This window comes from Alteromonas sp. H02, from assembly GCF_059682525.1.
Window position 1 is genome coordinate 3,050,634 of the sequence record NZ_CM185021.1, and the last position, 57,671, is coordinate 3,108,304.

Below are 57,671 nucleotides of genomic sequence, written 5' to 3' on the forward strand. Positions count from 1 at the left end.
ATATCAGTTTTTTGCCCGACCCTCGCGAAGAGATCCTGCCAGATTTGTTCGGTTTTCGGTAACGCGGTCTTCTCGGTGCAGTGGGCAAACAATGCCATCACCGGTGCTTCAGATGTGGCATCACCACTCTGCCAGATTGACTCTGGGAGGCTTGCCAGCCATTCATGGACAGTATGCACAACAAAGTCGCCGCGCGCGGCACCAATTGCTTTGTACTCATCCCGATAACACAGTACCAGTGGCGTATCGACCCCAACCATTGGCATATTCAAAGCCGCCACCTGGTTTAAAAAGGCTGCGGTATCCGTTGCGGTGCGGGCAAATTTTTCCAGAAAACCGGTTACGTGCAGGGTTTTGCCATTGGGCTTAAATGGCAGCAATACCGGCGTTTTTCCAAGCGCTTTGATCAGGCGACCAAAGTCGGTGACCACCTCTGCATCATAATAACTGGTGAAAGGATCCTGCACGATTAACACGTAATTTTCGCGCTGTTCGGCATCGAGCTGCTCCAGTTCGGCCAGATCAAATGGTTGCATTATCTCTGCTGACTGTTCGGACAGTGTAGGAACCGACATTGGCGGTGCATCCACATAACCGGCTACCTTTTCAAGCAGCGATTTTGCCACACCGTTATTCATCAGGGCATTACTAACCCTGGGCAATTTGGCCATCAGTGGGGTAAGCGATTCTACATTGGCCACCAAATGATGTTTGAGTGGCCGCAGATAACGCTGATAGTAAACATTTAAAAACCGGGCTCTGAATTCTGGTACATCTACTTTAACCGGGCACTGACTGCTGCAGGACTTGCACGCCAGACAACCATTCATGGCTTCCAGCACCTCGTGGGAAAAATCTTCGGTATCAGCCCGGGAGTTTTGCCAACGTGTCAGCCAGCTACTTTTATACTGACCATTCATCAATGCCTGATGATCCACGCCCTGGTTAGCCAGCAAACGCAGCCATTCACGAATTAAACCGGCCCGGCCCTTAGGGCTATGACGGCGGTCGCGGGTGATCTTGCTTGAAGGACACATAGGCGAGGTCGTGTCGTAATTAAAACACAGGCCGTTACCGTTACAGTCCATAGCGGGCTTAAAGGTTTCTTTAAATGCCACGGGTATGGTGCGGTCGAGGGTCGCCCGTTTCGGATCGCTTACCTTCACCAGCTCATCATCACTGTCGATTGGCGTACAGATTTTTCCCGGGTTCATTTTATTGCCCGGATCAAAAGCGCCCTTTATGCGACGCAGTTCGGCAAATAATGACTCGCCGAAAAACGCCGGGCCATACTCACTGCGGAAGCCCTTGCCGTGTTCGCCCCACATAAGACCACCGTATTTAGCCACCAGAGCAACCACTTCATCGGAGATCTGATGCATCAGCTTTTCCTGCTCCACATCGCACAAGTCGAGTGCCGGGCGAACGTGCAATACGCCGGCATCCACATGGCCAAACATGCCGTACTGGAGGCCGTGACCGTCAAGTAACGCACGGAACTCCATAATAAAGTCAGCGAGGTTCTCAGGCGGTACGCCGGTATCTTCGGCAAAGGCGATCGGTTTTTGGCTACCTTTAGTATTACCCAGCAGTCCCACCGACTTTTTGCGCATCGCGTAAATTTTATTGATATCCGCTTTGTCAAAGGTGAGCTGATAACCAATCACGCCATATTCACCTTTTTCAGCCGACGCCGTAAGTTCTTCCTCTAATCGGGCAATGCGTTTTTTAATTTCATCCAGGTCATTACTGTTGTACTCCACCATATTCAGGCCAAGCATTTCCTTACCCGGAACATCTTCAATCAGATTAGAAATGGAATGCCAGATAATATCAGTGCGGGCCAGATTGAGTACTTTACTGTCGACGGTTTCCACCGACGTCGCTTGCGCAGCAATCATGCGCGGCGCATGGCGTAGGGCAGACTCAAATGAATCGTATTTAATGTTTACCAACGCCGTATGCTTTGGAATTTTGGTCAGCGATAATTTGGCTTCGGCAACAAACACCAAGGATCCTTCAGAACCGGTGATCAGGCGGCTGACGTCAATTAACTGCTTTTCTTCATCAAACGCATGCTCTAAATCGTAGCCGGTTAAAAAGCGGTTCATACGCGGGAATTTAGCCAGAATGTCTTCTCGCTTACCGCAGCAGGTATTTAGCACCTGACGCAGAATACGTCCGTAGGTATCGCTGCGGGTAGCTTGCTGTTCAGCTTCGGCAACCGATAATGGCTGGGTTTGCAGTATTTCACCATTAGCCAATACCGATGTTAAACCTAAAACGTGATCGCTGGTTTTACCGTATACCAGGGAACCTTGCCCTGATGCATCCGTGCTTATCATACCGCCCAGTGTGGCTCGGTTACTGGTAGATAAATCCGGCGAAAAGAAAAAACCATAAGGGCGTAAGGCGTCGTTTAGCGCGTCTTTAACCACCCCGGACTGAACTTTTACCCAGCCTTCTTCAGGATTGATCTCCAGTACTTTGTTCATGTGCCGGGACATGTCCACAACAATTCCATCGGTCAGGCTTTGGCCGTTAGTGCCGGTACCGCCGCCCCGGGCACTGAATTTTACCTGCGGATGCTGGTTAGCCAGCTCACCAATGATCTGTAAATCGTTAATGCCTTTGGGATGAATTACGGCTTGCGGTAACTTCTGATATACCGAGTTATCTGTTGCCACTGCCAGGCGGCTGCCATAACTGTATTCAATGTCGCCGGAAAAAGAGGATTTCTCCAGGCGTTGAAGGTAGGTTCTGTAATCATCAGAAACGGTCGATTCAACTGGTACAACAGGTAAATTCAAAGCTACGCTCTCACTGGTGAATAGGCGGCTAAGTATACCTAGGCTAACGCAGGGTCTCCACCGTTACAGGTTGATTTTTTATCACCTTTTATTTGGCGATATCACCTAACCGCTTGCAAATGAATTTAACCAATTATAATGTCAGGCTATAATGAAGAAAATTTAAGCAGGATTTCATTCATGGCATTTTCATCGAACCTCAACACTTTAGATCGTTCTATTCGAGGCGTTATTGGTATTTGCGTAACCGCCTTCGCGTTGTTTAATGGTGATATGATTGGTGATGTGTTTATTGAGGTCTTGTTGGGGATTTTCGGAATACTTAATCTCATTTCCCTGTTTTCGGGCTGGTGTCCGGTTTACCACCTGGCAGGCATTGACACTCGCAAACACTGAATAACACCGCGGCACCTATGCAGCAAATTGCCAAAATAAAACAGGACAAGTCAATTAGGCCCAGGCTTATCTGGGCGTGTTTGTCTGTAGCTTTGCTGGTGTCAGCCATTTATGTCACGGTGTCTTACCGGCTGACAGCCGATATCACCGTTCGCTCAGAATTAAAGGCGATGGGCCACATCACCAGTTTAGTCAGTAACGAACTTAGTCAGGTAAAAGACACCGATGAGGTAGACAGCACCTTAAATGAGATTCTACTCTCGGCGGTCAACAATCCTGCCTTTATTACCGTAACCACCCCAGCACAACAGTGGCACAAAAACCTACTGATTTCTTCTGCTAAGCGTAGCACTCTATTGCAGTTAGTGGCCGAAGCCGAAGACAATGCCGAACCCATCGAGGTAGATGGCAACACGTTCCTGTGGCAACAGCATAAGATTGGTCAGCATAAGATTGGTCAGTATCAGATAACCTTTGTACAGCAAACTCAGGCGCTGGACATCACCCTGGAATTTGTAGCCAAACGACTGCTGGTTACCTCCATCATCGTATTCTGGATAGCGGTCTGGCTGGCACTTACCCTTGCTTCTTTAATCGCCAGGCGGGCAGAACAGGTAAATGAGTCGCTGGCGTATATTGCCACACATGACTCACTGACCGGACTGCCGAACCGCCTGTACCTGATTGAACTGCTTGAAAACTCACTGGGCCCGACAACTGACGCTACCAACACGCCGGTTGACGAAGGCTGCTTGTTGATTATCGACCTCGACCGCTTTAAAGAGGTTAACGATTCATTTGGTTACGCTGCGGGGGATACTTTATTAAAAGAAATTGCCCGGCGCGTGAGCGTGTTAATCAGGGCACCGGCCGAACTTATCCGCACCGGCGGCGATGAATTTTTTATCTGGGCCCCCGACTACACCATTGAACAAGCTAAAACACTGTCTTTAGAGATCGTCAATTCCTGTAATTATCCAACCCTCATTAACGGACTTACCGTTAATAGTGGCGCCAGCATAGGCATATCTCATTACCCCAGTCAGGCCAATGATACCGCTGGCTTAATTGTCTGCGCGGATACCGCAATGCATAAAGCCAAAGCCATGCGTAGCGGCTGGCAGGTGTATGACAACAAGAAAATCGCCGACTACAAAGACATACTGCAATTGCGCGCTGAACTCAGTGACGCCCTCGCCCAACAACAAATTATTTTGTATTACCAACCCAAGGTAGACTTAGCTACCGGCGAAGTCACCGGTGCCGAAGCACTCTGCCGCTGGCAGCATCCGCGGCTGGGATTACTTGGTCCGGGCGAATTTATCGACCTGATTGAACACTCCGGAAAGGTACAGGAGTTTGGACGTTACATTATTGCCAGCGCAGCGGCTCAGGCTGTGCAGTGGTATTCAGATGGTCTGCTAGTGCCTATCGCCATTAATCTCTCGCCCTACAACCTGCTGGACCCGGGGCTGGCGGATTTTATTGGGGAAACGCTTAACCGCTATCAGATCCCGCCACAGTTTATTGAAATAGAACTTACGGAAAACGAAACCTGCATAAACATTGACTATATCCAGTCTGCTCTGGCTCAAATTCGCGAGTTAGGCGTTAGCCTGGCGATCGATGATTTTGGTACCGGCATGAGCTCGCTGGCGTATTTGTCAGAGCTACGGGTAAACGTGTTAAAAATAGACCGGGCGTTTATCTGTGACCTGACCACTAACCAGGGGCATCGGGCTATTATTGCCGCTGCCGTCACACTCTCACAGTCATTCGGCTGCGATATGGTGGCTGAAGGGGTAGAAACCCAGGAACAGGCGCGTCTACTTTACGAGATGGGCTGTCGGGCCGCCCAGGGCTTTCTGTTTGCCCGCCCGATGCCAGCAGAGGCCTTTCACACCTTGCTAACGCAGCAAAAGCCACAGTTTACCGATAAGTTTTAAGCCTCAACGGGAACCCGATATATTTTATTACATTTATGATTTGGTACTCTTTGCATAACTGACTAAAATAGCCGCCATACATTAACCACTTTGCATCCAGAAACATGAAAAAGACCATCCGATTAAGCCTTGGTGCCATACTGTTCCTGACCGGGATTGTGCTTACCCTGCTGCCAGGTTCTATTCTGCTGGTGATTGGTGGGTTAATGCTGCTCAGCTATGACTGGCCAAGAGCCCGTTCGTGGTTGCGCTTTTTTCAGAATCAGATGGCCCGCTCTGCCCGCCGTCTGGACCAGTTATTACTTAACCGCAAACTCAGCAGATCACGTATCAGATAACTACCCTCTGAGGATCCCGGCCAACTATGATTAGCCCTATCCCCCCGACACAAACACGCTAACACATGAAATCTCTAGCCGAATAATTTGTCAGGTCAGTTATTGCCGTACAAAACGGAGAATGTGTCCTTTAAAAACGGTGTCCAGATAAATCGTATTATCAGGTTTAATTAACGACGATTGGTAACCCAGTCCCATTAGCTTTTTGACGAGCTTATTTTTCCTTCCCCGACCTGGATCAACAAGAATAACTTCACACTGTGGTTTCGCGTGCGCATGAATAAAATCTGACAGCAGCGCTATATGCTCATCTTCGTACAAAAGATCACTACCAATGATTAAATCAAAGAGCCCTAAACTATCGTTATCATCTGCCCACCCCGTCCGCTCAAAAGGAATTGGGGTGTCACCATTGAGGCTGGCGTTTCGCTTTAAAAAGAGTTCAGCTTCAGGATGATAATCCGTGGCAGTAATATCAGCATGTTGTTTGTTCAGGAGCAAACTGCTCAAAGCCATGCCGCAACCCACCTCTAAAATGCGCCTGGAGCCAATTTTGATGGATTGCATATGGTGAGCCAATACTAAGGCAGACGGCCAGATGACACCGAATATAGGCCAGGTAGCAGAGGATATTCCCAACTCACTGGCTACACTTTCGGGATCATAAAACTCTTGTTTATCCCGCAAAGTGCAAAGGTGAATATCAGTTTTCCCAAACTCAATGGTTTGGTAGCGTAAACGCAGATTTGTCATTTGGCTATCTCAATGATTGAGCGCTCAGCCAGCTATCGGAGATAAATGACAAAACGAAGAGGCCTTAGAGTATAGCGATCCCCGAAAATAGCAATGAATATAATTCAAATGCAGGACGTAGAGGCACGTTTCCCAACGGCCGCTCTCTCATCCACCCGGTCAGCATCACCTGCAGTGGAACAGTAACTGGCACAGGCACAAAAAAGCCAGCTTGCGCTGGCTTTTTTTATACACGCACTGGTTATCCTAGTTTTTCCGCCAGGTATAACCAGGTTTCAACAACCGTATCCGGGTTAAGAGATACTGAGTCAATGCCCTGCTCTACCAGCCACGCTGCGAAGTCTTCGTGATCTGACGGTCCCTGACCGCAGATACCCACGTACTTGCCACGTTTTTTGGCCGCCTGAATCGCCATAGAAAGCAGTGCTTTAACTGCATCATTGCGTTCTTCAAACAAATGAGCAATCAGGCCTGAGTCACGGTCCAGACCCAGGGTAAGCTGCGTCATATCGTTAGAGCCAATGGAGAAACCATCGAAGATGTCGAGGAACTGATCAGCCAGTAACGCATTGGAAGGCAGCTCACACATCATAATAACGCGTAAACCATTCTCGCCTTGCTTAAGGCCTTGCTCAGCCAGCAGCTCTATAACCTGACGCCCTTCCTCCACGGTGCGAACGAATGGGATCATGATCTCAACATTGGTTAAGCCCATCACATTGCGAACACGCTTAATGGCTTCGCACTCCAGTGCGAAACAATCGCGGAAGTCTTCCGATACATAGCGGCTGGCACCACGGAAACCCAACATTGGGTTTTCTTCGTCCGGCTCGTACTGATAACCGCCCACCAGGTTGAAGTATTCGTTAGACTTAAAGTCAGACATCCGCACAATCACCTTTTCTGGCGAGAATGCCGCACCAATAGTGGAAATACCTTCTACCAGCTTCTGAATGTAAAACTCTTTAGGCGACTCGTAACCGGCAATCATATCGCTGATTTCTTCTTTCAGCTCTTCTGGCTGGGTATCGAAGTTCAGCAGTGCTTTAGGATGCACGCCAATCATTCGGTTAATAATGAATTCCAGACGCGCCAGACCAACCCCTTTGTGAGGAAGACGCGCAAAATCGAACGCGCGATCCGGGTTACCCACGTTCATCATTACCTTGGTAGGTGATTCCGGCATGGAGTCAATCTGTGACGTGGTGACATCAAACTCCAGTTCCTGGTTGTAGATATAACCCGTATCACCTTCTGCACAGGAAACAGTAATGGCGTCGCCGGTTTTAATGCTGTCTGTGGCGTTACCACAACCTACCACTGCAGGAATACCCAGCTCGCGGGCAATAATGGCCGCGTGGCAGGTACGGCCACCGCGATTGGTGACAATCGCCGAGGCTTTCTTCATGATCGGTTCCCAGTCCGGGTCAGTCATGTCGGTAACCAGCACATCACCTGCCTGAATCTTGTCCATCTCATCAATGGAGCCGAGCACTTTGGCTTTACCTGCACCAATCTTGTGACCAATTGCACGACCTTCACACACAATACCCGCTGAGCCTTTAAGCTGGAAGCGTTCGATAGATTGTGCGTCTTCACGACTGCGCACGGTTTCAGGGCGGGCCTGAACGATGTACAGTTGGCCATCGGCGCCATCTTTGGCCCATTCAATGTCCATTGGACGGTCGTAATGTTGTTCGATAATTTGCGCTTGTTTCGCCAGAGCCATCACTTCATCATCGGTTAATGAAAAGGTTTTGCTGTCGGCCGGGTCGATATCAACGATGGTAACCTGGTTACCGTGACTCTGATCTTCAGAGTAAATCATCTTGGTTAATTTGCTGCCCAGGTTACGGCGCACAATGGCTGGCTTGCCGCTGTCCAGGGTAGGTTTGTGAACGTAAAATTCGTCGGGATTAACGGCACCTTGCACTACCATTTCGCCCAGACCAAATGAGCTGGTGATAAATACCACGTCTTCGAAACCTGATTCGGTATCGATGGTAAACATAACACCAGACGAAGAGATATCACTGCGCACCATACGCTGCACGCCGGCAGACAATGCAACGCCTTTGTGGTCGTAACCCTGGTGAACGCGGTAAGAGATAGCGCGGTCATTAAACAGCGAGGCAAACACGTGCTTAACCGCCACGATAACCGCATCGTAACCTTTCACATTAAGAAAGGTTTCCTGCTGACCTGCAAATGAGGCATCCGGCATATCTTCTGCAGTGGCAGAAGAACGTACCGCAAAAGACGCTTCGTCACCGGCATCACCCTGCAGGGTAACAAACGCGGTGCGGATTTCTTCTTCGAGTTTACCCTGGAAAGGCGTATCGATAATCCACTGACGAATATTCTTACCTGCCTCGGCTAACGCCCCGACGTCGTCGACATCCAATGAGTCGAGCACTTCATGAATTTTAGCTTCAAGTCCGCTTTGCTCTAAAAATTCATTAAACGCGTAAGCTGTTGTTGCAAATCCTCCAGGTACTTTTACACCTGCGTTCGCCAGGTTTGAGATCATCTCACCTAACGAGGCATTTTTACCGCCAACACGATTCACATCGTGCATGCCTAACTCTTGATACCAAAGTACGTATTCTTGCACTTTACAGCCTCCAGCTTGTCACTTTTTCTTTACGCTCACTTAAATGTGAACTTGTAGGGTAGAGGTTAAACCATCACTGAAATTAATTCAGGCTGGCTTTTCCATAGGGAAATTCTAAAATGCCGATTATAAGAAAGTAAAATTTTATTTCATTTCGTAATAAATTTACGACAAAGTTAAGGAGTTGTTGTGCGCACAGCATTTTACATTTCGGACGGTACTGCCATTACGGCAGAGGTGTTTGGCCACGCTTTATTGTCACTTTTCCCTACAGAATTCAATCACAAGACAATTCCTTTTGTTGAAACTGAAGAACAGGCTTACGCAGTAATTGAAAAAATATCTGAAAGTTTTCAAGATACCGGGGAACGCCCGCTCGTTTTTTATACAGTTGTAAACCCGGATATTCGGCGAGTCATCGCAAGATCTGTGGGAATTAACTACAATTTTCTCGACCAATTTGTAGCGCCGCTGGAAAAAATCATTGGTGTGCCATCAAAACCAGAAAAACATCGAACCCACAGTATTCACGAAAAAACCTACGATATTCGTATTGAGGCAGTTAACTACGCGCTGGCGAATGACGACGGATCAAATCTTAAGGATTATAAAGAAGCCGACATTATTTTAGTGGGTGTATCGCGTTCCGGTAAAACACCAACAAGTTTATATCTGGCCCTGCAATATGGCATTAAAGCGGCTAACTACCCGTTCACCGAAGAAGATATGGGAGACATGCTGAAGCTGCCGCCGGCCCTGCGCCAGTTTAAGCAAAAGCTGTTTGGTCTGACTATCGAGGCATCACGACTCAGCCAAATTCGCTCAGAACGCCGGGCTAACAGCCGCTATGCCTCTATACAGCAATGCCGCATGGAGTTGCGTGAGGTGGAAAACTTATACCGTAAAGAGAAAATACCGTTCTTAAACAGTACCAAATACTCTATCGAGGAGATCTCAGCCAAAATACTTGCTGAGACCGGCCTGCAACGACGTAAATACTAAGCGCGGAAGCGTTTCAGCAAAGGTCCAAGATGCGCTTCAAAGGGTTGCCAGCGCCCCTGCCCTTTGCGATTGATCGGTTGGCGAACCTGTTCGGCACTGGGCGTTTTGATGAGTCGGTCGGTTTGATGGAAGTCCAGGCAGGCCTGCTCGAAAGGCACGCCAAGGTAATCCAGCATTCGCTTAACCTGCCCGTCTAAATCATCCAGCACATCTTCGTGCTGAACACGTAATACCGCGCCGGGTAAGATTGCATCCCAGTGGCCCATAAGCTTTTCGTAAGCCTGGTAATAACGCGCCACTTCTTCCAGCCCGTAAGAAAACTCCTGTCCTTCACCAAACAGTTGCTTAAAGTTACTGAAGCAACAATCCATCGGGTCACGCCGCGCATCAATAATTTTAGCATTGGGCAAAATGCGCTTAATAAAACCGACATGCATAAAGTTATTCGGCATCTTATCGATAAAAAACGGTGCTGAGCCACGGTAATAACGGGTTTGCTCAATATACTGCTTACCCAGCCCATAGCATTGTTCAGTTGATAGCTCGGCAAGTGAATAAGGATATGGCTTGCCGCTTTCACTTAATTGCGCGCCAACTGATGAGGCCAGGCTGAGAATATTATGCAGCTCCATGGTGCCGTCAATATCAGAGTGTGACGCCAGGATTTGCTCCAGCAAGGTTGAGCCCGCACGCGGCATGCCAACAATAAAAATAGGCTCCGGTGAAGGAAAGCCGCCATGAAGATTAGCGAAGCTCTCGCCGCGACAAGCTTCAATCTGCGCAGCCATCGCCGCTTCGGTACGAGCAATATCGTAGCCGGTAGAAATAAGTTTTAAGCGATTACCTTTTTCGTAGTAGCTGAATGATTTTTCAAATTGGCCGGCATCCTCAAACCCTTTACCCAGGGCAAAACACAAATGTATACGGTCTTCAACGCCTATGGATGACTGGGCTTCAATATCTGCCATATCCTGCAGAGCCTTACCGTCAAACGTATAAGACTTCAGATTAGCGAGGCTCCAGTACGCGTCGCCAAACTGCTGATGATAATGGGCCGCTTTGAGATAAGACTCAACCGCTTGTTGTTTGTTACCGGTGGTTTTGTAGGCGTGGCCTAATGCCAGCCATACGCCGGGCCGGTCTTCGTCGGCGCTCAATAATTCAGTAAACATAGTGATGGCGTCTTCGGTGCGGTTAATCCCCAGTAGCGCATTGGCTTTGGCCATCAGAATTTGTAAGTTGTCCGGATAGATAGCCAGCTGTTCATCGCTTATTTCGACGACACGTTGGTGTTTACCGAGCTTAGCCAGCAGGCCAAGATAGGCAATCACGGCTCTGAGGTTGTCCGGATACAGTGCGACGCAGCTTTCTAGTAAAAACTCCGCATCGTGATAAACTTTCAACTGAATGCCCAGCTCTGCCAGTAATAGCATGCCTTCGGGGTGATGCTTATGTTGTTGCAAAAACTGACGGCAGACTTTTTCTGCAGTAGCCAGCTGTTTTTCATACATCAGGTCATACGCGCCCAGAATAGGTGGCGGGAGTTTCTCCAGATAAGCGATATGCTGCAAAGCTAACTGTTCTGCAGTCGTATCCTGGTGCTGTTGATAAATTTTAAGGAGTTGTTTCCAACTGTTGATCAGCGCCGGATTGTAATGGGTCGCCCGAAAAAAAGCGCTGGCGGCTTTGTCCTGCTGATTCAGGGCCAGATAATTATAAGCCTGTTCCTGATAAGCCCGGCCGTGTTCCGGCCGCAGATTTAGCAACTCGCTTAATTCCTGCAACGCCTGATTGAAGTGATTTGCCAACCGCTGTGTTACAGCTGATAAATAAAGCAGTTCAATGCGCAGCGCATCCGGTAGTTCCACCGCTTTCAAAGCGCTTATTTTTTCCATTGCCGCAGAAAGGTTGTTAGTTTGCAACGATTGCTTTATTGCCTGGAACTGGTTTGAAAAGTCTTTAATCATAACGGATGCTGTATTTTTAACTGAAGACTAAAAAGGCAGGCTTACGCCTGCCTTTTAACTCTGATTATGTATTAATATCAGCTATTAATAATAATCGAAAGAGAAACGTACACCCATTGTGCGCGGACGATTAGTCACCACCTTCGGTGTGAACTGCTGGGTATCGATGTTCAGGATAGCCGATTCATCGAACAGGTTGTCGATAAACAGCTCTACTTTCCAGCTGTCATCCGACATGCCCACCGACACATTACTGATCACGTAGCTTTCCTGTACATAACGACCACCGCGGAAGGTGCCGCCGTTGGCATCAGTATAGCCGACACCGTCATAAACAGCAGCTTCGTCTTCAATTTTAAGGCCTGAACCCGTACCGTAAATCAGCTGAGTCGCGTCTTCCATCACGTAAGCGTCCATTACCATACCGGCCAATCGGTCGCCAGTGTATGCCACTGACGCATTCACGAAGCCCTGTTGACCACCGTCCAGTTCGAAATAATAACGGGCATTGATATTGCCAGAGAACTCCGCCGAGTAAGGCAGTCTGGCGCCCACGCCAGGAGCAATACCTTCCAGCTCCGGATTAATACTGGTCAGCTCGGTGTCTAACAAACTGAATGCGGCATTTAGCACCAAATCATCGGTAGCTAACCAAGTGATATCGGCGTCCAGCCCTTTAATTTCGGCGTCACCAACGTTATCGGTGAATACCAGAAAACTGATATTAGTCGGGTCGAAACGCGAGGTTTGCAGGTCGGAGATTTCAGAATAGTAAGCGGTAGCGTTAACACGGACGATACCGTCGAGGAAATCCCCTTTCATGCCCACTTCGTAGTTATCCAGGGTATCTGTAGTTGAGTAAACCGGGATGCGGAAACCTTCAAATGCGCCGGATTGATTCGCCGCAGCATCACCGCCTAAACGGTTAGTTACCGGCGGACGGAAACCTTCTGAGTAGTTCGCGAAGAGCAGTAAGTCGTCGCTGGCTTTCCAATCCAGACCAAATTTGAAGATGGTATCATCAACGGTTAACACTCCGTCATCATCCAGCAAGCTGGTATCCAGTTGATCATTAGCTATCGCGTCAACCACGCCCTGACCATCCAGACCTAAACCTTCATATACGCTCGGGTCCGTTACACCTGAACCATAAGCCTGCAAACGACTGGTTACGTCACGGGTTGAGGTTGCACCTCGATAAATATCATCGATTTGATACCAACGGGCCCCAATACTCGCCGTTAGGGTATCGGTCAGGTCATATTCGAGTTGACCAAACACTGCAATCTGCTCAATAGTATGAGTGATGTCATTAATGAAACTGACTTCCGGTGAGAAAGGCCCACCGTCACTGTTAATGCCTTTGTTACCCGCCAGCATTTTAGCCATATCAGTGAAGTCTTCCGCCCACGGGTTAACGGTGTCGTTCAGGGTATTATCAATTTCGGTGTTGGCAATTTTAAACTGCCCAACAGACGCCACTTCCTGCTCATCATAAAACACACCAGCGGTAACTCGCCACGGCGTATCCATGGTGGTATCAAAGCGCAGCTCGTGTGTTAAACGGGTACTGGTGGTGTCTTCTTTATAATACTTAACAGGGTCAAGGCAACGAATATCGGCCGGCGTATCGGCGATGTAATGCGTACACACGTAATAGGCTGAGAATAGCCCACCATTAGTATAACCGGTATAGTCGGTCAGGGTATCGATTTCACGGTCCAGGTAGCCACCGGCATACACCACATCCAGTTTGTCGAGACTGCCATTTAAGGTCCAGGTGGTTAAACCAAACTCATCTGAGTTTTCGTCAGCCTGGAAACGCACCGCCTGATCTTCACCCACGGTAGGGTCGTAAGCGAATACGCCTTCAGTATCCAGCGTCTGTGCAGTGTGCTGAACCAGCAGGTTCCAGTCTGCGTTAATATGATAAGACAAACCGAAACGGGCGCCAGCGTAAACCGCATCGTTAAAGTCATCTTCAACGAGCTGGCCATTGCGCGGTGACACGACCGCCGCTTCATTAGGGCCAAAGCCGTTTACACTGCGACGTGCGTCCATGCCAACCGGGTTAGCTCCGGCACCGCTTAAGATACCACCGGAAATTCGGTCGATAACCACCGCACTGCCGATGTAACCACCGTTACCCGGATCGTTTTCGATGTTATCAATCCAGCCGCCCTGCTTGTCGTTATACGCAACAACGCGTAAAGCCAGGTCGTCAGTTGGGGTGATATTGATGTACGCCTCAACCGTGTTGCTCATTTCACCGCCTTTAGTGGTGGCGATGGCGGTATCAAAACCAGCCGCAAAACCAGCATGGTCTGGCTTGCGAGTGATTAAACGCACGGTACCGGCCTGTGAGCTGGCACCAAACAGGGTACCTTGTGGCCCCGGCAATACTTCGACACGCTCAACATCGGTAGCAAAGATATCCAGGTTACGACCAGCCATAGAAACTGGCATTTCGTCCTGATAGAACGCCACAGAAGGCTGCAGAGCCTGCACTGACGACAGCGTGATGCTGGATTGCGTAGTAGCAGCGCCACGGATATAGATTTCGTTCTGGCCAGGGCCGGTACCCTGGAATACCACGTTTGGTAAAAATTCTACGTAATCCTGGAAGTTGTCGATACCCATGTTTTCCAGGGCATCACCACTTAGGGCTGATACCGCTACCGGTACGTCCTGAATAGATTCAGTCCGCTTGGTGGCGGTCACTTCGATGGTTTCGATTGAAGCTTTCGATTCGCTTGCCTGGGCAAGCACGCCATTAGATGCTAGCGCAGCGATCACTGCACAACTAAGGTGTGTTTTTCTCATAGAACTAAGTTCCTACATTATTTGAAGTGAGCTGAATTATTTATTATTGATTCATTTTTAGTGCTATGTAGCTTAGCAGAAATGAAAGTAAATTTCTCCACTAACTATTAATTGGCTAAATATTAATGATTAATCGGAAATTCTCTACGTAAATCAACATAAGGAGGATCACGGGTTTGATTCCACACTAATTATTTGCAAGAAAGTGTTTAGACGACTCAATTTGCTGTATATTGTGCGTAAATTGTTTTATTTATCGTTAAGTAACAGGATATAACTTGAGTCAGACCACTACGCCCAAGCACGAAAATCCGGCACCAGCCAAGCTAAATAAACCTGTCTTTTACGCAGCCTCAGGCGCAATCCTAATGCTGTTGTTATTTGCAGTAGCCATGCCTGAAACCGCAGAAAATCTGTTTTCAACCATGCAAGCCGCCGTGGTAGAAAACGGTAGTTGGTTTTACGTATTTACCGTAGCCGCCATCCTGATATTTGTTGTGTATATCGGCTTCTCCGAGTATGGTGAAATCCGCCTCGGTCCGGACCACGCTAAGCCCGAATTTACCATCCTTACCTGGCTCTCCATGTTGTTTGCCGCGGGGATGGGAATAGGGTTAATGTTTTTCGGGGTTGCCGAACCTTTGATGCACTTTATGGCGCCTCCCACAGCAGAAGCAAATTCTGTTGAGGCAGTAAAAGAAGCCATGCGAACCACCTTCTTTCACTGGGGTTTGCATGCCTGGGCAATCTATGCCGTGGTAGCACTGGTACTGGGATATTATGCGTTCAGACACCAATTACCCCTGACCTTGCGTTCCACTCTTTATCCGCTGATTGGCGATAAGATTTATGGCTGGCAGGGTCATGTGGTAGATGTCCTGGCCGTGACGGCAACCATTTTCGGCATCTCTACATCACTCGGGTTTGGCGCCAGCCAGATAAACGCTGGTTTAAGCTATGTGTTTGGTATGCCTAATACCACCTTTACGCAAATGGCCCTGATGATGTTTGTGGTGGGTCTGGCCATTATTTCCGTAATGACCGGGTTGGATAAAGGTATCCGCCGCTTGTCTGAAACCAACATGATACTGGCAGTAGTGTTGCTGGTATTCATTTTGGTACTTGGCCCCACAGTTTTCCTGTTACAAGCTTATTTACAGAATACCGGTGCCTACATGTCGGACATTATTCGTAATACGTTTAATTTGTTTGCTTACGAAAAAACCGACTGGATTGGCGGCTGGACTATCTTCTACTGGGGGTGGTGGCTGGCCTGGGCACCGTTTGTAGGCCTGTTTATTGCCCGGATTTCGTTTGGCCGAACGCTGCGTGAATTTGTACTGGGTGTGTTGTTGATCCCCACAGCCTTTACCTTATTCTGGATGACCATTTTTGGTAATGCTGCAATCGACATGGTGTTTAACGAAGGTTTCGATAAACTTGCCTCCATGGTGAAAGACGATACATCGGTTGCTTTATTTGTGTTTCTGGAGCATTTCCCTTTTAGTGGTTTTATCAGCATTATTGCGCTGCTAATGGTAATGGTGTTCTTTGTTACGTCTTGTGACTCCGGCGCCATGGTAGTTGATATGCTGTGCTCCCATGGTCGTAATGACACGCCACTCTGGCAACGTGTATACTGGGCTGTTGGCGTAGGACTGGTTGGTGCAGTCTTGCTTTACGCTGGTGGACTCAATGCGTTACAAACCATGACTATTGTTGCCGCATTGCCGTTCTCAATTATTTTACTGGTAGCGATGTACGGCTTGCTTAAATCGTTGCGCATCGAGAAGCACAAACGGGATAGCCTGGCCATTACCGCTATGCAAACCGCCGTGGTGGAGCACGATAAGCCCTGGAAAGAGCGTTTGGGTGAAATTGTTACCTTCCCGAATGAGAAAAAGGTGTCGGGCTATATGTTACGTGTGGTCTATCCTGCCCTGCATGAAGTTTGCGAAGAGTTTAAACGCCGTCAGTACGATGCGAATTTACAATCGAGCGACACCCATGTAGAGCTTACAGTGGTAGTGAATGGCCAGAATGACTTTACTTACGCGGTTTACCTGACCGCAACACAGCAGCCTGATTCCACGCTTACCGGCGAAGAACCGCTGGACGCTGATGAGGATCAAACGTACTATCGCGCCGAAGTTCACCTGTCGGAAGGTGGTCAGGATTACGATTTGATGGGCTGGTCGAAAGACGGCGTGATTAATGATGTGCTGGACCAATTTCAGAAACATCAGCACTTTTTGCATCTGCTTAACTAATGCATTCAGGAGTATTACTATTAATGCGTAAAGAAGAAGAATTACTGGTAGCGTTACGTCGTGTAATACGGGCGGTAGACTTGCGCAGTAAACAGCTAAGCAAAGATGTGGGCATTACCGGCCCACAACTACTCGTATTACACAATATCGCGGCAAAACCAGGCATTATGGTAAAGGAAATTGCTGACAGTATTAATTTGAGCCCGGCAACCATTACCAATATTCTTGACCGCCTTGAGTCGCGCGATTTGGCGCACCGTATTCGCAGCACTCAGGATAAGCGTAAAGTAGGTGTTTATCTTACCGAGGCGGGTGAACAAGCAGTGTCAACGGCACCGCGTCCGCTGCAGGAACACTTTGTTGAGCGCTTTAATCAGTTAGCCGAGTGGGAGCAAAGTCAGATGATAGCCACCATGCAGCGCATTGCTGCCATGATGGATGCTGAATCGATCGACGCCTCCCCGGTACTGGCAGTTGGTACGCTCACCGAGCGTCACGATTAAACCGAGCCGCTGTGCGATGTACGTATAAAAAGGTCGATATTAATCGGCCTTTTGTTTATCTGCTTTTAACGGATTGGGTCGCCCGCCGGTCACTTTATCGGCTCGCCCTTCCTGAACGGCTTTTTCGGCACGGCGCTTACGCACTTCTTTAGGATCGGCAATCAGCGGTCGGTAAATTTCGATACGATCACCGTCCTGCAGTTCTACCGAGGGTTTACACACTCGATTCCACACACCGACTTTGGCAGTTTTCAAATTGATTTCAGTGTGAATATCCGTAATGCCCGAAGCAAGGATCCCTTGCTCTACCGTTGAGCCTTTCGGCACCGTCAGTTCGATGAGCGACTGCTTGGCAGGCGTGGCATAAGCCACCTCGATATTAATGGGTTCATCCATCAGGCGTACACTACTTTAGCTCGTTGGGTAAATGCGTTAACCATGCTTGAGGCAAGCGTGTTAAACACTTTGCCGAAGGCCAGCTCGATCATTTTACTTTTAAATTCAAACTGCAGGCTCAACTCTATTTTACAGGCTGACTTCGACAAGGAAGAAAATGTCCAGCCTCCGCTCAACTGCTTAAACGGCCCGTCTACCAGGGTCATGCTGATACTCTGAGCCGGCTCCAACACGTTCTGGGTAGTAAACCATTGCTTTATCCCTGCTTTGGAAACCAGCAATGCGGCCTGCATGGCGTTACCCTGTTGGCTAACTATTTTGCTGTCGCTACAGCCGGGCAGAAACTCAGAATAAGACTCAACATCATTAACTAAATCAAACATGGATTGCGCGCTGTAAGCAACCAGAGCGCTGCGCTGTATTTTCGGCATACGAATTTTGTACTCCTGCAAGTTGCTGCTGAGTTTACCATAAAATTTATTTTGAAAATAAGCTGTTGTGGATCACATAAAATGCCAGGAAATTTTTAGCGGCCAGCGCAGGAAATACGAGACAACATTTATGTAATCAGTATAATAGCCGCCATGAAGAAAAATAAATCCAATACCTCCGGTACCATCGCGCTGAATAAAAAAGCGCGTCACGATTACCACCTCGAAGACAAAATGGAAGCCGGCATTGCACTACAAGGCTGGGAAATTAAAAGTATTCGTCAGGGCAAAGTGAATATCACCGATAACTACGTGATCATCCAAAACGGTGAAGCGTATCTGGTAGGTGCCCGCATTACGCCGCTTAACCAGGCGTCAACGCATGTTATTTGCGAGCCCGAGCGTGCGCGTAAACTGCTGTTGAATCAGCGCGAAATAGACCGCCTTATCGGCGCCCGAGACCGCCAGGGCTACTCCATTGTGGCCACCGCCATGTACTGGAAAAAATGCTGGGTAAAACTGGAAATTTACCTGGCTAAAGGTAAGCAGTCTCACGATAAACGCGACACCATTAAAGACCGCGACTGGGAACGTCAGAAAGCCCGGGTAATGAAACACAAAGCGTAAAATAACAACAGGGTGCCAAGGCACCCTGTTTTATTTCGACTTATTGTAACGTTTGTGCAAACCACTGCACGGTTAATTGCAGAAGCTGTTCGTCCTCTCCCGCCTGTTCGTTGAGCACATTAAAAATGTGACTGGCATCCTTGATAATAATGGCCTGCGCCGGGTAAGCTCTGGTGGCTTCAATCAGCCGTAATGCGTTCTCGGCAGGCACTACCTTATCGGCACTTCCAGCAATGGCCAGCAGTGCACCGTTATAATCGGCCATATTGGTAAGTGACTTATTAGCTTTTACCTGCTCAAACCATTCAAGCGAAATATCCAGCGGTGCTCGCCAGCTATACTCCTTAGTAACATAACCTTGCTGCTTTGCCTGCTGGTACATGCTGTTGAACATCGGCCGAAAGGCGCTCACACCGTCGCTTGCCACTGAAGACCAGGCCACAAATGAGTCAAACTCCGGGGATTGAGCAATTAGCAACTGGGCTATCAGACCGCCCTGGCTAAAGCCGACAATGCCTAACTTTTCATTATCCACCTGGGGTTGTGACTGCAAATAGCTCAATGCCACGCTCGCATCGCGAACGGCACTTTCGAGCGTGTAATGCCGATAACTAACCGGGCTATCACCGGTACCGGCAAAATCGATACGTATTGAGCCTATACCCACCTGCGCCAGCGCTGCCGCAAGGCGCGCGTAGAGATTGCCGACTTCATTTTTATGGGATGCCGTACCGTGTAATAACACCACTGCTGGCACTGCCTGTTCAGCATCAGGTAAGTTTACGATGGCAGGGATTTCGTACTCGCCGTTAGTTAAGCGTAAAGAAGATTCACCCGCATAGGAGGTTAGCGGCAGCACACTTATCATTACGGTAATCAGCCAGACTTTCATGAAAAAGCTCCAAGAAAACAAAGAAGTACTTAACCTACCACGAAATGGATTAGCAAGCCGTAGTTAATCCGGCTGGCGGTACGCACGGACGATATCGGCCATCACCGCGAGGCCAATCTCCGCCGGCGTTTTACTGCCGATGTCGAGGCCAATAGGCATATGAATATGGCTTAGCTGCTCATTTGTGAGCTGCCCTACCCGCTGCAGGCGTTCTGCCCGCTTCGCCGATGTACGTTTAGAGCCCATCACGCCTATGTAAAAGGCTTCGGTGTGTACGGCTTCCATCATAGTGAGATCGTCCACGCGCGGATCGTGCGTTAACGCCACTACAGCGGTGTGACTGTGTACGTTGCCTGACTTCATAATATAGTCGGCGGCAAAATCCGGCACAAACCGGCACCCTTCTATATTGCACAGTGCCTGTTCCGCTTCGCGGTGCTCACAAATAATCACTTCAAAGCCCAGCGACTGGGCATAACGGGCGCAGTATTCTGCGACAGGCGAATAACCGGCAATAACCAAGCGCCGGGCCGGGCCAATACGAAGTGCAACATGATGGCATTCAGGCTGCCAGCTCACCGCTGGCGTATGCTCCGTTACCTCACTTAACCGGCTCACACCCGTATCCGTGTTAACCTCTCGCACTTTTACATCCTTGCCCAACAGACAATTCAGATAAGCCGCAAAGTGCGCATTTTGGTTTTCATCTGGCATGATCTTCTCTACCAGCACATCCAGTATACCGCCACAGGGTAAACTGATAGCCTGCTGCCCGCCTTCTTCGCCATAACGTACTATCTGCGCCAGGGCACTAAACTCGTTGGCGCCCAGTCGGGACAAAAAGTCATCTTCCACACAACCGCCGGACAAAGAGCCCACCCAGTCATCGCTGGCCGAAGCGGCAAACAAACTGCCCGGCTCCCGCGGTGAAGAGCCCCAGGTAGCCAGCACCGTACAAAACCAAAACGGTTTACCGGCTGCCAGCCATTCATTCACCCGGGTTAACACCGAGACATCCATGGGTTGCATAATAAAAACTTCTTTAAATGACTTATTGATAATGTAAGCAATTAAGCGCAAAACACCAACCTAGATCATATCATTGCGGTAAATCCAGCGATAACCGGCACTTAGCTGCTCAGCAAAGCAGCAACCAACCGCCTTCACCGCGTTAATATTTGTACTTACCCCTTGAATAAGTTAGTATCCGCCCCATATTAAGCAGTATTCAGAGGGCAAAAACCCTCTGGTTTAATAGTAACGATCTCCGGGGCTGATTAGGATTCGACAGGATCTAGGAAGCTGGAGGTGCATGCAGAGGAGCGGTTTGCCTCTTAAAAAGCCGCATTTAAATAGTCGCAAACGACGAAAACTACGCACTAGCCGCTTAATAACCGGCATAGGCCCTTCCACCTAAGCTCTGTCTGCTAGCCAGGATTTTGGAAGGTCATATAAGTAGACTAGCGAGGGAAACTCTCCTGAGGTTGAACCGCGAAATAGTATCAGGACAGCTACCAGGAACCCTGTTTGTCGGGGTCTAAAGTAGTTAAATAAAAGACAAACTAAGCATGTAGTACCAAAGGTAGACATTTTCTGGACGCGGGTTCAAATCCCGCCAGCTCCACCAACACTAGCTTTCTGAAACATTCAGGAAGCACTAAAAACCCTTGAAAATCAGAACTTTCAAGGGTTTTTCGCTTTCTAAAGCCACCAGCAACTTTCGTAACATCCCGCTTTTATAGTAACATTATTGGTAACACGGAACTCAATGTTACTAACCTGGTGTTACTACGATGGCTAAAGTTGTTAAACCACTTACCAATACGGAAGTCCTTCAGGCAAAACCCAAGGATAAGGAATATAACCTCTCAGATGGAGAAGGATTATTTCTGAGAGTGAAGCCTACTGGTTCAAAACTCTGGCTGTTTAATTACTACCACCCTTACACCAAGCAACGTAAGAACCTAAGTATTGGCACCTACCCCGATATTTCACTGGCTATGGCTCGCAGTAAAAAGCGAGAAGCCAGAGAACTGCTGGCAAACAATATTGACCCGAAGGAACATCGAGAGAGTGTTCAGAAGGCAAAAGAACAAGAGCATACAAATACGCTTAGAAAAGTTGCAACAGACTGGTTTGAAATAAAAAGCACCAAAGTAACCCATGATTATGGCGAAGACCTCTGGCGCTCTCTGGAAAATCACATATTCCCCAAAATCGGCAACCATCCGGTAAGTATGCTATCAGCTACCAAAGCCATAGATACACTGAAGCCGATTGCAGCAAAAGGAAGCCTAGAGACTGTAAGGCGACTTTGCCAAAGGCTTAACGAGATCATGACATTCGCAGTCAACACGGGCGTAATATTTAGTAACCCTCTTGCTGGTATTAGCCAAGCTTTTGAAGCGCCAAAAACAAAGCTTATGGCAACGATAAAGCCAGAAGAACTACCTGGCTTAATGAAAACCCTCAATTTCGCGAGCATTAAGCTTGTTACCCGTTGCCTTATAGAATGGCAATTACACACAATGGTGAGGCCTAGTGAAGCAGCTGGGGCCAAGTGGTCTGAAATTGATTTCAAAAATCAGATATGGACCATACCGGCAGAGAGAATGAAGATGAAAAAGCAACATTCTATTCCCTTGTCTCCCCAAGCCCTGGGGTTATTAAACACCCTCAACCCCATAAGCGGCCACAGGGAGTTTTTATTCCCTGCTGATAGAAACCCTAAAACTCACGCCAATGCTCAAACGGCAAACATGGCACTTAAGCGGATGGGTTATAGCGGAAAGCTTGTCTCACACGGCCTTAGAGCGCTTGCGAGTACAGTGTTAAATGAGCAGGGGTTTGACCCAGATTTAATTGAAGCAGCGCTTGCACACGTGGACAAAAACGAAGTTCGCAGAGCGTACAACAGAGCAGAATACCTGGAACGCAGAAGGCCTTTAATGTGTTGGTGGTCACAGCACATAGAGAATGCTGCAACAGGCGATATGAGTTTATCAAGTGCCAAAAAGGCATTGCGGTTGGTAAACGGATAAACCACCAAAGAAAGAGGATCTTCCTATGTCACAGACTATTGAAGCTAACGTGTTCAATATTGCGGAAAACTATTACGCTTTAATTTCCATGATCAACACTGTCGAAAAGCTATCAGCGCTGCAAGGTGATTACATAGTAAAACGCTTTAACAGCAAGGTAAAAATTGCAGTTTTCGCAGCAAAGGAAATAAGTGGGCGTTTTGTGTTTCTTGATGAGTCAACACCGCCCGGCAACACAATCGAATTGAGAATTCTCAGAGAGCTATTAAATGAGTTCAAAGACTTAGCCCGTATTATGGAATTAGGGTTAGATGTTGAGGACTTCGACTATGGTACTGATATGGCTGAACTACATTATTCGTATCAAGGAGCATTCAAAGCTTTGCATCACGATATCAGTGCTTTAAATGAATTGTTTCCCTCGAACCAACTGCAAGCAGCATAAGGACAATGTTATGAAAACACATGACTTAGATTCGCAAGTCGAGCAGGCCTTCTATGAAATACAAACAGTTTGCTCTGTGCTACGTCTTACAATTCAAACGTTTAAACAGAACAGCAGCGGCCTTTTTAACGTTAATTCTGACTTATTCCTGGCAGTAAATAATAAGTTAGAAGCCCTGCTCTCTATCCAGAATAACCTTCAATTTATGATTGAACCTGAATCCAGCAACAAAGGAGATATGCATTCACATTTGATAGCAGTACTCAGATCCCTTGATTCTTGGTGTTCAGAATTTAATTATTCAATTGCTGAACAAGTACCCTGTTCAAGCTCACATATTACACAGCAGGATACTGATATCGTGAACGCATTGTTTGGTGCTGACTCACTGGTTAACGGTACGAGGGATTCAATTGCAAAGGCATTAGATGTGCCTCAAATAGCATAGCTTTAACTTTCCAGCAAAGCCTAGGTTAGCTCCCGAAAAGGACGGCTACCCACCGTCCCTGACTTTGCATTTATTCTTTGGGTTTTCGCGGGGGCGAAATGAATGACCAAACCAAAAACGGTTGGTATTCCAGAATGGTTTTCACTCGAAAATTATAGAGAGCTGAACAAGTTAAACGATGATGCAATCTGGAACCAGCTATACCAGAGACAAGTTTTGCTTTATGGGATATCTGCCAATGAAACGCAACTCGATTGGCTTTGCGACTCTTACGTAATTGGCAACTTTAAAATAAGAAAAGACATAGTCTCGCATCCCCATTTTCAGCAAATCACAGCTGGCTTACCCATTGTGGTTGATGCAAACACCTTGGTTGAGCAGATCCCATATACTGAAGCTGAAATATCACAACTAATGGAGGGAATTAAACGGGACAGAAATGCCCTTCTCCCGCCACAGTTATTTAAACTGTTATCGAGCAATACAACCGTAAAGCAAAAACAATATATCCAAAGCATTATTCCTCATGATTTTCATGTCGTAGCTTATGAACGAAATCTTGCTTCAGGCCGGGCTAGCTATGAAAATCGGGACTTCAATCATCTAAACACCAAACTGTTAGATATTGAAGAACTTACTCGTATTAACCGACTGACAGAATTATCGGGTTTTGAAAAATCAATAAACTCTTATGAGTACAGCAACAACCAACGTATTCAACCGGACCTAATCGGAACGATATTTTCCTTATCCTCTGGAGGAAAAAACATACATTTAACGCTTGATTTAAGCAGGCCAGACAATGAGCTATTAGAAGACATTGCAACTCTTTTACCTAAAATTAGAGAAACATGCAGAGAGTCAGCCAAACAAATAGTTTATGAACGTGCTGATGATGTAGCCAAACTCCGCGACTACCAACTTATAGCACTGCTTGATTTACTTATTTGGTCGAACTATACGGGTCAAACGATCAAACCCAAACAGCTCGTCTTAGCACTTTACCCTGATGGTAAATTGGACGCCGCCGGATTGGATAAAACTGCAAAAAAACGACTGATTGGATATCTCCAGTACAACTATTCTCTCCAAAATCGGTAAGAAATTTAAAAATTTTCTTCCATTTTTTTAGACACTAACATGTGAATAATAAGACGTCAGTACCTTCCAGAACTTTCTAGCACAATCAGGAACTGACAAAATGAGTAACGAACAACAATCTTTAAAAATCATGCGTAAACCAGAAGTGTTATCACTTCTATGCGTTTCTGAAACCTCACTTTACCGGCAGATTAACGGCAAAACATTCCCCCCATCATTCAGCCTCGGCTGTCGCGCTGTTGGGTGGTATGAACACGAAATAAATGCAGTAATAAAAGCCAGAGCCGCAGGGAAAACCGAAGCAGAAATAATGGCCCTGGTTAACGATCTCATTTCTGCTCGCATTGAAGCGGCATAGGAGTCTGAAATGATAAATCGACTACTATGCCCACCAGCCAACAAAGAGCCGGTTAAAGTTGCCAGAGTTTTGCATTATTTGTATGAAGCTGGCTCATTAAACCGGTTTGAAGCCGCTTATAAACTGCATGATACATGTCTGAATTCGACAATATCTACTATCCGGAATTTGCACAAGATTCCGATAGAGAGCAGAAGTGAAAGTGTCAAAGGATACCAAGACTTACCAACGATATGCAGCCGCTACTGGTTACCCAAGTCTCCATCAATAAGAGAAATTGTATATTGGGTGTTGGTCAAAAAATACGGTTACACGCCGCTAACTGACGATAAGCCAGCAGCCTAATACCTGGTACACAATCAAACGAGAATATTTATATTCTTACATTCAGTGAGCAGGGTTAACTATGTCCAAAATTGACTTTAAAACCATTAATGAAAAGGCGATCGATTCAGCCGAAAAAGTCGTGAGTAACTGGGTTCCTAACGGTTCCAGAAATGGAAACGAATGGATAGCACTTAACCCGACTCGAAACGACAGCTCGAAGGGTTCTTTCTCAATAAACCTGGTAACAGGTATTTGGAAGGACTTTGCAACCAATGATGGCGGCGCGGATCTTATTAGCTTGGTGGCCTATGTTGAGAGGGTTAATCAAGGTTCAGCTGCTCGATCTCTCAGCAAGTTTTTAGGTATTGCCGATACCGCTAATAGTTCAACAGAACAAAAGCCTCTAACTAATCGAAAAGCTGAATTCAAGCCAATTTATCAGCCTCCTTTTGATGCTGGCAGAAACTGCCCTGTAGTTCATCCAAGGAATGGAAAACCTACAAAATACTGGGATTATCGCTCACATGATGGCTCGTTAATAATCAGGGTAATGCGTTTCGATTCGAACAAAAAAGGCCAAAGAAATAAAGATTATAGGCCTTTGGCATTCGGAACATTGGGTAATGGAAAGCCACAATGGCACTGGCGTCAATTACCCCAAAATAGGCCCCTTTACCGCTTAGAATGCCTTAACCTAGCATCACATAAGGTTACGGTAATATGTGAAGGAGAAAAGGCGGCTGACTCAGCGGTAGAGCTTTTCCCTGATTGCTTTGTAACATGTTGGGCCGGAGGCTCCAAAGCCATTACAAAAACTGATTTCTCGCCATTGAGAGGACAGCAGATAATCTTTTGGCCGGACAATGACACAGCCGGAAGAGAAGCAACATCAATACTCAACGAGCAATTAGCAAAAGTAGGGATTGAGTACCTTCATGTAATCAATACTCAGTTCTTTGCTGAGTATTCACCGGGGGATAATGGCAGCTTACAACCTGGCGGATCATGGCCTGAAAAGGCAGATGCTTTTGAAGCCTTACAGCTTGGCTGGCGCGCAGAGCATCTATCCCAAGCAATGAAGAACAATCTGTTGTTCGATGATACTGACGTCCCATTACCAGAAGAAGCGGATTTCATCCCTCACGGATTTACGTTGAATGAGCAAGGACTCTGGTACACCGATGATAAATCTAACAGTAAAAAGATATGCTCTCCTATTGAGTATGTTGCCCGTTCACGCAGCGGCTTGGGAGACGGCCGAAACTGGGGCATGTTATTGAAATTTAAAGATCATGATAACCAAGAGAAACTCTGGAATGTTTCAATGCAGGAATTTGCCACTGATGGCGGAAACCCGATAGTAAAAGGACTACTTGAGAGAGGTTTGAACATTACACCCTATCGGGATGCCAAGAGAAAGCTTTTAGAATACTTACATGGATACGACACAAAACGCCGTGTATCACTCGTTTATAAAATGGGCTGGCACAAAAATGCATTCGTATTCCCTGAATCAGTGGCGGGATCTGATGAACAAATCATGTATTACAGTGAAAGCCCGGCAATGTGCAAACTTGGCGAATCCGGATCGCTTGAAGAATGGCAAACCAATGTAAGCCAATACTGCTCCGGTAATTCCCTGGCGCTTTTCGCGGTCAGTGCCGCTTTGTCTGCTCCACTGGTTGAATTAATGGGCTATGAGTCGATGGGTTTTCATTTCTTTGGTGATAGCTCTTGGGGCAAATCAACATTGCTTAATGTGGCATGTTCCGTGTTTGGCGACCCAGAAAAATACAAATGCACATTCAGGGCAACAGATAACGCCCTGGAGAGTTTGGCTTCCGCACACTCTGACATGCTGTTAGCTCTGGATGAAATTAACCAAGTGGATGCCCGAATAATTGGCGACATTATTTATATGTTGGGTAACGGTCAAGGCAAGCATAGAGCAAACGACAGAGGTCAGGCCAGAGAATCACAGCACAGATGGAAACTCACTTATTTAACCAATGGCGAAAAAACACTGGAGCAATACCTTCTGGAAGGCGGCAAAAAAGTAACAGGCGGCATGGAGATGCGCTTTCTAGGGATCAGAGCAACGTTCCATGAATCAGAGGCAGAACGCAAGCACAAAGGTGTGTTCAATAATTGCCATAATTTCGCCGGTGGTGCTGAGCTTTCGAATCATCTTAAGCGCAACATGCAAAAATATTATGGAACCGCGTTCCCGGCTTTCATTTATAAATTGGTCGAGAAAGACTTCAAAACCTTAACCACTTACCTGGTTGATTGTATAAACTTATTTGTCTCGAATTACCTTACTCCGGACGCTGGAGGTCAAGTTCAACGTGCCGCTGCCAAATTTGCCCTTGTTGGTTTGTAAGCGATCAATATAGACCCGGATCACCCCATTTTATCTAAATCGCTCGTCAATTTTTTGTCCGCGAATTTCTCTTTCCAGACTCTTGGCGTCAGGTCGAGTACGTCTTTGGCCGGGTGCAGTGCTACACGCTGCAATACATCCACGAGGTAATGGTAGGGATTCACGCTTTGCAGGCGACACGTCACCATCAGGCTTTGTAATATGCCCAGTTGTTCAGCACCAAGTTCGGACCAACAGAACAAATAGTTTTTTCTGCCCATGGGGATTACCCGCAGTGCCCGCTCAAGATGATTGGTGTCCATGGGTAACGCGGGGTTACTCAGGAACACCTTGAGTTGGCTCTCTCGCTCAGCGGTGTAATGAAGCGCCTTGGCGAAGGGGGATTTGGGTAGTAAATCAGTGCGCTGGCGTTGTTGGTAGACCCACCGGAAGAAGTCAGTCACGAGTGGTTCGCTGTGTTGTTGGCGGTAGGTATGGATATCGGCCAGGTCTGATTGCTTATCCCGGATGTGTTTTTCATGCCGGTAGAGTGTGGCGATAATATCCAATGCCTGTTGTGCGGTGTGCGGCTCACTGTCGAGGGCTTTTTCAAAGCCTCTGCGCATGTGTACCCAACAGGCAGCGTGCACTATCTTTTGTTCGTGTTGGTTTATCTGCTCAACCGTTTTGGTGTAAGCGGCATAGCCGTCGGTCAACAAGGTACCGGTAAAGTCCTGCAACTGTGCTTTGGCGTGCAACATGCCCCGGCTGTGACTCCAGGTAAACGCCACCTCATCACTGTCACCGTACATCGGCCAGAAGTAGGTTTGTTTCATTTGCCCCGGTTTTCGGCCAGCCCCTTTGGTACGCCCGGCTTTAATGGGCACTTCATCCATCATCAGGATTTTGCTTTGCAGAATGTGCTGCCACTGGGCCTTGGCGATGGGCCGAAGCAGCTCAATGCCTTGTTGTATCCAGTTGATTAAGGTAGCCCGGCTAAGGGTGATACCGCTATCAAGCATGCGTTGATGTTGGCGGTGAAGCGGTAAGTGATATACCGCTTTATCCACCATCAGCCCAGCGAGTAGTGAGACATCGCAGTAACAGCCTTCCAGTACATTGATGGGGGCTGGGGTATCCTTAAGGGTTTGCGTGGTTTTATGACGCACGACCTGACGACGATACACCAGTACCACATAACTGCCGGGCTGTTGTGCTAAGCGACGGGTTTCTTTGATATCCACGACATCATACTGGTCGGCATCCGCCCCCTGTAACTCAGGCGCAGGCACATCAATAATCAGCTGAGGCACCGTCTCATCAAAGCGTAGGCCGTCATCATTCACATCCGAGTCGCGACGTTGCTTTTGTGAGGAACGGGTATGGGCCTTCACCGGTTTGGTGTCTGCCGGTAAGGCGTGTGTCTCACCCTCATCAAACAAACTGCTCTGCGCCGGATTATCCACTAACACCTTTTCAGACTTACGCCCGAACAACTGGCGTTTAAGCCAGTCCAGTTGATGCTTGAGTTGCGCAATCTCCTCAGCTTGATGAGCAAAGGCAGCCTCAATTTCAGACGGTGAAAGGTGACTAATAGAATGTGTTTTCATGGCGTAAATTATAACAAAATCAGTCAATTAAATCGCCTGTTTTGTTTGTCTTTTTGCCAGTAAATGCCATCAATCAAACACTGTAACTGAGCACTGTTTAATGGTGTTTTTGCTGTACCGTCAGTGACTTTGGCGAAGGTGCCTTTTTCTAACCGTTTACTCCACAAACAATAACCGCCCTGGTAGTAATACAACACCTTTAGCTGGGTGCGGCGCTTATTGATAAACACAAACCAGTCACCACAATGCGCCTGCATCCCCAGTTTGCCCTGTACCAGTGCCGCCAGCCCATCAAACTGTTTGCGCATATCGGTATTACCGGTATACAGCCAAATACGCCCATTGGATAAGGGTAACATCAGGCAGCCCGGTTCATCCGCAGCACCACACCACCAGGTAAGGCCAGCTCTATCTCCCACGCTGCGCCCGGCTCTTTGTCTACACTTGCTGGCATATCAAAGGCAAGCCAATTATCCGTCTGCGTGAGCGATTGGCTATCATCGCTCAGTTTTTTACGCCACAGATAGAAGTTTGATACCGTTAAATCATATTGCGCACAAAATTTACTGACCGATAGTTCGCTTGCTGCTTGCTTATCAACCAATACCTGCCATTGCTCGCGTGTACGTCTTTTTGTTGCCATCGATTAAGTCTCCGTGAGTAAAATCTACGGGGACTATTTTACGGGGTAGCTCCGCCGGGAAAAGACGGTCTAAATTGATCGCTTACGTTGGTTTAGCTGGAGAACTCGCGACACAATGGAATATAACCGGCTGGCAGAAAGGAGAAGCTTATAACGCTTCAATAGAATGTTTTCAATCCTGGCTTAAATCCCGTGGTGGCGAAGGCAACATGGAAGATAAGCAGCTATTGCAGAGTTTCAGAATGCAACTTGAAATGCATGGAGATTCACATTTCAAACGCTGGGACAGCGAAAGCCCTAGCATTGATACTCATGTACCCTCACCTAGCGAATCATGGGGCTTTCGTCGACATATCGACAAGAAAGACCCGGTACATGGGGAAAGCCAAGAAGTCATTTACTACATTCACCCCACCGTGTTCAAGGAAGTTATCTGCAAAGGGAATGATCACCAACGCTTAGCCCGGTTACTAAGAGACATAGGCGCATTGATGCTCAGAGATGGAGAACTTAAAGAGAACAGATTGATGACAAAGGAACGGCTACCTGGTACCGGCCGGAAGATGAAATACATCTACAAAGTGCAAGGTAGTGTGCTGTTCGGGGATTCTGATTAGGAACCTCGTAAGATGATCTTTTTTGCTATTTGACGTAAAACATCAATAAGAAAATAAGTTTCGACTTAGCCAGATTAATAAGGATGCAACAATGCAGTGTAAAGGATGTTCAATCGAAAAAAGTAAACTGAGTAAGAGCCACATTATCCCTCGATCTTTCTATGAAGAGCTGAGGGACGACAGAACTGTTGCCTTTCGTCTGTACACCAATACTGCAGACCAACTTAACAAGAAGAGTCTAGTTGGAGTCTACGACAAAACTATCCTTTGTAGTGAATGCGAAAAGCGGTTCTTGAAAACCGATAACTATGCTGCTGACTTATTGTTGAAAAACCGAGACTTGCAACATGCTTTTAATTTGCACCCCACAAAGGAATTGCAATTAATAGAGCCAGCCTCAAGTTTAAAATTCTTCTTCATGACCATTTTGTGGAGAGCCTCGATAAGTACGACAGAGCTATTCCAAAATGTAAAGCTTGAGAAAGATACAGAGAAATACCTACAAGCACTTATTTGGAATAATCAAATAGGAGAACAACATGAGTTTCCATTCTTGCTTGAACGAATTCTTCCCAGTAAGCATGAACCCATTATTCACAAGCTTATAATGGACCCAAGACAGATAAAACTGGAAGATATGCTGTTTTATAAATTTGTCTTCGGAGGTTACGTAGTAAGAATTAAAGCATGCTTGAGTACAATAGATTCATCATCAACTCTTCTTGAGCGCTTAACATCCTCAAAAATTATCATAGGTAATGCCGGATACTTCGATGACACTAAACTTGCCAAGACTACCCTAAAAGTCCTTAAAGAGGCTGGTGATTGATTAATTAAATGAACTCATTTGAGTATACCCAAATAAGTACGCTTTAAACGAGTACAGAACAGTTTGTTATATGTACTCATTTACCCTTGATTATAATTATAGGTACACTATCATCGTAATATCTCAAACTTAAATCGGTACAGGTGACGGGTAATGTCAAAGGTTGGATATATCAGAGTAAGCACAGTTGAACAGAACTTAGATCGCCAACTTAGCGGTATTAAGGTTGATAGGCTCTTCGAAGATAAATGCTCAGGAAAAGACACCAAGCGCCCAGGCCTTAAAGCAATGCTCGATTATGTTCGAGACGGTGACGAAATCCACGTTCATGATATAAGCCGGTTAGCCCGTAACCTGGAAGACTTGCTAAAGATGGTCAAAGAGTTAACCAATAGAGGCATTTCAATTTGCTTTCACAAAGAGAACCTCACATTCACTGGTGAAGCCAGCCCGATGCAAGAGCTTATGCTAAGTATGCTTGGCAGTGTATACCAGTTTGAGCGCTCTATGCTGAGAGAACGTCAGTTAGAAGGCATTCAACAAGCTAAAGCCAAGGGTAAATACAAAGGTCGCCCAACAGACAGCAAATTGCATGACACCATCAAAAGTTTAAAAGCAGAAGGCTTATCACTGCGTAATATTGCCAAGGAATGCGGTTGTGCTCTCTCTACCGTTCAACGCGCATTATCTGCTAAATCGTCTTAACAAGTCATTCCCACTTTGCTAAATGTGGGAATGGTTCAACATAAGTATGGGAATCGCTAAAACTATTAAATATCAATAAGTAAGAATTGCAATTCCCACTTTCCCAGTGTTCCCACCCCATCCCCCCGTTGTTCGTTGACCTTGCGCCCAGATAACAGCAACGAATCTCCCAGTTAGCTATGCCTAAAATTTAAGTGTACGGGTATGATCGCCGCACTTTTCTAACAGCTGTGAAAATCTATAGGGGTTCCGGTTCTTAATAAATCAAAGATGATTCATGCTTGCTTTTCAAGGGTCCTCCCTGGGCTATTAGAAACACGGGTATAATCGCCGCGATCTTTTTACAGCTATAAGATTTTTCAAAGGGGGGTTATATTCCTGTTACCTGGTATCAGGGGGGTAACTGAATCTCTATAGGCTCACTGGAAGGTAAGCGATCAATTTAGACCGTCTTTTCCCGGCGGAGCTACCCCGTAAAATGGTCCCCGTAGATTTTACTCACGGAGACTTAATCGATGGCAACAAAAAGACGAACACGCGAGCAATGGCAGGAATTGATTGATAAGCAAGCAGCAGGCGAACTGACAGTCAGTGAATTTTGTGCACAGCATGCGTTAACAGTATCAAACTTCTATCTGTGGCGTAAAAAACTGAGCGATGATAGCCAATCGCTTGCGCAGCAAGATAACTGGCTTGCCTTTGATATGCCAGCAAGTGCGAACCAGAGCGCAGGCTCTGCCTGGGAGATTGAACTGGCATTACCCGGTGGTGTGGTGCTGCGGATGAACCGGGCTGCCTGATGTTACCCTTATCCAATGGGCGTATTTGGCTGTATACCGGTAATACCGATATGCGCAAACAGTTTGATGGGCTGGCGGCACTGGTACAGGGCAAACTGGGGATGCAAGCGCATTGTGGTGACTGGTTTGTGTTTATCAATAAACGCCGTACCCAGCTCAAGGTGTTGTATTACTACCAGGGCGGTTATTGTTTGTGGAGTAAACGGTTAGAAAAAGGCACCTTCGCCAAAGTCACTGACGGTACAGCAAAAACACCATTAAACAGTGCTCAGTTACAGTGTTTGATTGATGGCATTTACTGGCAAAAAGACAAACAAAACAGGCGATTTAATTGACTGATTTTGTTATAATTTACGCCATGAAAACACATTCTATTAGTCACCTTTCACCGTCTGAAATTGAGGCTGCCTTTGCTCATCAAGCTGAGGAGATTGCGCAACTCAAGCATCAACTGGACTGGCTTAAACGCCAGTTGTTCGGGCGTAAGTCTGAAAAAGTGTTAGTGGATAATCCGGCGCAGAGCAGTTTGTTTGATGAGGGTGAGACACACGCCTTACCGGCAGACACCAAACCGGTGAAGGCCCATACCCGTTCCTCACAAAAGCAACGTCGCGACTCGGATGTGAATGATGAAGGCCTGCGTTTTGATGAGACGGTGCCTCAGCTGATTATTGATGTGCCTGCGCCTGAGTTACAGGGGGCGGATGCCGACCAGTATGATGTCGTGGATATCAAAGAAACCCGTCGCTTAGCACAACAGCCCGGCAGTTATGTGGTACTGGTGTATCGTCGTCAGGTCGTGCGTCATAAAACCACGCAAACCCTTAAGGATACCCCAGCCCCCATCAATGTACTGGAAGGCTGTTACTGCGATGTCTCACTACTCGCTGGGCTGATGGTGGATAAAGCGGTATATCACTTACCGCTTCACCGCCAACATCAACGCATGCTTGATAGCGGTATCACCCTTAGCCGGGCTACCTTAATCAACTGGATACAACAAGGCATTGAGCTGCTTCGGCCCATTGCCAAAGCCCAGTGGCAACACATCCTGCAAAGTAACATACTGGCCATGGATGAAGTGCCCATTAAAGCCGGGCGCACCAAAGGCGCGGGTCGAAAACCCGGACACATGAAACAAACTTACTTTTGGCCGATGTACGGTGACAGTGATGAAGTGGCCTTTACCTGGAGTCACAGCCGAGGCATGTTGCATGCCAAAGCACAGTTACAGGACTTTACCGGTACCTTGCTGACCGACGGCTATGCTGCTTATACCAAAACTGTTGAGCAGATAAACCAACAAGAACAACAGATTGTGCACGCTGCCTGCTGGGTACACATGCGCAGAGGCTTTGAAAAAGCCCTCGACAGTGAGCCGCAAGCCGCACAGCAGGCACTGGATATTATCGCTGCGCTCTACCGGCATGAAAAACACATCCGGGATAAACAATCAGACCTGGCCGATATCCATTCTTACCGGCAACAACACAGCGAACCACTCGTGACTGACTTCTTCCGGTGGGTCTACCAACAACGACAGCGCACTGATTTACTACCCAAATCCCCCTTCGCCAAGGCGCTTCACTATGCGCATGAGCGAGAAAGCCAACTCAAGGTGTTCCTGAGTAACCCCGCGTTACCCATGGACACCAATCATCTCGAACGGGCACTGCGGGTTATTCCCATGGGCAGAAAAAACTATTTGTTCTGTTGGTCTGAACTCGGAGCTGAACAACTGGGCATATTACAAAGCCTGATGGTGACCTGCCGCCTGCAAGGCGTGAATCCCTACCACTACCTCGTGGATGTATTGCAGCGTGTAGCACTGCATCCGGCCAAAGACGTACTCGACCTGACGCCAAGAGTCTGGAAAGAGAGATTCACGGACAAAAAATTAACGAGCGACTTAGATAAAATGGGGTGATCCGGGTCTATATTGATCGCTTACACTGGAAGTGACCGCCGCCCTAGTCTTCCGTTTTGAATTTTAGATTTTTTGAGGGGGGGTTAAAAACTTTGGGGGTATGTAATGGACACCGCCGCCCCCGTCCAATTTTTATGCGAACTGAAATGAAAAGAAAAAGACCACTGAATAACCATTCAGTTTAAAACATAGTTCTGCGCCAATGTATACCAAACTTCCATTTCCGCTTACTTCGCTGGACTTGTTTCCGCCAGTTGTGAGGTGTATAACAACGCTTCATCTGTCTACCGTAAGTTTGGCCCACTGGCACATGGCAGCCGCACTCGATTAAACGGAACTTGAGCCCGAGATCAAGCGTCTGTTAAATTGTACTGGGAAACATGGGAACATGGGAATTAGTAGCTCTAGCTATTGAAACATATTGGTTTAAAGTATTCCCTCTATCTCGCTTTCGTGTTCCCACCGCGGAACATATGGGAAAAGTAGTTGTTACTGCTATCAACCTTCGTTTTAAAACTATTGGATTATAAAGTCTAAAGAAATGACAAAGCAGCTTAAGAGTGAAAAGACCTGACAGGAATTCGCAGAGGGATTACTGATAGCTCATTAACATTTATGAACTTGATTTGACTATTATTACTATATACAACATATTATTACTACTTCCTAAGGGCACAGTATTAAGATGAAAAAGTTCACGCAAGAATCAGAAGAAATCACTTTGGTCATTCTTGGCTCTTTCAATCCCACGATATTTCAGCCTCAATGGTTAATTAGAAATCAATTGGTTGCTGAGGAAGAATTATCCGGCGATAACATCAACATAGAGCTTATACACCGTGACTTAACAAAGTTCGAGAATAATTGGTTCATTATTGAAGTTACCCCAAGCAGACTTTTGATTAAAGCTAAAAAGAGCCATAGAAGCGAGGCTGTTAGAGATTTGATTTGCAGTATTTTTGCAATACTATCTGAGACGCCTATCGAATCATTTGGGATGAACTATATCGAAGAGTATAGGTGTGCATCATCCTCTGACTGGCACGCATTCGGAGATACTTTAACTCCGAAAGAGATTTGGCATCAGGCTATTTCAACTGATGAATCAACTAAATCTATCGGCATGCTGCAAACAGAAATGAGAGTCGAACGCTTCGATAGCTTACCCGGGAATATCAACGTTAAGGTTGCACCTAGTAATTTTGACCCACCTAAGTTTAAAGTACATATTAACGACCATATTGATTATGCAACCTTGCTCAAGGATACTTCTTCAAGCATGGAAACTGCGTTTCCACAGTTTTTAATGTCTTTTTGGGAAGATTCAATCGATAATTCAAAGCATTACATTGCAAACTTAGTACAGCTTGTAGAGGAAAGGATTTCATGAATCATACAGCTTCTAATGAGACAATTTGGGCACTGACGCCATTGCATCGTAAAACACAAGGTGGCTTTTCATCCGATGCAAGCATTAATCTTAGTAAAGATAATGTATTAGATACTAATTCTGAACTCCGTTCTGGAAGAGAGTCTAGCCAGGACACAGTTAAAGGAAACGCATCGGAATACATTAATCAAGCCACCACTTTTTATTCCAGCCGTCGACTTAGCAAGCAGACTACGTTTAACAATGAAAAAACCCACGTTTCACAAAAGTGGCAAGGTTATGTTACCTCTGTTGACGACGAGGCATCAGAGTTCACGGCTATCATTTTTGACTTAACTTCTCCAAATATGCCAAAAGAAGAAGTAGTTTTTGATGCTAATGATTTGAGTTCCTACGACATAGCTATGCTAAAAGAGGGAGCAATTTTCTATTGGACAATAGGCCATACTCTTCGTGGTGAAACTAAATCGAAAACTTCGGAGATATATTTTCAAAGGTTAAGAAATTTGACGCCTAAACAGACCAAATTTTCTGACTCTGATATTGACGACTGTTTCTCGATATTCGATGACATCGATTAATTTAACTGTACCTCCTTCAGATAGCATTGAAGTTTCCTTATTTGGCCCAGGCATAGGGGAATCAATTTGTGTACATTTAGGTTTAGGAAAATGGCTTATCGTCGATTCTTGCTTAAATCCAGAGACTGGAATGCCAGCTGCTTTGGAGTATCTTTTGTGTCTGGGTGTAAATGTATCAATTGATGTTGAGTTAATTGTTATCTCACACTGGCATAATGATCACATCAAAGGTCTATCAAAAATAATAGAGGCCTGCTCTAGTGCTAAGATCGTTTTTTCTGAAGCATTCTTAATAGAAGAATTTAAAACTTTCGTTAAAGCACTGAATAGCGCTCCCCTACCGGGGCCAATAGAAACTGAAACAGATGAGATAATAAAAGTTTTACAGATATGTAAGGCCCGTAAAAATAATAAGCAAAGTTTAAATATATCTAAAGCAATTGCAGACAGACTTCTATATCGTTCTGAAATAGCTGAGGTATGGTCTCTTTCACCATCAGATGATGCGGTTATACAAAGCAAAGTAGATATCGGTGTAGAAACATTCAAACAAACCCGCCATCGAAGAAGAGTTAAGATGACTGAAAACTTGAACTCGGTAGCAATTTGGATATCCACCCCGTTTGGCAATGTTTTGTTAGGTTCAGATTTAGAGGCATCTTCATCCAATACTACAACTACTGGATGGCAAGCCGTTTTAAACTCCAGGCAGCGCCCCCAGGAGAAAGCTAAATTTTTTAAAATCCCCCATCATGGTTCGGTAACAGGACATCTTCAACAGGTCTGGGAAGATATGATTGAATCAGATCCAATTGGCTTTTTAACAGAATATAGAAGTAGTCGCTTACCGAATGAGAGTGACTTAGTGAGGCTACTTCTGAGCTATCCCCACGAATAGTAAAATAAAGTCAAAGAGTTAGGGAACATTCATGGCATTTGGTGATCAGATCTTTCGCCAAAAAAAACCAACACAGAAAACACCATGAATGCACGCTCTATATTGAACAATCTTGTCTCTTTTGTCAGCCATAAAATGCATAAAACCCGCAAACAGGCCGTTGTCGCCTGTGTGCGAAGCTTGATTGAGAGCGGTTCGGCCACTGTGACCAGTATGGGGCGCGGTATCCGTTCCAATGCCTATGAGAAACACCGTATTAAGCGGGCTGACCGGCTGTTATCTAATGGTCACCTCCAGCGTGAAGTACCGTTTATCTATGCAATGATTTGCCGGTTATTTTGTACCTGTAAACATCCTGTCATTGCCGTTGACTGGTCAGATTTGGATAAGTGCAAAAAGCACTTTTTACTTCGCGCCGCAATTGTCGTTAAAGGGCGGCCTATTACCCTTTATCAGGAAGTGCATGATAGAAAAGCCAGTGCAAAAGCGACTACACATAGAGACTTTTTAGAGATATTGCACACGCTCTTACCGGATACCTGCCAGCCCATTATTGTCACTGATGCGGGCTACAAATCGCCGTGGTTTCGTGAAGTGCAGGCATTGAGATGGCATATTGTCGGACGTGTGCGAAAGCCACATTCATATTCGCTGGATGGCGGTAATGAATGGCAATCTATCGCTGAGCTTTATCTAAAGGCTACAACACGGCCCAAGCGATTTGATAACGCGCTTATCGTCAAGTCACGACCTTTTGCCTGTACCTTGGTGTTGGTTAAAGAGAAAGCGAAAGGTCGACGAGCGTTTAATGCCAATGGCTCGCGCCAACGGGATACCAATTCATTGAAATATGCTGATGGCGCAAGAGATCCGTGGCTACTGGCGACGTCATTGCCCTACCATCGTCACTTATCTAAACAAGTCATCGATATTTATCGCCAGCGCATGCAAATAGAAGAAGGCTTTCGGGATATGAAAAGCACGCGCTTTGGTCTGGGGTATGAAAATAATCGCAGCACAACCAAGACACGCATTACTGTTCTGGTCTTGCTTACCACACTGGCTTCGTTAGTGGCTGTACTGTTGGGCATGCTATTAGTTGTCAGTAACAAGCATCGACGCTTTCAGGCAAATACCGAAACAAAATCCGTACTATCCTTTCACTTTCTTGGCTTGAGAGCTTTTAACACCTCAATGCGATTTACCCTGCATCAGTGGAAAAAGACGATCCGCTGGCTTGATGAACTCACCGCTGAAGCTTGCATGAGCAAGAATACATGCTAAATTCGTGGGGATCCCTCAGAGGCTACTTTCATTGACTAGTAGCTTATTCAGAACTACTGAACCAAATAATAAATTACCGAGAAGAGAAAATACTATAGACAAGGCCATGAGAGGTTCAGTAAAAAGAAGAAGAACTATCTTAAATACACTGGGCCATATACAGATTCGATCTGAAGCAAGTGGCCACATAGTTGGATTAAACAATTCTGCATTACAAGTTAGTAACATTAAGTCATGCAAATGATTAGTTATTTAGCAACCCAATCCTTGAACAAGGATTGGCGACTATGGAAATAATCATAAATGGATGCAATAGCCCTCATGGCAGATATTTGTAATCTATAGAATGTAAGGTATACGGATAAAAGAAGTATGCGTCTTTCTTGTTCAGATTTTTAAATTAATTAGAATCAATATTAATCATTTTTACGATTAATGGACGCCAACTCAGTGGAACTTTAAACAGGAAATCGAAGTAACACCTGAAGTAACATTAAAACGAATAAAAATCAGGATAACTTTTAACTAACAAACACTTAAAGAAATAATTCAAATCCCGCCAGCCCACCAAATAAAAAAAGCTTGCCAATCGGCAGGCTTTTTTTATTTGTGATAATTGATTGGAAGCTGAAAACGATCCCGGGTTCCCCAAAACGTCCGAAACGTTTTGGGACATGCTTTAGCATGGTCGGCGTTTTTCAAGCTAGTTGTCACCTTTAAAGCGTTTTAAGCCGCTTTACTTTCGTTTTTCTCATTCACCCCGCGGGTTGGGTTTAATGTAGTTGGCCCAACTGGCTCGCAGTTTCGTATCTTGCGTTTCCCCCAGCGGCTTGGATTAGCTTGCTTTGCCAGTTCCAGGCGAGACTGTCTGTTCGCTAGTATCGATTTATCTTGTCCCGTGGTCCGTAGGACGAAGACCGTGAATGGTCTGCGCCAATCACGCCAGCTTGTTCCTGATTAAAGTCCCAGTTCTTTATCCAGTGCTTTGGAGAATTCCTCAAAACTCATATTCGACATCAGCTTACCATTTACCACAAAGCTTGGCGTTGAGCGGATGCCATCGGCTTTGGCGTTTTGCTGATACCAGTTAATCAGCCTTTCAGATTTGGCTTCATCACCTAAACAAGCCTGCAGCTGTTCGTCATTCAATCCCACAGACTTACCCAGTCCAACCAATTCGTTAAGGATGGTATTACCGTCGCGACTGGCCATCCACTCTTGCTGCTGACCAAACACCTTATCTACAAAGTTAAAGTAATCTGCACTATCGCCGGAACAGCGCCCAATCATCGAAGCAACCAGGCCAAACTGATCGAAATAGACTTCGCGGAAAACAAAGCGAATCTTGCCGGTATCAATGTAGTTTTCTTTTAGAGGTTTAAAGGCATTATTGTGAAATGATGCACAGTGTGGGCAGGTAAACGAGGCATATTCTACTACCTGAACCTGAGCCATGGGATTACCTAAAGCCATATCTTTCACCGTGGCTTCAGCCGGGTTCACCGGTGAAGTTTGCGACTCAGGGCCAGCCGGGATGGTCGTCACCGGGGCACTGTTATCCTGCTCATACACCATAAAACCAATACCCAGTGCCAATACCAACACGCCTACGGCCAATAATACTACCCGCGAATTCATTTCTACCTCTAAAATTTAACTAGATACAAGTCATAGGTTACCACTTTCCGGCGGCGATTCAGAAGGGAGTTTAACCCGAAGGCGCTTTTATTTACCTCAGGCGACATGCTTCACGATTCTCAAGCTTCCCTGTCATTGGTCCATTTCCGGGTGCAGCGCGTAAGTATTAGTGAGACATAAACGCACCCAAGGAGGCAACTATGTTTACTCAACAACCCGGTATTAACGATTTATTCGTGCAGTTAGGTTTACCGTCTGACGAACCGGCTATCGAAAAATTTATCAGTGAACATCGCGGACTCAAATCTGCCCAGCCACTTGCCGACGCACCATTCTGGAACGATGCCCAGGCTAGTTTTCTGCGCCAGGCACTGGCTGAAGATGCCGAATGGGCAGAGGTAATAGACGAGCTCAATACCCGATTGCACTAGGCTTTAATTCTCCCTCAGGGCGCAGCATCACATATCGGTGCTGCGCCCTTCTGATTTCTTCGCACTACTTTTTTTGCATTTATTGTTGCTTGATCTGGCGCTATACATAGGCTTAATAGGTTACTTATACTAAAGTAACAGTACTAAAGTAACAGTACTAAACTATTATAAATGTATAAAAAAGGGCGAAGTTTACGCTATGACACAATGGTTTTGGCACACGTATGATGTAATTGAAAAAACGTTCTTTTACACTCTCACCCGAAAGATAATCGGTAACATCAGCTTTTTGTTTCTGTTTCAGCTGGCAAATTTCTACCTGTTTTATGCCCTTATGAGCAGCCCGGCTGAGTCTCAGGGTAGCTACCGTTCTACGCTGATTACGCTGTTTATTCTGAGTACACTAAGTTTTGCCTTTACCATTTTTTACATGCACCACCTTATTGTGCAGCCGGTAAAGGCGCTGCTGCACACCCTTAACGATATTAACCATACCCAGGGCGATCTCTCTACACGACTCCCCGCTTTTACCTGTGATGAATTCAGCGAATTGTCTGCCGCCTACAATAAGTTTGCGCATAACCTCAGCGAACTGATTGAACGAGTTTACAAAGATGCCGAACGTTCCAGTGATGCCAATAAGGAAGTCTGCGCACTGGTTAAAAACGTTGATAGTCAGGCCGCCACGCAAAAGCACCTGAGCGACAACATCAGCCAGTCGTCACAACAGGTGGGTCATAGCATTCACGACATCGTGTCGGCCTCAGAACAGGTGTCCACCACCAACAGCCAGAACCAGGCCAACGCCACCACCGCTAATCAAACTCTGGTTACCTCGAAGCAGCAAATCGAGCGGATTACACTGCTGCTGAACCAATTTTCAGAAACGGTGCGCGGCTTACAAAACAACGCCGACAACGTGCGAAACATTCTTAAAATGGTTGAGGGCTTTGCCGATCAAACCAATCTGCTGGCCCTGAATGCCGCCATTGAGGCAGCACGAGCCGGCGAAGCTGGCCGCGGCTTTGCTGTGGTGGCCGATGAAGTGCGCAGCCTGTCGGCCAAAGTGGCCGATGCTACCCAGCAAATCAGCAGTTTTCTTAATGAAATGGAAAACCTGGTGGGTGAAACCCAGCAAGAGTCCAGCCGCCTTATCGATGCGTCGGGTCAGATGCAGCAGAGTATCAGTGATACCTCTTCTACCTTTGAGCAAATGATGGACGACTTCAAACAAAATATGGAAGCCTTCCAACTGATCATGAACTCAGTAAATGTGCTGGAATCTCAGCAGGCACAGGCCACCGAAATAGCTGGCCAGATCACCCAGCTCAGTATGGATATTCAGCACTCTATGGCGTCGAGTGTGGAACAGGCCGAACACGCCCAGTCGCTGGCCAGTTCAACCCGTAAAGGCCTTAGCCAGTTTGTGGTAAATTAAAGCAATCCAAAGCGCAACGCGCATCGTATTGGTGGCATTAGCAGGAGAGAATGCATGCCATCAAAACACCCACTAACAGATGCCACCTTGTCGCGCATTATTGAAATGGCCTGGGAAGACCGTACTCCCTTTGAAGCCATTGAAAAAGAATATGGCTTGTCTCAGGACGGCGTAATTAAACTCATGCGCAGTGAACTGAAACCATCCAGTTTCAGGCTCTGGCGCAAACGCACTGCCGGGCGCACCACCAAACACCTTAAGCTTCGCTCGCCCGATATCAACCGCGGCTACTGCCCTACCCAGTACAAACAGCGTTAGTTACTTTTGCGGCTATCTGTGATTAACTCAAGCTCTGCTGGCTTGATGACATAAGGACATCACAGATGATCACATTGTATGGATTTGGCCCGGGGCTGGGCATGTACGACCCCAGCCCTTTTGTACTCAAGGTCGCTGCGTTTTTACGCCTGGCCAACATTGACTACCGTTTCAACGGCAACGTTAATCACGTATTTAAGGCGCCCAAGAAAAAGCCCCCCTACCTCAACGATAATGGCACCATTGTGTACGACTCCACTTTTATTATCAGTCATCTTAAAGACCGTTACGTTGCCGATTTCGACAGCCATTTATCTCTCCAGCAGCAAGCAACCGCCACATTTGTCAGTAAGTCGCTGGATGCAACGGTTTATGCCTTTTTGGCCGAAGCCATTCTGGTGGAATTAGACAGCGACCTTACCCGCCTGGCCCGCCAGTATTTAAACCTGAATAACTACTGCCAGCGTATACAACAACAGTATTTTGCCCGCTAGCTTCTATTTGCCAATGGGTAACTGCGTGGCCAGACTGCTCACCAACAAGCCCACCGCAATGGTTAAGGCAAAACTGGTGAGTGTACCGAGCATGACATATTCGGTGAGCTTTTTATCTTCACTCTGGCGCAAATCGCCAAAGCGAAACACCGATTTTGCTGCCAGCAAAAAACCAATCGCGGCAAACTGATTGAGCAATATAAAGGTCAGTACCAGAACTCTTTCCAGATAACCGATGTTCTGCCCGGCGGCCTGCAAAGTGGTTTCACTTTCTTCATTCGGTTTATCGGTTTCTATGGCATTGCTCCAGGGCGCAAGGATCTGCTTAATGATGATTGATAACGGCCGCAGCACCAGCAGGTAGCCGGTCATAATCGCCAGTGTTTTATAGTTAAGTGACTGTTTGAGCCAGGCATTTACCGTGGCTTGCTCCGGCTGCCAGACCAGCAATACCACAAACCCAATTACCGCAATATGAGCCAACTGGTCGGCCAGAAACGCTTTCATGGATGAGCCGGCGTAGGATTTCAGGCCATCGATAATAATATGTGAACCACCCAGTAACAGCGCATAAGCGACGATTGTAAGCGGATGGGTTTCGGTAACTAAAACTAACATCAGCGCGGCTAGCAAGCCGTGGATAGCGCCATGCCAATATAAACAAGGCGCAGAGAAATGACGCTGAGTGCGTTGCGAAATCCAGTGCGAAGGCTGCAAGTAAAAGTCAGCCACTATATGACCGGCGATCAATAGCACCAGCAAGGTCATGGTCGTCATGAGGTAAAATCCTTTTTCACCTGGGCAGCAAAATACACCAGGTAGTCAGCAATCAAATGGTACTGACTGGTGTTTAATATACGCGTAACGTTACTGCGCTTTTTATCCAGCACCCAGGCCAGATGTTCATGGGATTTATTATCCGCCATCAGATAAGCCAGTACAACCTGAGCCTGGGTAGATGTTAAGCGGTCCAGGTGGCTGTCGAAAAACCGGGTAAGCAGTTCACAGTGCTCAGTGAACACTGGGTTAGCGCTGGCTATAGTCAGCCCACGGCCTTTGAGTTTATCCAATCCGTGACCGGAAAGTGTGTAGGCTTCACCGGTTGCCGTTTTGACGTGTTGTCCGGGAGTTTCCCCACGCCCTATTCCAATGCATTGCCTTACTGCAACTGAGGGTTCACCACTGCGTAAGGATAAATCAATGATGGTGGCTAATCTCGCGGCCAGTGGCGGCGCCACCACCAGTTGAAAACTGTCACCCCGAAAAATATCAAAGGCCGCGTTGTAACGGGCCCGAAAGGATTTTAGCAAGCGCTCCAGGTTTAAGATGACCTGGCTGAATGCCTCGCCGGATAGTTTACTGGAGCCAACCAGATCGCCGGTAATAACCGCTATTACCCCTGAATTTTCCGCATTTTCGGTGCTTTTCATCGCATTATCCCAGCGTTAGCGTATCCCGGTATTTAATCACTTGCCTTAAAGTTACTATATTTAGTCACATTAATCAAAGTGATTATATTTAGTAACAATCAACCCAGCACGCGCTGAGCAAACCAAAAACTGGCGAGCAGCGCGATACATACCGAACCACCGCGGGTAACCATAGCAGTGAGGCGGGAAAAACGCTTGATGAGTTTCATCATCACAAAGGCAAGTATCACGATACCCAGTTGAGCAAACTCTACTCCAAGGTTAAAGCTAACCAGTGCACCAACGTAACCCGACGATGGAATACCCAGCTCCTTTAAGGCCTGGGCAAAGCCCAGCCCGTGCACCAGACCAAAACCGAATACCAGCATAAACCGCCATACGGGGTGAGGCTTAAATAACAGGTTTTCAATCGCAATCCAGGCAATCGACAACGCAATAACAGGCTCAATAATGTGCCCGCTCACCACAATAGCGCCATAAGTCGCCAGGCCAAGCGTTACTGTATGGGCCAGGGTAAAACCAGTGATCAGCAGCGCCAGCTGACGCAGTGAAGCCACGCCTAAAAACAGTCCCAGTACAAAAAGCGCATGGTCCCAACCAAAAGGCACAATATGCAGCATGCCCTGTTTAAGGTAGTTGGCCCATAGCTTCACATCAGCGCTGGCAAGCCCCTCTGCCGGTGGCTGCGTATTGAAATAAAAAGCCGGACTGGCCTGATTGCGCACCAGCCAGCGACTTAACGTAACCTGCTCACTGTTATAACTAATATTGAGCGCAATAGGCTCTTCAAATTTAAACGCATCGGTGAACACCGCAACCAGAGCACTTTGGGTAAAATCATCAGGCAGGTCCAGAGTAAACACAAAGCGGGTCATGGGCCAGGCGAGCCCCGAGGTAAAATCCTCCGCCGGCGCATCCGGCCAGCTTACAGCACTAAGCTGCCAGCTTAGCTGCTTGTCGCCAAGAGTAAACCGGCTGGCCTGCTCAAGCCCAACAATCAGCTGCGTAAAGCGAGGCGACTGTTGCGGCTCACTAGCCTGTGTCAGGGCATAGTAAGCTTTTCCCCCCTCCATAGCCTTGGTTAGATCCACATCCATGGTCACTACGGCCTGACCTTCGTCACTAACGCTAACGTTAATCCGGGTCATATTCAGTAAGTGGGCCTGAGCTACTCCGGGCAGGCAGAGCAGCATCAGTAACACCCTTAGCATACCAATCATAATGGCCCTTGCTTACCAGATGATCGCATGGGTATTGCCGGTGGTTACGTCCACCAGGCCGCCCGGATTCCCCTCATAAGGCGCTACCAGTTGCCACTTCCAGGGCGCTGCGGTTAAAAAGGCAAAACGCATTCTTTCCGGTAATCCGTTGGCATTGATCCAGGCCATTTTATCGGCCTGATGATGAAGATTTTCCATTTCTGCCGCGACCTCATTTACCGGTCGGGCTGTCATTAATCCGCCAACGTCAAGGCGCACCGTGGCAACCACCTTGCCATCATTCACCAGCACCCAGCCGCCGCCCATATTGGCTACGGTGTTGGCCGCCAGCGCCATGGCATAATCGTCGTTACCCATAGTCCAGATATTGTGCAGATCATGAGACTGCGAACTGGCCAGTGCCGAGCCCGGTGTTTTCGGTCCTACGTTTTGCCAGATCATTTTCGACACTGCCGCCGCACCGTGATAGCGGTCGACCACTGCCACTTTAATCAGGCCCGCTGCCGGATCGGCTTTAATAGTGCCATCCTCAGCCACCGGCAGCTCTTTGGTGATAAACTCCGGCTCAAACCAGAACGGCTCCAGCACCGCAGCATTCACTGTTTCGCGGCCTTCCGGAGCGGTAATCACAAAATCTGCCGCAATCAGTTCCCGCCCCACATTCATGGTATCCGTTGCCCATTGTGGATAATCTATTTCGGGGATAGGTAACCGGTATTCGCCGTTATCAGCTGCTAGCTGGCCATTAGCATATACACGCTCAATCGCCACAGTTTGCGGATCCGATAACAGTACAACATCAGCATAACGCCCCGGGGCCAGAGCTCCCACCAGGTGGTCAATATTGAAATGGCGAGCAGTGTTATAGCTGCCCAGTTGATAGGCAATTTCAAGTGGCACCCCTAGCTCAATAGCACTACGAATATTGTAATCCATCGAGCCCAGTTGCAGGGTGGCAAACACGTCGCGATCGTCGGTGGTTACCGAGATATTGCTCCAGTCTTTCAGGCCAATTTCCAGTAATTTTGGAAACAACGAGTCCATGCCGGCCTGTTTAATTTCTAAAAATACGCCGCGGCGTAATTTTTCAATGCCTTCATCAGCCAGACGCACCTCATGATCAGAGGCCAGTCCTGCCGCGGCAAAGGCACTGATATCGGTTTGTGAGGTCAGGTTCATGCCATGGCCTTCTACTACACCTCGGTAGTCGTAGGTTGCCTCAATCATCTCCCAAATACGCTGGTGACCACCGTTATCGGCATTAATTACTGCCGACCAGTCCATCACTTCACCTAAGGCAACCACTCGCGGATCATAGGTTAAGAAATCGCGCATCTCGTTATAACCATAGTAACCACCACCCGATTCATAAACCGTTGGCGGCGTTGCCGAACCGATAGCCGGGAAGATTTTCAGCGTGCTGCCTTTGCGTTCCGCCTCAAGCCAGAATTCGGCATTACGATTGCCCACAACATTGGATATCTCGTGGGAACCTTCCACCGTCCAGGTATTGCCGTGAGGGATCACCAGTGCCGCTTCATATTCAGGCGTCAGGTAAGAACTTTCGATGTGTTTATGCGACTCACCAAACCCCGGTACAGCCCACAGACCCTTTGCATCATAGGTACTCTGAGTTTCACCCGGCCAGGTACCAGTATCCCCCACCCAGGCAATACGGTCATGTGTAATCACGATATCCTGTGCGGGCAACCACTCCTGGGTAAACACATTAAGCAACGTTACGTTTTGAATAATAAGCTCGGCTTTTTCCCGGCCAAGAGCAACCTGCGTAAGCGCCTGGCGGGTTTTCACTTCCTCTTTAAATACATGAGTTTCAACCGGTGCATCAGAATCTGCCATGGCGTCCTGCTTAACTTCAGTGTGGGGCGAACAGGCACCAAGCAAAACACTGATCAACAGCGTCGCTGTGAGAGGATTACGGGTGGCAGACATAACAATACTCCTGGCTGGCTAAGATAATGAGTGGAAACGAGTCACGCCGAAGGCTGGCATTGGTCAGTATCTTTTTCGACAGATTGCAGCGGGCTAGCAACTATGAGCAATGTGATAGCAATTGTGGTGCCAGATACCTGACCAAACAGTCAAACCCGAAAAGAGTGGCAATAGGCCGCTCTATTCACTGCAATCACGCTGGCAAAAGTGAGCTGCGTGCACCAATTGGTTACATCCTTGCACTGTGCGCTGGCAGATATATTTTTCTGGCGGGCAATCTCTACGGCCTGCGATTGCGTATAGCTCAACATGAAAACCAAGCCAGCCAATAATCATCTATGACATCATCGGTTCCGCCCATGCTCACTGTGGTCTGGTTTAAGCGCGACCTGCGATTACAGGATCACGCACCGCTTCATCATGCAGTAACTCTTGCTACCGATAAGGGCTATCCGGTATTGCCACTGTACCTTTTTGAACCGGACATTATGGCTGACCCGCACCATTCAGAACGGCACTGGCGGTTTGTGTGGCAAAGCTTGTTGGCCATGCAGCGCACGTTACAAGGAGCTGGAGGCGAACTGCATGTCAGCTACGATAACGCTGTGGCATTTTTTCGCCGACTTATAGCTACGCACCCGCACATCGAAGTGGTCAGTTATGCCGAAACCGGGCTGCATTGTACCTTTGAGCGGGACAAGCAACTCAACGCACTGTTTAAAACGCACAACGTCAACTGGCGGGAATTTCCCTATGCCGGCGTGCAGCGCGGTATTACTCATCGTCGCACCTGGCATCAGCGCTGGCAGAAAGTGATGGCCCGGCCTGGTTTAATGACCGATCTTCACCATCCGCATTGGTACATCAATAAAAACCTGCTGAACCGGGTACCTGGCGACATTGCCGTGCGTTTGCATCAGCCCGACGATAGCAAGCAACCCGGCGGCGAGCACCACGCCCATAAACTGCTGGCCAGTTTTCTTAACCATCGGCACACTCATTATCACCGCCATATCTCCAGCCCGTTGGCCAGCTTCAACAGCTGCTCCCGGCTCTCGCCCTACCTGGCCTGGGGCAATATCAGCCTGCGCCAGGTTTATCAGGCGCTCAATAGCGCAGGCAGAAAACGCCCGCGTTCGTTAAGCGCTTTTGCGTCGCGATTACACTGGCATTGTCATTTTATTCAGAAATTCGAAAGTGAGTGCGAACAGGAATTTCGCGCGGTTAATCATGCCTATAAGCATTTTCCTTATCGCGATGATGACAAGGTTGAAGCCGACCTCGCTGCGTGGAAAACAGGCACCACCGGCGTTCCCATGGTAGATGCCTGCATGCGCTGTGTTAATCACACTGGTTATTTAAATTTTCGCATGCGTGCCATGCTGGTGAGCTTTTTAACCCATTACCTACTGATCGACTGGCGACTGGGCGTGCGTCATCTGGCCCGTCAGTTTCTCGATTTTGAGCCAGGAATTCATTACCCGCAGTTTCAGATGCAGGCGGGCGTAACGGGTACTAATACCCTGCGTATTTATAACCCGGTAAAACAGGCCGAAGATAACGATCCCGACGGCAGTTTTATTCGCCAATGGGTCCCGGAAATTGCGCATCTGCCAAACGAGGAACTTTTTGCGCCCTGGCTAATACCACCACTCACCCATATGGCACTGGAACAACCCGTACCAGAACGCTACCTGAATCCTGCTGTACAGCCGGATGATGTCATTGCACGGCACCGGGATTTGTTATGGAATTGGCGAAAAAGAGATGATGTAAAACGGGAGGCGCGACGGATCCTGCATCGCCACTCTATACCTGCCAGCCAGATAAAGCCTAATCGCTAACTGAGATGCTGGCGTGGAGCTGCGACTGGTCGCACTTACTGAGGGTAAGTCTGGCTGGCGCTAACTCAATGCCAAGCGGTGCTGCACGACTAAGCAGTTCCATGCCCAGAATATTGTGCTCATTGTTCATCACCGCGACGCTGACATTAGTAAACTGACAATCGTTGCTCAGGCTTAGCAGCGGCACATTATACAGCTTCACCTTATGCTGACGGCCATTCGCCAGCCTGGCGATAACCAGGCCATCTTCAGTGACCTGCTGGGTTTGCCTGATACGGGCAAAGGTTGCCTTATTAAGTACGGTAAGCGAGGAGCCTGTATCAATTAAAAACAGCGTATCAGACTCTTTATCCACCTGACTCTGCAGATAAAGCGTACCGCCTTCACTGGTAGTCAGTGCAAAGCTGTTGGCCTGGGCTGTATCGATCAGAGCAAGATTGGTGCTTACCAGCACTGCCAGGACGGCAAACAAGGTTTTGACTGCTTTAACAAACATACGCATTCTCACTCACTGACTAATTCAGGACTTACCGGGGTGAGTTCATCTTTTTGAGACTCAGTGAGTAGTCAGCAAGTTAAGCACCAAAACGTAGGTGATTGTTTTCAATGGTATCCGCTCAGCAGATCCGCTGCCAACGCACAAAATAAGTGCCACAGCGCACCAAAATATAACAACGCAAACAAATCCTTATCACCAAATGAAGCGTAACCTTTAATGTTGATAGTTAATTACTATCACGAGATGGTATTACTTTTTATGAAGGGCTTAATTACACTCGTATTGCCTATAAAAAAAGCTAAAACTGTTTTAAATCTTCAAGGACACTACAATGAAATTATCAATTTTGCCTTTATTGGCTGTTTCCTGCTTGTCATTTGCCCATACTTCAGCCCAGGCTGCACCAGAAATAAACAACACCGATACCACCATGGTTGTTGAGCGCTCTGGTAAACCGCCTTTTAAGCGTACCTTTGTACAAGCCCGTACTGTTGATGTTGCCCAGTTTGAAACCAGCGCACAATGTGAAGACGTAAAAACCGTAACTCTGCGCGGCAAACCACCGTTTAAACGCTCTACCGAATGTGTTCAGGTAGTAGATGTTGCACAGTTTGAGGTCGGCTCAGAGCAGCCAACCACCGACTTTAGCGGTAAACCACCGTTTAAGCGTCACTAATCCGCTCTGTACTACTTCCCCGGGCCTGCCAGCCAGTTGCCCGGGGCGACTCAAAAAACACTTTTGCTCCCCTGCTCGCCCCTTCCTTCGTTTATACCGATTAATCAATAAAAATTATTTCATCAATGGTTGTTGTTCCGGTACGGTAAATTAACGGTAACAGCCAAAAAAACGGAATTGCATTATGAAGCGTGCCCTCGTTGTAGAAGGAGGCGCCATGCGTGGCATCTTTGCCGCCGGTGTCCTCGACAGTTTTCAGCAGCAACAGTATTACCCTTTTGATCTGGTGGTGGGTGTCTCTGCCGGCGCCACCAGTGCCGCAGGCTACCTGACAGGTAATGCCGAACGTAACCGACGCATTATCTTACGCATGGCGACTCAGCGGGACTTTTTCAATCCACTGCGATTTGTCATGAAAGGCCATATGACCGATGTAAAATGGCTGTGGTGTGAATCCCGTGAGCGCTACCCACTCAATGTAGACGCACTGAGCCAGCAGGTACCGCTGCAGGTGGCGATTACCAATATGCATACTGGTCGCGCCGAGTATCATCAGGCAACTGCAGAAAACATTGATGAACTGATGGAAGCCACCTGCGCCCTGCCGCTGGTTTACCGTACCCCGCCACAACTGGAGGATGACGTTTATGTGGATGGCGGTGTAGCCGACGCTATTCCGGTACAACATGCTTATCAACAAGGCTGTCGCGACATTACGGTTATTCTGTCGCAGTCCTGGGGCTATCAGAAACCAGAAGAAAAAACACCGTGGATGACCGACAAGATGTTTGCCGATTATCCGGCACTAAGCAATACAATTCACCAGCGCAGTACCACTTATAACGATACATTGAAATTTATTGCTAATCCGCCGGCCGACTGCAAAATACAGGTAATCGCGCCGCCGGCAGACTTTCCGGTAAAACGTCTGACCATGAATAAAGCCAGACTGATTAAAGGTTACCGAATGGGCCGTCAGTGTGCACAGCAATATTTCAGTCAGTATACCCAGGCAGCTTAGGCAAGCTGGCTGATGGCATATTCAATAGTAAACAGCACACCGCCAATCAGCCCACCAACCAGGGTGCCGTTAATGCGCACTTTCTGCAGGTCCTTACCGATATTTAATTCAATCTGACGCGCCATGTCGGTGGCGTCCCAGCTTTCAATAGTGCGGCGAATATGGTCGGTAAGAAAACCGGCCAGCTCCGGAGCAATATAACGGGCGGCTACGCCAATATGGTGATTAACTGCCGTTTGTAAGTCGTTATCGGCTACAAGTCTCGCGCCAGTATCGCTGAACAATCGGCTTAGGCGGTTTACCACCTGACCGTCGGCGTTGGCCAGATCATCGCTCAACCATTGATGAATATCCTGCCAGATGCGCTGCAGGTAATTATGCAGAGCCTCGCTTTCCAGCAGCCGCGTGCGGAAGTCTTCGAGTTTTTGCTGCGCCACCGGGTCCGTTTCCAGACCGTCGATAAAGCGGGTAATTTGTTCATTTAAGGCCTGCCTGACCGGGTGCGCCGGATCGTTATTAATATCCTGCAGAGTGTGGCTCACGGCACTTACCGCTATTGCCGCGCCCTGCTCACTTAACCAGCCAGAGGGCAGTATTTTCTCCAGCCGGCGATACTCGGTTTTCAGCCAGACGTTGAGTTTATCAGCAATCAGCGCCTGGGTTTCCTCGCTTTGTAGTGCGCCGGCCAGCTTGTCGATGAGCTTATCCACCAGCTGTTGGTGGCGGTTATCCCTGGTCATTACTCTTAGCGAACCTGCCAGCAGGGCTGCCATTGGGATTTTGCGCAAGCCCCGGTCTACCGAGCGGCGCAGAGCTTGTTGAATGGGCGTGTCATCAATCACGTTTAATAAGCCGGTAAGACTGTCGGCCACATAATGGGCAAGGCGTGCTGCATTGTTACGTTGCGATAACCACAGGCCCATGGCTTTTGCCGGAGCACTGCGCGCCACCAGGGATTCGATAGCCTGTTCATGAAAGAATTTTTCCTTCACAAACTCTGCCAGGTTAGCGGCTATGGTGCGCTGATTGCGGGCCACAATGTTGGTATGGGGAATCGGCTTAAATGCCGGAATAGGCCGAAATAAGGCGCTTACCGCAAACCAGTCTGCCAGCCCCCCTACCAGCGCGGCCTCGGCCATCATTTTGAGTAAGCTCAGGGCAGTATGATTACTCAGCGATGGTTGTAAGGTTTGCCACATACTGATGCAGATAAACAGGCCCGCTGCGCCCAGTAACCAGAGTCCGGCCTGTCGTTTTGCGGCGTGCAATTGTTGCGCTTTATCCATAGATCCCATCACTTTTTAAGACTATCTGCTGGTAATGATGTATAGGCAAATACCCACTAAGCAAGTAAAACCGGTTGATTTTACGGGTTTATTTATACAACTAAATTTTATTTAAAATTATTTTTATTATTTTGCATCCAGCGCGGCATCTCACTCGTTTGGCTTATGACGGCTGCTTTAAATCCCCCTGCTGTATGGCAGTCATACTCATTACAAGGAGATACGGAAAATGAATACAAAATATCATTGGAGCTTAGGCCCGTCGATCATCGCTCTTTCACTCACCCTGGCACTTGGCGGCTGCGTAGATGACGGTGATACTGGTCCTGCAGGCCCGGCTGGCATGAATGGTGCGGACGGTGCTGACGGTACGAACGGTAGTGATGGCGCCCCGGGTTTGTCCGAAGGGATCTTTTTAATTGCCAACAACGGTGACAGCAACCGCGGAACCGTGAGCCGGGTAGATCAGAACGCAGCGCTTCTCAATCAGTTTACCTCTGGTGCCAATGAGGGCATTGTACTGGACGCTGCTGGTAATCTTATTCAGGCTGCCGATAGCAGCAACGGAAGTCTGCGCACGGTTTGCCGCATGTCGTCGCGCTCAGGAGGCATGTACATGCCTGCCTACGATAAAGAAATAACCGGCGCAAACACAGGTTTAACCAATCCAAAAGGGATCCATCTGGCCGAGCACAGCGGCATGGTATTTGTGGCGGATTTTAATGGCATGCGGATCAGTATTTTTGGCAGTCAGGCAGCAGGCGATGTAACGCCGGTGGCAGAAATTCCGCTGTCGGCCAAGCCATGGGATGTCACGGTAGATGAAGTTAACGACCGCATGTATGTGGCTCTCACCGACGGTACTGTAGCGGTTTATGATAACGTCATGAGCTCCGGTTTTGCGCCTACAGTCATGCGTTCTATTGTACCGGCAGATGCCGATGGCAATCAGCTCTCGGTAAACCTGCACGGTATTGTTTATGACGCCGACAGCGATCGTCTGGTGGTTTCTGATGTGGGCGATGCAGCCGTGGCCGATGATGGCCAGCTGTTTGTGTTCGATAGTGCCGCCATGGCGGATGGAAATACAGTACCTGCCCGTCAGGTTGGCGGCCCGATGTCGATGCTGGGTAACCCGGTAGACATTATTTTTACCGGCACCACTTTGCGTGTGGCAGAAAAGTCGAACGATGCCATTCTCGTCTTTACTAACATTTTCGATGGGCCGGATGGCGACATGGCCCCCACCCTTGCAACCACTACCAGTAAACCCGAGTCACTGGCTCAGGTGATGCCGGCAATGGACCTGACGGATGCATCAGATAATGCGCTCACCGCCACAACCATAAATGGCATTGTGGTATCGAGTAACCCTTCGGCAGCGGGCCCGACAACCGGCCAGATATCCCGTTACAGTGCGGTACTCAGCAGTACCCTGGGCAGCTTTGATGCGGGCATGAGTATTGAAAGCGTAACTATAGACGCCTTAGGCGATGGTGCCGTTACCTTTGATGATGTCGATTCTGCCATGGGTGGCGTGCTCATCATTAACCGCCTGGCCAGCATGCGGGATGACGACAGTTACACCATGTCTCAGGATCACATGATTATGGGAGCCAATACCGGCTTAGTCACGCCGAAGGGAGTGGATGTGTCGTCTGCTCACGGACTGGTCTTTGTGGCTGAGTTCAATCCGGATACGCCAGCGGTGCAGGTGTTTTCGTCTTGCGCGTCAGGAGATGTAGCGCCACTCCTCTCACTGGTTGCCAGTAATGATGCGCGTCCGTGGGACGTTGACTACGATGCTACCACCGACCGTGCTTTTGTCGCCCTGACTAACGGTACCGTAGCGGTATTTGACGAAGTCACCCGTAAACTCATGTCGGGCATGACAACAATTACCGGTGAAGACCGCTTAATTACACCAGCCATGGGCGGAGCAGCGATCACTGCGCCAACCAACATTCACGGCATAGACTACGATCCACAGTCAGACAGCCTGGTAATTTCTGATGTGGGCAGCGCCGCCAGTGCCACCGACGGCAAGCTCTATGTTATTCCGGCAGCCGGTATGGCAAGTGGCTTGGCTCAGATGAGTGTGATGATTGCCGGACCGAACTCTATGCTCGGCAACCCGGTAGACTTAATGCTCAGCAATGGCCATGTATATGTTGCGGAGAAGTCGAACAACGTGATCATGCGCTTTGATAATATTCTCAATAGCGCCAGTGGTGATATCGCCGCTGATTACAGCATGAGTTACACCGCGCCGGAATCGGTTGTTGTGGTGCCGGTTAACTAATCTAACGGCCAGTAATCAAAGCGCCCAATCCCGGGCGCTTTTTTATTCCTTCTAGTGAGTTACTTATACAGCTCCACCACGCCGTTTTTACCCACGCCTATACAGCCCTTCTCAGCCTGACAGGCCAGGCTCCATATATTACTTTGGCTGACTATTTGCCACCTATCGGCGCCAGGTTTTAATACTGCTACGCCCTGAGGATTACTCACCCAGTACCCAACACCTTCGGTTGTAGCCAGTAAAGCTGAGCCATATACAGCGCCTTTTAACGATAATTCAGGTAATGCCTGCCAGGTATCACTATCAATGAAATATTGCCAGGCACTGGCCGGAGCGCCGGCAAGCTTAAGACTGCCGCCACTGACAAACACGGTATTGGTTGTGGCCTGCACAGAGAAAATCCCACCCGCCTCGCCACCGGCAATCGGGCTTTCAATACTTTGCCATTGGTTGCCCTCAAGCAATAACAAGCGCGGTGTATCGCCATTACCAGTGCCAATCACAACACCTCTGCCGGGTGTGTCATTAAGGCAGGTACCGCTGGAGGCAAACCCGCCCTCTGATGACTGGGCTTTGATAGGCAGAGACTGTCTTTGCCAGTTTAGTCCGCCATCGGTGGTGGCCAGCACAAACAAGCCCTGCTCATCAGAATCGCCATATAGCCAGCCCATGGTGAGCGAGGTCATATAAAAGCAGTCGTAAAAGGTGCTATGCTGCTGCCCCTGTGACACCTGCTGCCAGTGCTTGCCATTATCATCGCTGATAAACACGCCGGAATCCGGCCCTTCCCCTGCACTCATCACCACCAGGCGGCCGTTAGCGAGCCGCTGATTATCACGAAACTGCCTGTTATCTGAGCCGGTTGGTGCAGATATCTGCTGCCAGCTTGCGCCATCATCCCCGGACAGATAAATCCCACCGGCAGTACCGGAGGCTACTGCGTAATTATCCTGCCAGGTGACAGCCTGAAACGAGACATTTTCGTTTAACTGATGAACGGTTACACCGGCTCTGGCCACCTGCAACAGACTGGCACAAACCAAAACAGAGAAGAGGAGTGTTTTCATAGGCGGGGGCAGAAATCCTTGGTTATATTTGCTAACATTAAAATTATCATACAATAAGAAATAGCATTCTATGGCAAAGCCAAAACCCATAATAGAAATAGTCACTTATGGTATTCACACCAAGTGGGATGCCGACGCCAAAGCACTACCAAAAATTAAGACGTTCACCAACCATATTCCATTGGAGCTGGATATAGAATTTGGCTTTATTGTTAACATAAAGCGCGCCAAAAATCAGCAGGTTCGCTATTGCATTTATCATCCCGACATCCCCGACGAAGACGGTGTTCCAATGCCGCCCTTTGACGGCGAGGAGTATATTCGCTCCAATGACTGGGATTTCTATCTGGGCGATACGCTGTGGGAGCCGCTTAGTAACAAAGTGGGCGACTGGCGTATGACCCTGGAGCTCAATGGCCGGATCATTGCGGATAAAACCTTTACCGTCGAAGACGATCTGCCTTACGACGGCGCGCAGTTCTGGCAACGGGGTAAACCTAAACTTCGCCGCTAAACCACCTGTGGTGGCTTGCCATGTTTTCGGGCAATTTTGCACCGTTGTGACACATCCGGCTGGCCACCAGGAATAACAACCTCTGTTTAAACAATCGGTTAGATTTTTGCCCGCCAGGGAATAATCCTTGCAAAACTTACCCGAATGATCTCCACAAAAACCCGATGAATACCATCTAACAAGAATACGGAGTGTGTATGCAAGCATTTATCGAAGGTATGCCAAAGGCAGAGTTACATGTTCATATTGAGGGCACGCTGGAACCCGAACTGAGCTTTGCACTGGCGAAAAAAAATAACATCGAACTCCCCTACGATACCCCTGAAGCACTGATCGCTGCTTACGATTTTCACGACTTACCCTCTTTTCTGAAAATTTATTATGCCGGAATGAGCGTGCTGATAGA

At 47.7% G+C, this 57,671-nt stretch carries 54 protein-coding genes and 1 other RNA gene (2 of these 55 cut by a window edge); 35 read left to right on the forward strand and 20 right to left on the reverse strand.

Annotated features, from left to right (window positions below; genetic code table 11):
- Positions 1-2,810: the 5' portion of a D-2-hydroxyglutarate dehydrogenase YdiJ gene (gene ydiJ, locus AC566Q_RS14090; protein WP_499607251.1), read on the reverse strand. 232 nt of this gene lie to the left of the window's left edge; only the first 2,810 of its 3,042 coding nucleotides appear in the window; the start codon lies at positions 2,808-2,810; its stop codon lies off the left edge, out of view.
- A 180-nt stretch (positions 2,811-2,990) separates the two neighbouring features.
- On the opposite strand from ydiJ, the gene AC566Q_RS14095 reads away from it, so the two are divergent.
- The 3 genes from AC566Q_RS14095 (at position 2,991) to AC566Q_RS14105 (ending at position 5,490) form a co-directional block, all read left to right on the forward strand.
- Entirely contained in the window at positions 2,991-3,206 is a 216-nt protein-coding gene (locus AC566Q_RS14095) for a YgaP family membrane protein (protein WP_105933982.1), read from the forward strand.
- Positions 3,207-3,223: 17 nt separating this feature from the next.
- Positions 3,224-5,152, forward strand: a complete 1,929-nt coding sequence (locus AC566Q_RS14100; RefSeq protein ID WP_499607254.1) for a putative bifunctional diguanylate cyclase/phosphodiesterase — start codon at positions 3,224-3,226, stop codon at positions 5,150-5,152.
- 104 nt (positions 5,153-5,256) lie between these two features.
- Positions 5,257-5,490 (forward strand): PGPGW domain-containing protein, encoded by a 234-nt coding sequence (locus AC566Q_RS14105; RefSeq protein WP_499607257.1) that lies wholly within the window; start codon positions 5,257-5,259, stop codon positions 5,488-5,490.
- Between the two features lie 99 nt (positions 5,491-5,589).
- Here AC566Q_RS14105 and AC566Q_RS14110 read toward each other — a convergent pair whose 3' ends face one another.
- Positions 5,590-6,243 (reverse strand): class I SAM-dependent methyltransferase, encoded by a 654-nt coding sequence (locus AC566Q_RS14110; RefSeq protein WP_105933985.1) that lies wholly within the window; start codon positions 6,241-6,243, stop codon positions 5,590-5,592.
- Between the two features lie 241 nt (positions 6,244-6,484).
- Positions 6,485-8,857, reverse strand: coding sequence for a phosphoenolpyruvate synthase (gene ppsA, locus AC566Q_RS14115; protein WP_499607260.1), 2,373 nt, complete (start codon positions 8,855-8,857; stop codon positions 6,485-6,487).
- A gap of 189 nt (positions 8,858-9,046) precedes the next feature.
- Between ppsA and ppsR the strand changes: the two genes are divergently transcribed.
- Positions 9,047-9,859, forward strand: coding sequence for a posphoenolpyruvate synthetase regulatory kinase/phosphorylase PpsR (gene ppsR / locus AC566Q_RS14120; protein WP_123323504.1), 813 nt, complete (start codon positions 9,047-9,049; stop codon positions 9,857-9,859).
- Here ppsR and AC566Q_RS14125 read toward each other — a convergent pair.
- Complete coding sequence (locus AC566Q_RS14125; protein ID WP_499607263.1) at positions 9,856-11,826, reverse strand: tetratricopeptide repeat-containing sulfotransferase family protein; 1,971 nt, start codon at positions 11,824-11,826, stop codon at positions 9,856-9,858. The two genes, ppsR and AC566Q_RS14125, sit on opposite strands and share 4 nt — an antisense overlap.
- A gap of 84 nt (positions 11,827-11,910) precedes the next feature.
- The gene (locus AC566Q_RS14130; RefSeq protein ID WP_499607266.1) at positions 11,911-14,649 is read right to left on the reverse strand and encodes a TonB-dependent receptor; all 2,739 of its coding nucleotides are present in this window, start codon (positions 14,647-14,649) and stop codon (positions 11,911-11,913) included.
- Between the two features lie 278 nt (positions 14,650-14,927).
- Here AC566Q_RS14130 and AC566Q_RS14135 point away from each other — a divergent pair, with 278 nt between their 5' ends.
- Positions 14,928-16,919, forward strand: coding sequence for a BCCT family transporter (locus tag AC566Q_RS14135; protein WP_499607268.1), 1,992 nt, complete (start codon positions 14,928-14,930; stop codon positions 16,917-16,919).
- 23 nt (positions 16,920-16,942) lie between these two features.
- On the forward strand, positions 16,943-17,422 hold the full coding sequence (locus tag AC566Q_RS14140) for a MarR family winged helix-turn-helix transcriptional regulator (protein ID WP_499607272.1): 480 nt from the start codon (positions 16,943-16,945) through the stop codon (positions 17,420-17,422).
- A 39-nt stretch (positions 17,423-17,461) separates the two neighbouring features.
- On the opposite strand, the gene AC566Q_RS14145 is transcribed toward AC566Q_RS14140, so the two are convergent.
- Both AC566Q_RS14145 and AC566Q_RS14150 read right to left on the reverse strand, forming a co-directional pair.
- Positions 17,462-17,821: an RnfH family protein gene (locus tag AC566Q_RS14145; protein ID WP_499617516.1), complete on the reverse strand. Its 360-nt coding sequence runs from the start codon at positions 17,819-17,821 to the stop codon at positions 17,462-17,464.
- On the reverse strand, positions 17,818-18,249 hold the full coding sequence (locus tag AC566Q_RS14150) for a type II toxin-antitoxin system RatA family toxin (protein ID WP_499607274.1): 432 nt from the start codon (positions 18,247-18,249) through the stop codon (positions 17,818-17,820). The genes AC566Q_RS14145 and AC566Q_RS14150 overlap by 4 nt, the downstream gene beginning before the upstream one ends.
- Positions 18,250-18,402: 153 nt before the next feature.
- Here AC566Q_RS14150 and smpB point away from each other — a divergent pair, with 153 nt between their 5' ends.
- The gene (smpB, locus tag AC566Q_RS14155) at positions 18,403-18,876 is read left to right on the forward strand and encodes an SsrA-binding protein SmpB (RefSeq protein WP_105934025.1); all 474 of its coding nucleotides are present in this window, start codon (positions 18,403-18,405) and stop codon (positions 18,874-18,876) included.
- Positions 18,877-18,916: 40 nt separating this feature from the next.
- On the opposite strand, the gene AC566Q_RS14160 is transcribed toward smpB, so the two are convergent.
- Both AC566Q_RS14160 and AC566Q_RS14165 read right to left on the reverse strand, forming a co-directional pair.
- Positions 18,917-19,768: an alpha/beta hydrolase family protein gene (locus tag AC566Q_RS14160; RefSeq protein WP_499607277.1), complete on the reverse strand. Its 852-nt coding sequence runs from the start codon at positions 19,766-19,768 to the stop codon at positions 18,917-18,919.
- A 63-nt stretch (positions 19,769-19,831) separates the two neighbouring features.
- Complete coding sequence (locus tag AC566Q_RS14165; protein WP_499607280.1) at positions 19,832-20,848, reverse strand: XdhC family protein; 1,017 nt, start codon at positions 20,846-20,848, stop codon at positions 19,832-19,834.
- Between the two features lie 189 nt (positions 20,849-21,037).
- On the opposite strand from AC566Q_RS14165, the gene ssrA reads away from it, so the two are divergent.
- The 7 genes from ssrA (at position 21,038) to AC566Q_RS14200 (ending at position 27,871) form a co-directional block, all read left to right on the forward strand.
- Positions 21,038-21,395: a transfer-messenger RNA gene (gene ssrA / locus AC566Q_RS14170) on the forward strand.
- Between the two features lie 166 nt (positions 21,396-21,561).
- The gene (locus AC566Q_RS14175; RefSeq protein ID WP_499607283.1) at positions 21,562-22,809 is read left to right on the forward strand and encodes an integrase domain-containing protein; all 1,248 of its coding nucleotides are present in this window, start codon (positions 21,562-21,564) and stop codon (positions 22,807-22,809) included.
- Between the two features lie 25 nt (positions 22,810-22,834).
- Positions 22,835-23,254 (forward strand): hypothetical protein, encoded by a 420-nt coding sequence (locus tag AC566Q_RS14180; RefSeq protein ID WP_499607286.1) that lies wholly within the window; start codon positions 22,835-22,837, stop codon positions 23,252-23,254.
- Positions 23,255-23,264: 10 nt separating this feature from the next.
- Positions 23,265-23,702, forward strand: coding sequence for a hypothetical protein (locus AC566Q_RS14185; protein WP_499607289.1), 438 nt, complete (start codon positions 23,265-23,267; stop codon positions 23,700-23,702).
- A gap of 102 nt (positions 23,703-23,804) precedes the next feature.
- Positions 23,805-24,803: a DUF6387 family protein gene (locus tag AC566Q_RS14190; protein ID WP_499607291.1), complete on the forward strand. Its 999-nt coding sequence runs from the start codon at positions 23,805-23,807 to the stop codon at positions 24,801-24,803.
- Between the two features lie 100 nt (positions 24,804-24,903).
- The gene (locus AC566Q_RS14195; RefSeq protein ID WP_499607293.1) at positions 24,904-25,161 is read left to right on the forward strand and encodes a helix-turn-helix transcriptional regulator; all 258 of its coding nucleotides are present in this window, start codon (positions 24,904-24,906) and stop codon (positions 25,159-25,161) included.
- Between the two features lie 406 nt (positions 25,162-25,567).
- Positions 25,568-27,871: a DUF927 domain-containing protein gene (locus tag AC566Q_RS14200; RefSeq protein ID WP_499607296.1), complete on the forward strand. Its 2,304-nt coding sequence runs from the start codon at positions 25,568-25,570 to the stop codon at positions 27,869-27,871.
- Positions 27,872-27,891: 20 nt separating this feature from the next.
- Here the strand turns inward: AC566Q_RS14200 and tnpC (AC566Q_RS14205) are convergent, their stop codons facing one another.
- The 3 genes from tnpC (AC566Q_RS14205) to tnpA (AC566Q_RS14215) are packed head-to-tail and all read right to left on the reverse strand — an operon-like array spanning position 27,892 to position 30,103.
- A complete protein-coding gene (gene tnpC / locus AC566Q_RS14205; protein ID WP_499617517.1) occupies positions 27,892-29,460 on the reverse strand; it encodes an IS66 family transposase in 1,569 nt (522 codons plus the stop codon).
- A 23-nt stretch (positions 29,461-29,483) separates the two neighbouring features.
- Positions 29,484-29,819, reverse strand: coding sequence for an IS66 family insertion sequence element accessory protein TnpB (gene tnpB, locus AC566Q_RS14210; RefSeq protein WP_126874057.1), 336 nt, complete (start codon positions 29,817-29,819; stop codon positions 29,484-29,486).
- Entirely contained in the window at positions 29,819-30,103 is a 285-nt protein-coding gene (tnpA, locus tag AC566Q_RS14215; protein ID WP_499607299.1) for an IS66 family insertion sequence element accessory protein TnpA, read from the reverse strand. Before tnpA (AC566Q_RS14215) ends, tnpB (AC566Q_RS14210) begins: the two co-directional genes overlap by 1 nt.
- A gap of 74 nt (positions 30,104-30,177) precedes the next feature.
- Here tnpA (AC566Q_RS14215) and AC566Q_RS14220 point away from each other — a divergent pair, with 74 nt between their 5' ends.
- The 10 genes from AC566Q_RS14220 to AC566Q_RS14265 all read left to right on the forward strand — a co-directional run bounded on the left by AC566Q_RS14220 (position 30,178) and on the right by AC566Q_RS14265 (position 39,134).
- The gene (locus tag AC566Q_RS14220; RefSeq protein WP_499607301.1) at positions 30,178-30,720 is read left to right on the forward strand and encodes a hypothetical protein; all 543 of its coding nucleotides are present in this window, start codon (positions 30,178-30,180) and stop codon (positions 30,718-30,720) included.
- 292 nt (positions 30,721-31,012) lie between these two features.
- On the forward strand, positions 31,013-31,549 hold the full coding sequence (locus AC566Q_RS14225) for a hypothetical protein (protein WP_499607304.1): 537 nt from the start codon (positions 31,013-31,015) through the stop codon (positions 31,547-31,549).
- Between the two features lie 153 nt (positions 31,550-31,702).
- Positions 31,703-32,254: a recombinase family protein gene (locus AC566Q_RS14230; protein ID WP_499607307.1), complete on the forward strand. Its 552-nt coding sequence runs from the start codon at positions 31,703-31,705 to the stop codon at positions 32,252-32,254.
- A 515-nt stretch (positions 32,255-32,769) separates the two neighbouring features.
- Positions 32,770-33,054, forward strand: coding sequence for an IS66 family insertion sequence element accessory protein TnpA (gene tnpA, locus AC566Q_RS14235; protein ID WP_024016272.1), 285 nt, complete (start codon positions 32,770-32,772; stop codon positions 33,052-33,054).
- Positions 33,054-33,389: an IS66 family insertion sequence element accessory protein TnpB gene (gene tnpB, locus AC566Q_RS14240; protein ID WP_126874057.1), complete on the forward strand. Its 336-nt coding sequence runs from the start codon at positions 33,054-33,056 to the stop codon at positions 33,387-33,389. Before tnpA (AC566Q_RS14235) ends, tnpB (AC566Q_RS14240) begins: the two co-directional genes overlap by 1 nt.
- 23 nt (positions 33,390-33,412) lie before the next feature.
- Positions 33,413-34,981: an IS66 family transposase gene (gene tnpC / locus AC566Q_RS14245; RefSeq protein ID WP_499617481.1), complete on the forward strand. Its 1,569-nt coding sequence runs from the start codon at positions 33,413-33,415 to the stop codon at positions 34,979-34,981.
- A 685-nt stretch (positions 34,982-35,666) separates the two neighbouring features.
- Entirely contained in the window at positions 35,667-36,371 is a 705-nt protein-coding gene (locus AC566Q_RS14250; RefSeq protein WP_499607310.1) for a hypothetical protein, read from the forward strand.
- Positions 36,368-36,952: a hypothetical protein gene (locus AC566Q_RS14255; RefSeq protein ID WP_499607312.1), complete on the forward strand. Its 585-nt coding sequence runs from the start codon at positions 36,368-36,370 to the stop codon at positions 36,950-36,952. Before AC566Q_RS14250 ends, AC566Q_RS14255 begins: the two co-directional genes overlap by 4 nt.
- Positions 36,939-37,850, forward strand: coding sequence for an MBL fold metallo-hydrolase (locus AC566Q_RS14260; protein WP_499607315.1), 912 nt, complete (start codon positions 36,939-36,941; stop codon positions 37,848-37,850). Before AC566Q_RS14255 ends, AC566Q_RS14260 begins: the two co-directional genes overlap by 14 nt.
- Positions 37,851-37,934: 84 nt before the next feature.
- Complete coding sequence (locus tag AC566Q_RS14265) at positions 37,935-39,134, forward strand: IS4 family transposase (protein WP_499607317.1); 1,200 nt, start codon at positions 37,935-37,937, stop codon at positions 39,132-39,134.
- 957 nt (positions 39,135-40,091) lie between these two features.
- Here AC566Q_RS14265 and AC566Q_RS14270 read toward each other — a convergent pair.
- Positions 40,092-40,772, reverse strand: coding sequence for a DsbA family protein (locus AC566Q_RS14270; protein ID WP_499607320.1), 681 nt, complete (start codon positions 40,770-40,772; stop codon positions 40,092-40,094).
- A gap of 200 nt (positions 40,773-40,972) precedes the next feature.
- On the opposite strand from AC566Q_RS14270, the gene AC566Q_RS14275 reads away from it, so the two are divergent.
- The 4 genes from AC566Q_RS14275 to AC566Q_RS14290 all read left to right on the forward strand — a co-directional run bounded on the left by AC566Q_RS14275 (position 40,973) and on the right by AC566Q_RS14290 (position 43,453).
- Positions 40,973-41,203, forward strand: a complete 231-nt coding sequence (locus tag AC566Q_RS14275; protein WP_105933999.1) for a DUF2789 domain-containing protein — start codon at positions 40,973-40,975, stop codon at positions 41,201-41,203.
- 199 nt (positions 41,204-41,402) lie between these two features.
- Positions 41,403-42,641: a methyl-accepting chemotaxis protein gene (locus AC566Q_RS14280; RefSeq protein WP_499607323.1), complete on the forward strand. Its 1,239-nt coding sequence runs from the start codon at positions 41,403-41,405 to the stop codon at positions 42,639-42,641.
- 54 nt (positions 42,642-42,695) lie between these two features.
- Entirely contained in the window at positions 42,696-42,959 is a 264-nt protein-coding gene (locus AC566Q_RS14285; RefSeq protein ID WP_499607326.1) for a TIGR03643 family protein, read from the forward strand.
- A 65-nt stretch (positions 42,960-43,024) separates the two neighbouring features.
- Entirely contained in the window at positions 43,025-43,453 is a 429-nt protein-coding gene (locus tag AC566Q_RS14290; RefSeq protein WP_499607329.1) for a glutathione S-transferase C-terminal domain-containing protein, read from the forward strand.
- A gap of 3 nt (positions 43,454-43,456) precedes the next feature.
- Here the strand turns inward: AC566Q_RS14290 and AC566Q_RS14295 are convergent, their stop codons facing one another.
- The 4 genes from AC566Q_RS14295 to AC566Q_RS14310 form a co-directional block, all read right to left on the reverse strand.
- Positions 43,457-44,230: a DUF3307 domain-containing protein gene (locus tag AC566Q_RS14295; RefSeq protein WP_499607332.1), complete on the reverse strand. Its 774-nt coding sequence runs from the start codon at positions 44,228-44,230 to the stop codon at positions 43,457-43,459.
- Positions 44,227-44,883, reverse strand: coding sequence for a hypothetical protein (locus tag AC566Q_RS14300; protein WP_499607334.1), 657 nt, complete (start codon positions 44,881-44,883; stop codon positions 44,227-44,229). Before AC566Q_RS14300 ends, AC566Q_RS14295 begins: the two co-directional genes overlap by 4 nt.
- Positions 44,884-44,981: 98 nt before the next feature.
- The gene (locus AC566Q_RS14305; protein ID WP_499607337.1) at positions 44,982-46,103 is read right to left on the reverse strand and encodes a HupE/UreJ family protein; all 1,122 of its coding nucleotides are present in this window, start codon (positions 46,101-46,103) and stop codon (positions 44,982-44,984) included.
- Between the two features lie 12 nt (positions 46,104-46,115).
- A complete protein-coding gene (locus AC566Q_RS14310; protein WP_499607340.1) occupies positions 46,116-48,056 on the reverse strand; it encodes an adenine deaminase in 1,941 nt (646 codons plus the stop codon).
- A gap of 26 nt (positions 48,057-48,082) precedes the next feature.
- Here AC566Q_RS14310 and AC566Q_RS14315 point away from each other — a divergent pair, with 26 nt between their 5' ends.
- Both AC566Q_RS14315 and AC566Q_RS14320 read left to right on the forward strand, forming a co-directional pair.
- Positions 48,083-48,388: a hypothetical protein gene (locus AC566Q_RS14315; protein ID WP_499607343.1), complete on the forward strand. Its 306-nt coding sequence runs from the start codon at positions 48,083-48,085 to the stop codon at positions 48,386-48,388.
- 6 nt (positions 48,389-48,394) lie between these two features.
- On the forward strand, positions 48,395-49,900 hold the full coding sequence (locus AC566Q_RS14320; protein WP_499607346.1) for an FAD-binding domain-containing protein: 1,506 nt from the start codon (positions 48,395-48,397) through the stop codon (positions 49,898-49,900).
- Here AC566Q_RS14320 and AC566Q_RS14325 read toward each other — a convergent pair.
- Positions 49,890-50,402: a retroviral-like aspartic protease family protein gene (locus tag AC566Q_RS14325; RefSeq protein ID WP_499607349.1), complete on the reverse strand. Its 513-nt coding sequence runs from the start codon at positions 50,400-50,402 to the stop codon at positions 49,890-49,892. The genes AC566Q_RS14320 and AC566Q_RS14325 overlap by 11 nt on opposite strands.
- A gap of 328 nt (positions 50,403-50,730) precedes the next feature.
- Here AC566Q_RS14325 and AC566Q_RS14330 point away from each other — a divergent pair, with 328 nt between their 5' ends.
- Both AC566Q_RS14330 and AC566Q_RS14335 read left to right on the forward strand, forming a co-directional pair.
- Complete coding sequence (locus AC566Q_RS14330) at positions 50,731-51,075, forward strand: hypothetical protein (RefSeq protein WP_499607351.1); 345 nt, start codon at positions 50,731-50,733, stop codon at positions 51,073-51,075.
- Between the two features lie 184 nt (positions 51,076-51,259).
- The gene (locus tag AC566Q_RS14335; protein WP_499607354.1) at positions 51,260-52,096 is read left to right on the forward strand and encodes a patatin-like phospholipase family protein; all 837 of its coding nucleotides are present in this window, start codon (positions 51,260-51,262) and stop codon (positions 52,094-52,096) included.
- On the opposite strand, the gene AC566Q_RS14340 is transcribed toward AC566Q_RS14335, so the two are convergent.
- Positions 52,093-53,382 (reverse strand): DUF445 domain-containing protein, encoded by a 1,290-nt coding sequence (locus AC566Q_RS14340; protein WP_499607356.1) that lies wholly within the window; start codon positions 53,380-53,382, stop codon positions 52,093-52,095. The two genes, AC566Q_RS14335 and AC566Q_RS14340, sit on opposite strands and share 4 nt — an antisense overlap.
- 229 nt (positions 53,383-53,611) lie before the next feature.
- Here AC566Q_RS14340 and AC566Q_RS14345 point away from each other — a divergent pair, with 229 nt between their 5' ends.
- The gene (locus AC566Q_RS14345; protein ID WP_499607359.1) at positions 53,612-55,684 is read left to right on the forward strand and encodes a YncE family protein; all 2,073 of its coding nucleotides are present in this window, start codon (positions 53,612-53,614) and stop codon (positions 55,682-55,684) included.
- Positions 55,685-55,743: 59 nt separating this feature from the next.
- Here AC566Q_RS14345 and AC566Q_RS14350 read toward each other — a convergent pair whose 3' ends face one another.
- Positions 55,744-56,751, reverse strand: coding sequence for a WD40/YVTN/BNR-like repeat-containing protein (locus tag AC566Q_RS14350; protein WP_499607361.1), 1,008 nt, complete (start codon positions 56,749-56,751; stop codon positions 55,744-55,746).
- A 70-nt stretch (positions 56,752-56,821) separates the two neighbouring features.
- On the opposite strand from AC566Q_RS14350, the gene AC566Q_RS14355 reads away from it, so the two are divergent.
- A complete protein-coding gene (locus AC566Q_RS14355; protein ID WP_499607363.1) occupies positions 56,822-57,265 on the forward strand; it encodes a DUF3859 domain-containing protein in 444 nt (147 codons plus the stop codon).
- 197 nt (positions 57,266-57,462) lie between these two features.
- Positions 57,463-57,671, forward strand: partial view of an adenosine deaminase gene (gene add / locus AC566Q_RS14360; RefSeq protein WP_499607366.1) — the 5' portion only. It continues 787 nt past the right edge of the window; only the first 209 of its 996 coding nucleotides appear in the window; the start codon lies at positions 57,463-57,465; its stop codon lies off the right edge, out of view.

Bases quoted from the DNA above. Each gene is read 5' to 3' on its own strand.
- AC566Q_RS14270 (WP_499607320.1), bottom strand. From the start codon at position 40,772: ATGAATTCGCGGGTAGTATTATTGGCCGTAGGCGTGTTGGTATTGGCA.
- AC566Q_RS14345 (WP_499607359.1), top strand. From the start codon at position 53,612: ATGAATACAAAATATCATTGGAGCTTAGGCCCGTCGATCATCGCTCTT.
- tnpC (WP_499617517.1), bottom strand. From the start codon at position 29,460: ATGAAAACACATTCTATTAGTCACCTTTCACCGTCTGAAATTGAGGCT.
- AC566Q_RS14230 (WP_499607307.1), top strand. From the start codon at position 31,703: ATGTCAAAGGTTGGATATATCAGAGTAAGCACAGTTGAACAGAACTTA.
- AC566Q_RS14125 (WP_499607263.1), bottom strand. From the start codon at position 11,826: ATGATTAAAGACTTTTCAAACCAGTTCCAGGCAATAAAGCAATCGTTG.
- AC566Q_RS14310 (WP_499607340.1), bottom strand. From the start codon at position 48,056: ATGTCTGCCACCCGTAATCCTCTCACAGCGACGCTGTTGATCAGTGTT.
- AC566Q_RS14275 (WP_105933999.1), top strand. From the start codon at position 40,973: ATGTTTACTCAACAACCCGGTATTAACGATTTATTCGTGCAGTTAGGT.
- tnpA (WP_499607299.1), bottom strand. From the start codon at position 30,103: ATGGCAACAAAAAGACGTACACGCGAGCAATGGCAGGTATTGGTTGAT.
- tnpC (WP_499617481.1), top strand. From the start codon at position 33,413: ATGAAAACACATTCTATTAGTCACCTTTCACCGTCTGAAATTGAGGCT.
- tnpB (WP_126874057.1), bottom strand. From the start codon at position 29,819: ATGTTACCCTTATCCAATGGGCGTATTTGGCTGTATACCGGTAATACC.
- AC566Q_RS14175 (WP_499607283.1), top strand. From the start codon at position 21,562: ATGGCTAAAGTTGTTAAACCACTTACCAATACGGAAGTCCTTCAGGCA.
- AC566Q_RS14150 (WP_499607274.1), bottom strand. From the start codon at position 18,249: ATGCCGAAAATACAGCGCAGCGCTCTGGTTGCTTACAGCGCGCAATCC.
- AC566Q_RS14325 (WP_499607349.1), bottom strand. From the start codon at position 50,402: ATGCGTATGTTTGTTAAAGCAGTCAAAACCTTGTTTGCCGTCCTGGCA.
- AC566Q_RS14330 (WP_499607351.1), top strand. From the start codon at position 50,731: ATGAAATTATCAATTTTGCCTTTATTGGCTGTTTCCTGCTTGTCATTT.
- AC566Q_RS14180 (WP_499607286.1), top strand. From the start codon at position 22,835: ATGTCACAGACTATTGAAGCTAACGTGTTCAATATTGCGGAAAACTAT.
- tnpB (WP_126874057.1), top strand. From the start codon at position 33,054: ATGTTACCCTTATCCAATGGGCGTATTTGGCTGTATACCGGTAATACC.
- AC566Q_RS14195 (WP_499607293.1), top strand. From the start codon at position 24,904: ATGAGTAACGAACAACAATCTTTAAAAATCATGCGTAAACCAGAAGTG.
- AC566Q_RS14295 (WP_499607332.1), bottom strand. From the start codon at position 44,230: ATGACGACCATGACCTTGCTGGTGCTATTGATCGCCGGTCATATAGTG.
- AC566Q_RS14335 (WP_499607354.1), top strand. From the start codon at position 51,260: ATGAAGCGTGCCCTCGTTGTAGAAGGAGGCGCCATGCGTGGCATCTTT.
- AC566Q_RS14355 (WP_499607363.1), top strand. From the start codon at position 56,822: ATGGCAAAGCCAAAACCCATAATAGAAATAGTCACTTATGGTATTCAC.
- AC566Q_RS14130 (WP_499607266.1), bottom strand. From the start codon at position 14,649: ATGAGAAAAACACACCTTAGTTGTGCAGTGATCGCTGCGCTAGCATCT.
- AC566Q_RS14160 (WP_499607277.1), bottom strand. From the start codon at position 19,768: ATGAAAGTCTGGCTGATTACCGTAATGATAAGTGTGCTGCCGCTAACC.
- AC566Q_RS14315 (WP_499607343.1), top strand. From the start codon at position 48,083: ATGAGTGGAAACGAGTCACGCCGAAGGCTGGCATTGGTCAGTATCTTT.
- tnpA (WP_024016272.1), top strand. From the start codon at position 32,770: ATGGCAACAAAAAGACGAACACGCGAGCAATGGCAGGAATTGATTGAT.
- AC566Q_RS14105 (WP_499607257.1), top strand. From the start codon at position 5,257: ATGAAAAAGACCATCCGATTAAGCCTTGGTGCCATACTGTTCCTGACC.
- AC566Q_RS14320 (WP_499607346.1), top strand. From the start codon at position 48,395: ATGACATCATCGGTTCCGCCCATGCTCACTGTGGTCTGGTTTAAGCGC.
- AC566Q_RS14280 (WP_499607323.1), top strand. From the start codon at position 41,403: ATGACACAATGGTTTTGGCACACGTATGATGTAATTGAAAAAACGTTC.
- smpB (WP_105934025.1), top strand. From the start codon at position 18,403: ATGAAGAAAAATAAATCCAATACCTCCGGTACCATCGCGCTGAATAAA.
- AC566Q_RS14185 (WP_499607289.1), top strand. From the start codon at position 23,265: ATGAAAACACATGACTTAGATTCGCAAGTCGAGCAGGCCTTCTATGAA.
- AC566Q_RS14190 (WP_499607291.1), top strand. From the start codon at position 23,805: ATGACCAAACCAAAAACGGTTGGTATTCCAGAATGGTTTTCACTCGAA.
- AC566Q_RS14350 (WP_499607361.1), bottom strand. From the start codon at position 56,751: ATGAAAACACTCCTCTTCTCTGTTTTGGTTTGTGCCAGTCTGTTGCAG.
- AC566Q_RS14290 (WP_499607329.1), top strand. From the start codon at position 43,025: ATGATCACATTGTATGGATTTGGCCCGGGGCTGGGCATGTACGACCCC.
- AC566Q_RS14140 (WP_499607272.1), top strand. From the start codon at position 16,943: ATGCGTAAAGAAGAAGAATTACTGGTAGCGTTACGTCGTGTAATACGG.
- AC566Q_RS14305 (WP_499607337.1), bottom strand. From the start codon at position 46,103: ATGATTGGTATGCTAAGGGTGTTACTGATGCTGCTCTGCCTGCCCGGA.
- AC566Q_RS14340 (WP_499607356.1), bottom strand. From the start codon at position 53,382: ATGGATAAAGCGCAACAATTGCACGCCGCAAAACGACAGGCCGGACTC.
- AC566Q_RS14095 (WP_105933982.1), top strand. From the start codon at position 2,991: ATGGCATTTTCATCGAACCTCAACACTTTAGATCGTTCTATTCGAGGC.
- AC566Q_RS14110 (WP_105933985.1), bottom strand. From the start codon at position 6,243: ATGACAAATCTGCGTTTACGCTACCAAACCATTGAGTTTGGGAAAACT.
- AC566Q_RS14300 (WP_499607334.1), bottom strand. From the start codon at position 44,883: ATGAAAAGCACCGAAAATGCGGAAAATTCAGGGGTAATAGCGGTTATT.
- AC566Q_RS14265 (WP_499607317.1), top strand. From the start codon at position 37,935: ATGAATGCACGCTCTATATTGAACAATCTTGTCTCTTTTGTCAGCCAT.
- AC566Q_RS14260 (WP_499607315.1), top strand. From the start codon at position 36,939: ATGACATCGATTAATTTAACTGTACCTCCTTCAGATAGCATTGAAGTT.
- AC566Q_RS14250 (WP_499607310.1), top strand. From the start codon at position 35,667: ATGAAAAAGTTCACGCAAGAATCAGAAGAAATCACTTTGGTCATTCTT.
- AC566Q_RS14255 (WP_499607312.1), top strand. From the start codon at position 36,368: ATGAATCATACAGCTTCTAATGAGACAATTTGGGCACTGACGCCATTG.
- AC566Q_RS14200 (WP_499607296.1), top strand. From the start codon at position 25,568: ATGTCCAAAATTGACTTTAAAACCATTAATGAAAAGGCGATCGATTCA.
- AC566Q_RS14285 (WP_499607326.1), top strand. From the start codon at position 42,696: ATGCCATCAAAACACCCACTAACAGATGCCACCTTGTCGCGCATTATT.
- AC566Q_RS14100 (WP_499607254.1), top strand. From the start codon at position 3,224: ATGCAGCAAATTGCCAAAATAAAACAGGACAAGTCAATTAGGCCCAGG.